General features: G+C 59.1%; 58 protein-coding genes (2 of these 58 only partly in view). 37 read left to right on the top strand and 21 right to left on the bottom strand.

What is annotated here, in order from left to right:
* The 3 genes in view from ACZ5RG_RS04345 to ACZ5RG_RS04335 are tightly spaced (at most 58 nt apart) and all read right to left on the bottom strand, a layout consistent with a single transcriptional unit that may run on beyond the window.
* Positions 1-1,100, bottom strand: the 5' portion of a protein-coding gene (locus ACZ5RG_RS04345) for an MFS transporter (RefSeq protein WP_464447865.1). 79 nt of this gene lie to the left of the window's left edge; the window shows 1,100 of its 1,179 coding nt (coding positions 1-1,100); the start codon lies at positions 1,098-1,100; its stop codon lies off the left edge, out of view.
* Between the two features lie 3 nt (positions 1,101-1,103).
* Positions 1,104-2,201, bottom strand: coding sequence for a chorismate synthase (aroC, locus tag ACZ5RG_RS04340; protein ID WP_298600719.1), 1,098 nt, complete (start codon positions 2,199-2,201; stop codon positions 1,104-1,106).
* A gap of 58 nt (positions 2,202-2,259) precedes the next feature.
* Positions 2,260-2,727 carry a CBS domain-containing protein gene (locus ACZ5RG_RS04335; RefSeq protein ID WP_298600721.1) on the bottom strand — a complete coding sequence of 156 codons (468 nt, stop codon included), beginning with the start codon at positions 2,725-2,727 and terminating at the stop codon, positions 2,260-2,262.
* A 114-nt stretch (positions 2,728-2,841) separates the two neighbouring features.
* On the opposite strand from ACZ5RG_RS04335, the gene ACZ5RG_RS04330 reads away from it, so the two are divergent.
* From ACZ5RG_RS04330 to ACZ5RG_RS04315, 4 genes are read left to right on the top strand one after another with little or no spacing between them, the layout of a single operon-like run.
* Entirely contained in the window at positions 2,842-4,143 is a 1,302-nt protein-coding gene (locus ACZ5RG_RS04330; RefSeq protein ID WP_464447864.1) for an O-acetylhomoserine aminocarboxypropyltransferase, read from the top strand.
* A 14-nt stretch (positions 4,144-4,157) separates the two neighbouring features.
* Complete coding sequence (locus ACZ5RG_RS04325; RefSeq protein ID WP_312259987.1) at positions 4,158-4,976, top strand: alpha/beta fold hydrolase; 819 nt, start codon at positions 4,158-4,160, stop codon at positions 4,974-4,976.
* Positions 4,977-5,015: 39 nt separating this feature from the next.
* Positions 5,016-6,356 (top strand): cytochrome P450, encoded by a 1,341-nt coding sequence (locus tag ACZ5RG_RS04320; RefSeq protein WP_464447863.1) that lies wholly within the window; start codon positions 5,016-5,018, stop codon positions 6,354-6,356.
* A 17-nt stretch (positions 6,357-6,373) separates the two neighbouring features.
* A complete protein-coding gene (locus ACZ5RG_RS04315) occupies positions 6,374-6,685 on the top strand; it encodes an Mpo1-like protein (RefSeq protein ID WP_298600729.1) in 312 nt (103 codons plus the stop codon).
* 349 nt (positions 6,686-7,034) lie between these two features.
* On the opposite strand, the gene ACZ5RG_RS04310 is transcribed toward ACZ5RG_RS04315, so the two are convergent.
* Positions 7,035-8,285 carry a YihY family inner membrane protein gene (locus ACZ5RG_RS04310; protein WP_464447862.1) on the bottom strand — a complete coding sequence of 417 codons (1,251 nt, stop codon included), beginning with the start codon at positions 8,283-8,285 and terminating at the stop codon, positions 7,035-7,037.
* A gap of 21 nt (positions 8,286-8,306) precedes the next feature.
* On the opposite strand from ACZ5RG_RS04310, the gene ACZ5RG_RS04305 reads away from it, so the two are divergent.
* From ACZ5RG_RS04305 to ACZ5RG_RS04285, 5 genes are all read left to right on the top strand, one after another.
* Positions 8,307-8,714, top strand: a complete 408-nt coding sequence (locus tag ACZ5RG_RS04305; protein WP_298600734.1) for a DUF2069 domain-containing protein — start codon at positions 8,307-8,309, stop codon at positions 8,712-8,714.
* Positions 8,715-8,719: 5 nt separating this feature from the next.
* On the top strand, positions 8,720-10,144 hold the full coding sequence (locus ACZ5RG_RS04300) for an FAD-binding oxidoreductase (RefSeq protein WP_464447861.1): 1,425 nt from the start codon (positions 8,720-8,722) through the stop codon (positions 10,142-10,144).
* Positions 10,141-11,316, top strand: a complete 1,176-nt coding sequence (locus ACZ5RG_RS04295) for an MFS transporter (protein WP_298600741.1) — start codon at positions 10,141-10,143, stop codon at positions 11,314-11,316. Before ACZ5RG_RS04300 ends, ACZ5RG_RS04295 begins: the two co-directional genes overlap by 4 nt.
* 10 nt (positions 11,317-11,326) lie before the next feature.
* Complete coding sequence (locus ACZ5RG_RS04290; RefSeq protein ID WP_464447860.1) at positions 11,327-11,521, top strand: hypothetical protein; 195 nt, start codon at positions 11,327-11,329, stop codon at positions 11,519-11,521.
* Positions 11,522-11,654: 133 nt separating this feature from the next.
* Positions 11,655-12,839, top strand: coding sequence for an ABC transporter substrate-binding protein (locus tag ACZ5RG_RS04285; RefSeq protein WP_298600744.1), 1,185 nt, complete (start codon positions 11,655-11,657; stop codon positions 12,837-12,839).
* Positions 12,840-12,971: 132 nt separating this feature from the next.
* On the opposite strand, the gene ACZ5RG_RS04280 is transcribed toward ACZ5RG_RS04285, so the two are convergent.
* Positions 12,972-13,907 (bottom strand): LysR family transcriptional regulator, encoded by a 936-nt coding sequence (locus tag ACZ5RG_RS04280; RefSeq protein WP_315236647.1) that lies wholly within the window; start codon positions 13,905-13,907, stop codon positions 12,972-12,974.
* A 97-nt stretch (positions 13,908-14,004) separates the two neighbouring features.
* Between ACZ5RG_RS04280 and ACZ5RG_RS04275 the strand changes: the two genes are divergently transcribed.
* The 7 genes from ACZ5RG_RS04275 to ACZ5RG_RS04245 all read left to right on the top strand — a co-directional run bounded on the left by ACZ5RG_RS04275 (position 14,005) and on the right by ACZ5RG_RS04245 (position 19,538).
* Positions 14,005-15,270, top strand: coding sequence for an aromatic ring-hydroxylating dioxygenase subunit alpha (locus ACZ5RG_RS04275; RefSeq protein WP_312259981.1), 1,266 nt, complete (start codon positions 14,005-14,007; stop codon positions 15,268-15,270).
* Positions 15,270-15,758, top strand: a complete 489-nt coding sequence (locus tag ACZ5RG_RS04270; protein ID WP_298601389.1) for an aromatic-ring-hydroxylating dioxygenase subunit beta — start codon at positions 15,270-15,272, stop codon at positions 15,756-15,758. Before ACZ5RG_RS04275 ends, ACZ5RG_RS04270 begins: the two co-directional genes overlap by 1 nt.
* A gap of 2 nt (positions 15,759-15,760) precedes the next feature.
* Positions 15,761-16,075 (top strand): non-heme iron oxygenase ferredoxin subunit, encoded by a 315-nt coding sequence (locus ACZ5RG_RS04265; RefSeq protein WP_315236649.1) that lies wholly within the window; start codon positions 15,761-15,763, stop codon positions 16,073-16,075.
* Between the two features lie 61 nt (positions 16,076-16,136).
* The gene (locus ACZ5RG_RS04260) at positions 16,137-17,000 is read left to right on the top strand and encodes a branched-chain amino acid ABC transporter permease (protein WP_019428645.1); all 864 of its coding nucleotides are present in this window, start codon (positions 16,137-16,139) and stop codon (positions 16,998-17,000) included.
* A 16-nt stretch (positions 17,001-17,016) separates the two neighbouring features.
* Positions 17,017-18,027: a branched-chain amino acid ABC transporter permease gene (locus ACZ5RG_RS04255; protein WP_298601397.1), complete on the top strand. Its 1,011-nt coding sequence runs from the start codon at positions 17,017-17,019 to the stop codon at positions 18,025-18,027.
* Positions 18,020-18,823 carry an ABC transporter ATP-binding protein gene (locus ACZ5RG_RS04250; RefSeq protein WP_298601400.1) on the top strand — a complete coding sequence of 268 codons (804 nt, stop codon included), beginning with the start codon at positions 18,020-18,022 and terminating at the stop codon, positions 18,821-18,823. Before ACZ5RG_RS04255 ends, ACZ5RG_RS04250 begins: the two co-directional genes overlap by 8 nt.
* 1 nt (position 18,824) lies before the next feature.
* Positions 18,825-19,538, top strand: a complete 714-nt coding sequence (locus ACZ5RG_RS04245) for an ABC transporter ATP-binding protein (RefSeq protein ID WP_464447859.1) — start codon at positions 18,825-18,827, stop codon at positions 19,536-19,538.
* Between the two features lie 6 nt (positions 19,539-19,544).
* Here ACZ5RG_RS04245 and ACZ5RG_RS04240 read toward each other — a convergent pair whose 3' ends face one another.
* Positions 19,545-20,315: an IclR family transcriptional regulator domain-containing protein gene (locus tag ACZ5RG_RS04240; RefSeq protein ID WP_312259975.1), complete on the bottom strand. Its 771-nt coding sequence runs from the start codon at positions 20,313-20,315 to the stop codon at positions 19,545-19,547.
* 197 nt (positions 20,316-20,512) lie between these two features.
* On the opposite strand from ACZ5RG_RS04240, the gene pobA reads away from it, so the two are divergent.
* Positions 20,513-21,706, top strand: coding sequence for a 4-hydroxybenzoate 3-monooxygenase (gene pobA / locus ACZ5RG_RS04235; protein ID WP_464447858.1), 1,194 nt, complete (start codon positions 20,513-20,515; stop codon positions 21,704-21,706).
* 130 nt (positions 21,707-21,836) lie between these two features.
* Positions 21,837-22,718, top strand: a complete 882-nt coding sequence (locus ACZ5RG_RS04230; RefSeq protein ID WP_298601409.1) for a CoA transferase — start codon at positions 21,837-21,839, stop codon at positions 22,716-22,718.
* 74 nt (positions 22,719-22,792) lie between these two features.
* On the opposite strand, the gene ACZ5RG_RS04225 is transcribed toward ACZ5RG_RS04230, so the two are convergent.
* The gene (locus ACZ5RG_RS04225) at positions 22,793-23,227 is read right to left on the bottom strand and encodes an Hsp20/alpha crystallin family protein (RefSeq protein WP_298601411.1); all 435 of its coding nucleotides are present in this window, start codon (positions 23,225-23,227) and stop codon (positions 22,793-22,795) included.
* A gap of 293 nt (positions 23,228-23,520) precedes the next feature.
* Between ACZ5RG_RS04225 and ACZ5RG_RS04220 the strand changes: the two genes are divergently transcribed.
* Both ACZ5RG_RS04220 and ACZ5RG_RS04215 read left to right on the top strand, forming a co-directional pair.
* Positions 23,521-24,162, top strand: a complete 642-nt coding sequence (locus ACZ5RG_RS04220; RefSeq protein WP_464447857.1) for a LemA family protein — start codon at positions 23,521-23,523, stop codon at positions 24,160-24,162.
* 17 nt (positions 24,163-24,179) lie between these two features.
* Positions 24,180-25,031, top strand: a complete 852-nt coding sequence (locus ACZ5RG_RS04215) for a TPM domain-containing protein (protein WP_464447856.1) — start codon at positions 24,180-24,182, stop codon at positions 25,029-25,031.
* Here ACZ5RG_RS04215 and ACZ5RG_RS04210 read toward each other — a convergent pair.
* The 4 genes from ACZ5RG_RS04210 to ACZ5RG_RS04195 all read right to left on the bottom strand — a co-directional run bounded on the left by ACZ5RG_RS04210 (position 25,017) and on the right by ACZ5RG_RS04195 (position 28,731).
* A complete protein-coding gene (locus ACZ5RG_RS04210) occupies positions 25,017-25,475 on the bottom strand; it encodes a nuclear transport factor 2 family protein (protein WP_464447855.1) in 459 nt (152 codons plus the stop codon). The genes ACZ5RG_RS04215 and ACZ5RG_RS04210 overlap by 15 nt on opposite strands.
* A gap of 1 nt (position 25,476) precedes the next feature.
* Entirely contained in the window at positions 25,477-26,229 is a 753-nt protein-coding gene (locus tag ACZ5RG_RS04205; RefSeq protein ID WP_464447854.1) for an alpha/beta fold hydrolase, read from the bottom strand.
* A 10-nt stretch (positions 26,230-26,239) separates the two neighbouring features.
* A complete protein-coding gene (locus ACZ5RG_RS04200) occupies positions 26,240-27,409 on the bottom strand; it encodes an ABC transporter substrate-binding protein (protein WP_298601425.1) in 1,170 nt (389 codons plus the stop codon).
* A gap of 77 nt (positions 27,410-27,486) precedes the next feature.
* Positions 27,487-28,731: a LysR substrate-binding domain-containing protein gene (locus ACZ5RG_RS04195; RefSeq protein WP_464447853.1), complete on the bottom strand. Its 1,245-nt coding sequence runs from the start codon at positions 28,729-28,731 to the stop codon at positions 27,487-27,489.
* On the opposite strand from ACZ5RG_RS04195, the gene ACZ5RG_RS04190 reads away from it, so the two are divergent.
* The 3 genes from ACZ5RG_RS04190 (at position 28,730) to ACZ5RG_RS04180 (ending at position 31,609) form a co-directional block, all read left to right on the top strand.
* On the top strand, positions 28,730-28,957 hold the full coding sequence (locus ACZ5RG_RS04190; protein WP_464447852.1) for a hypothetical protein: 228 nt from the start codon (positions 28,730-28,732) through the stop codon (positions 28,955-28,957). The genes ACZ5RG_RS04195 and ACZ5RG_RS04190 overlap by 2 nt on opposite strands.
* 29 nt (positions 28,958-28,986) lie before the next feature.
* Positions 28,987-30,927: a methyl-accepting chemotaxis protein gene (locus ACZ5RG_RS04185; RefSeq protein ID WP_464447851.1), complete on the top strand. Its 1,941-nt coding sequence runs from the start codon at positions 28,987-28,989 to the stop codon at positions 30,925-30,927.
* A gap of 118 nt (positions 30,928-31,045) precedes the next feature.
* A complete protein-coding gene (locus ACZ5RG_RS04180) occupies positions 31,046-31,609 on the top strand; it encodes a DNA-3-methyladenine glycosylase I (protein ID WP_298601434.1) in 564 nt (187 codons plus the stop codon).
* Between the two features lie 241 nt (positions 31,610-31,850).
* Here ACZ5RG_RS04180 and parC read toward each other — a convergent pair whose 3' ends face one another.
* Genes parC through ACZ5RG_RS04160 form a run of 4 tightly spaced genes read right to left on the bottom strand, consistent with a single transcriptional unit; the run spans position 31,851 to position 37,967 of the window.
* Positions 31,851-34,220, bottom strand: a complete 2,370-nt coding sequence (gene parC, locus ACZ5RG_RS04175; RefSeq protein WP_464447850.1) for a DNA topoisomerase IV subunit A — start codon at positions 34,218-34,220, stop codon at positions 31,851-31,853.
* Positions 34,217-35,104 carry a BRO family protein gene (locus ACZ5RG_RS04170; RefSeq protein WP_464447849.1) on the bottom strand — a complete coding sequence of 296 codons (888 nt, stop codon included), beginning with the start codon at positions 35,102-35,104 and terminating at the stop codon, positions 34,217-34,219. Before ACZ5RG_RS04170 ends, parC begins: the two co-directional genes overlap by 4 nt.
* A gap of 14 nt (positions 35,105-35,118) precedes the next feature.
* Complete coding sequence (locus ACZ5RG_RS04165; RefSeq protein WP_464447848.1) at positions 35,119-35,937, bottom strand: GIY-YIG nuclease family protein; 819 nt, start codon at positions 35,935-35,937, stop codon at positions 35,119-35,121.
* 17 nt (positions 35,938-35,954) lie between these two features.
* Positions 35,955-37,967, bottom strand: coding sequence for a DNA topoisomerase IV subunit B (locus ACZ5RG_RS04160; protein ID WP_298599283.1), 2,013 nt, complete (start codon positions 37,965-37,967; stop codon positions 35,955-35,957).
* Between the two features lie 141 nt (positions 37,968-38,108).
* Between ACZ5RG_RS04160 and ACZ5RG_RS04155 the strand changes: the two genes are divergently transcribed.
* The 5 genes from ACZ5RG_RS04155 to bamC all read left to right on the top strand — a co-directional run bounded on the left by ACZ5RG_RS04155 (position 38,109) and on the right by bamC (position 42,147).
* On the top strand, positions 38,109-39,320 hold the full coding sequence (locus ACZ5RG_RS04155; protein WP_298599280.1) for an MFS transporter: 1,212 nt from the start codon (positions 38,109-38,111) through the stop codon (positions 39,318-39,320).
* Complete coding sequence (locus ACZ5RG_RS04150) at positions 39,317-39,439, top strand: hypothetical protein (protein ID WP_315236681.1); 123 nt, start codon at positions 39,317-39,319, stop codon at positions 39,437-39,439. The genes ACZ5RG_RS04155 and ACZ5RG_RS04150 overlap by 4 nt, the downstream gene beginning before the upstream one ends.
* Before the next feature lie 19 nt (positions 39,440-39,458).
* Positions 39,459-40,004, top strand: a complete 546-nt coding sequence (locus ACZ5RG_RS04145) for a class I SAM-dependent methyltransferase (protein WP_298599295.1) — start codon at positions 39,459-39,461, stop codon at positions 40,002-40,004.
* Positions 40,005-40,114: 110 nt separating this feature from the next.
* A complete protein-coding gene (gene dapA / locus ACZ5RG_RS04140; RefSeq protein WP_312259966.1) occupies positions 40,115-41,011 on the top strand; it encodes a 4-hydroxy-tetrahydrodipicolinate synthase in 897 nt (298 codons plus the stop codon).
* A gap of 26 nt (positions 41,012-41,037) precedes the next feature.
* Positions 41,038-42,147 (top strand): outer membrane protein assembly factor BamC, encoded by a 1,110-nt coding sequence (bamC, locus tag ACZ5RG_RS04135; RefSeq protein WP_298599292.1) that lies wholly within the window; start codon positions 41,038-41,040, stop codon positions 42,145-42,147.
* 134 nt (positions 42,148-42,281) lie between these two features.
* On the opposite strand, the gene ACZ5RG_RS04130 is transcribed toward bamC, so the two are convergent.
* Both ACZ5RG_RS04130 and ACZ5RG_RS04125 read right to left on the bottom strand, forming a co-directional pair.
* On the bottom strand, positions 42,282-42,464 hold the full coding sequence (locus tag ACZ5RG_RS04130; RefSeq protein ID WP_298599273.1) for a hypothetical protein: 183 nt from the start codon (positions 42,462-42,464) through the stop codon (positions 42,282-42,284).
* A gap of 174 nt (positions 42,465-42,638) precedes the next feature.
* On the bottom strand, positions 42,639-43,784 hold the full coding sequence (locus tag ACZ5RG_RS04125) for a JmjC domain-containing protein (RefSeq protein ID WP_315236683.1): 1,146 nt from the start codon (positions 43,782-43,784) through the stop codon (positions 42,639-42,641).
* Positions 43,785-43,881: 97 nt separating this feature from the next.
* Between ACZ5RG_RS04125 and ACZ5RG_RS04120 the strand changes: the two genes are divergently transcribed.
* Positions 43,882-44,427, top strand: a complete 546-nt coding sequence (locus ACZ5RG_RS04120; protein ID WP_312259964.1) for an FKBP-type peptidyl-prolyl cis-trans isomerase — start codon at positions 43,882-43,884, stop codon at positions 44,425-44,427.
* Between the two features lie 102 nt (positions 44,428-44,529).
* Here ACZ5RG_RS04120 and dut read toward each other — a convergent pair whose 3' ends face one another.
* The gene (gene dut, locus ACZ5RG_RS04115; protein WP_464447847.1) at positions 44,530-44,979 is read right to left on the bottom strand and encodes a dUTP diphosphatase; all 450 of its coding nucleotides are present in this window, start codon (positions 44,977-44,979) and stop codon (positions 44,530-44,532) included.
* Between the two features lie 64 nt (positions 44,980-45,043).
* On the bottom strand, positions 45,044-46,255 hold the full coding sequence (gene coaBC / locus ACZ5RG_RS04110) for a bifunctional phosphopantothenoylcysteine decarboxylase/phosphopantothenate--cysteine ligase CoaBC (protein WP_298599262.1): 1,212 nt from the start codon (positions 46,253-46,255) through the stop codon (positions 45,044-45,046).
* 342 nt (positions 46,256-46,597) lie between these two features.
* Between coaBC and ACZ5RG_RS04105 the strand changes: the two genes are divergently transcribed.
* The 7 genes from ACZ5RG_RS04105 to ACZ5RG_RS04075 are packed head-to-tail and all read left to right on the top strand — an operon-like array spanning position 46,598 to position 52,267.
* The gene (locus ACZ5RG_RS04105; RefSeq protein WP_298599259.1) at positions 46,598-48,244 is read left to right on the top strand and encodes a CTP synthase; all 1,647 of its coding nucleotides are present in this window, start codon (positions 46,598-46,600) and stop codon (positions 48,242-48,244) included.
* 26 nt (positions 48,245-48,270) lie between these two features.
* Complete coding sequence (gene kdsA / locus ACZ5RG_RS04100) at positions 48,271-49,125, top strand: 3-deoxy-8-phosphooctulonate synthase (RefSeq protein ID WP_298599255.1); 855 nt, start codon at positions 48,271-48,273, stop codon at positions 49,123-49,125.
* Complete coding sequence (locus ACZ5RG_RS04095; RefSeq protein ID WP_298599252.1) at positions 49,122-49,409, top strand: DUF1330 domain-containing protein; 288 nt, start codon at positions 49,122-49,124, stop codon at positions 49,407-49,409. Before kdsA ends, ACZ5RG_RS04095 begins: the two co-directional genes overlap by 4 nt.
* Positions 49,410-49,460: 51 nt before the next feature.
* Positions 49,461-50,747, top strand: coding sequence for a phosphopyruvate hydratase (gene eno, locus ACZ5RG_RS04090; protein WP_019428614.1), 1,287 nt, complete (start codon positions 49,461-49,463; stop codon positions 50,745-50,747).
* A gap of 10 nt (positions 50,748-50,757) precedes the next feature.
* Positions 50,758-51,033 (top strand): septum formation initiator family protein, encoded by a 276-nt coding sequence (locus tag ACZ5RG_RS04085; RefSeq protein ID WP_298599111.1) that lies wholly within the window; start codon positions 50,758-50,760, stop codon positions 51,031-51,033.
* Positions 51,030-51,602, top strand: a complete 573-nt coding sequence (pnuC, locus tag ACZ5RG_RS04080; RefSeq protein ID WP_298599108.1) for a nicotinamide riboside transporter PnuC — start codon at positions 51,030-51,032, stop codon at positions 51,600-51,602. Before ACZ5RG_RS04085 ends, pnuC begins: the two co-directional genes overlap by 4 nt.
* Positions 51,599-52,267 carry an AAA family ATPase gene (locus ACZ5RG_RS04075; RefSeq protein WP_464447846.1) on the top strand — a complete coding sequence of 223 codons (669 nt, stop codon included), beginning with the start codon at positions 51,599-51,601 and terminating at the stop codon, positions 52,265-52,267. Before pnuC ends, ACZ5RG_RS04075 begins: the two co-directional genes overlap by 4 nt.
* A gap of 155 nt (positions 52,268-52,422) precedes the next feature.
* Here the strand turns inward: ACZ5RG_RS04075 and hslO are convergent, their stop codons facing one another.
* Complete coding sequence (hslO, locus tag ACZ5RG_RS04070) at positions 52,423-53,409, bottom strand: Hsp33 family molecular chaperone HslO (protein ID WP_298599102.1); 987 nt, start codon at positions 53,407-53,409, stop codon at positions 52,423-52,425.
* A gap of 68 nt (positions 53,410-53,477) precedes the next feature.
* Entirely contained in the window at positions 53,478-54,002 is a 525-nt protein-coding gene (locus ACZ5RG_RS04065; protein WP_298599098.1) for a gamma carbonic anhydrase family protein, read from the bottom strand.
* 85 nt (positions 54,003-54,087) lie between these two features.
* Here ACZ5RG_RS04065 and ACZ5RG_RS04060 point away from each other — a divergent pair, with 85 nt between their 5' ends.
* A protein-coding gene (locus ACZ5RG_RS04060) for a ferritin-like domain-containing protein (protein WP_298599095.1) crosses the window boundary here: on the top strand, positions 54,088-54,847 show its 5' portion. 17 nt of this gene lie beyond the right edge of the window; the window shows 760 of its 777 coding nt (coding positions 1-760); it begins with the start codon at positions 54,088-54,090; its stop codon lies off the right edge, out of view.

The raw sequence follows: 54,847 nt of genomic DNA, 5'->3' as shown, positions 1-54,847 counted from the left end.
CTCACCCAGAACACACTGACCAAGCCCCAGCGCTCACTGATGAGCCCACCCAACAAAGCGCCCAGCACCCCCGGAAAACCGTAGGCCACCACGGTGTAAAGCGCCTGCCCACGCCCGCGCAAACGGCCCGGAAAATGGTGCGACAACAAAGCAATGCAAACCGTGTGGTGCGTGGCAAAGGTGACAGCGTGCAAGGTTTGCGCCAAAAGCAACACCCACAACACATCGGCCCATGCAGCGGTCAGGCCCATGCGCAGCAGCATGGTGGCCGAACACAGCACCAGCCAACCCGTCAAAGGCAGGCGAGGCAGCCAGCGCGATTGAGTAAAAAACCAGCCGATTTCCACCGCCACCGACACCGCCCACAAGACGCCAATCATGGTTTTGCTGTAGCCCAAGGAGTCCAGATACAGCGAGAAAAAGACATAGATCCCGATGTGCGACAGCACATGGAAAAATGTGGACGCAAAAAACCACTGCACCGGTTTTTGCCGCAACACAGGCCCCACAGGCACATGCAAGTCCGAATGATGCGAGGCCTCTTTGATGTCCGGCAGCCACCAGACACTCAACAAAACCGCCCCCAAACTCAACACCGTCCAGCCCGGGAAGTGCTGCATGCCAAAGGCCTCGAACCAAGCCCCTGCCGCAAACACCGTCACCAAAAATCCCATCGAGCCCCACAGCCGCACACGCCCGTAGCGTTTGGTGTCAAAAGCACCACCTTGGCTGACCAAGTGGGCCATGGCCGCCTCGCTCATGGGCATCATGGAACTGGTGTGGGTGAACATGACCAGCAACACCAAGCCCAGGCCCACCGGCCCCCAATCGAGAAACAACAAACAAGCCGAGGCAAAGGCCACGCCAGCCCCGATGCGCAACAGTTTCACGCGTTCGCCGGTACGGTCGCTGATGGCGCCCCAGGCATAAGGCGCAAACAGACGGGTAGCCGCCTGCACGGCCGTGAGCAGGCTGATGGTCAACAAACTCAAACCCATGTCTTGCAGCCACAGCGGCAAGTAGGGGTTGAAAAACCCGATGTGCGCGAAATAACTGGCCGACAGGGCGGCAAAAGGCCAAAGCTGACGGCGTTGCGGCATGCCTCAGGGCTTGGCCGCTGGGATTGGGGCCACGTCGTGCTCGACATCGGCGCATTGAGCGCGATGCTGCAAAGCGTGCTCCATCACCACCAAAGCCAGCATGGCTTCGGCAATGGGCGTGGCGCGGATGCCCACGCACGGGTCGTGGCGGCCTTTGGTGATGACCTCGGTGGGCTGGCCCGCAGAGTCAATCGAGTCGCGCGGAATCAGAATCGAGCTGGTGGGCTTGACGGCGATCGACACTTCGATGTCTTGTCCGGTACTGATGCCACCCAGCACGCCACCCGCGTTGTTGCCCACAAAGCCCTGCTGTGTGAGGGTGTCCCCGGCGCTGCTGCCTTTTTGCGTGACACAGCCAAAGCCCGCCCCGATCTCCACGCCCTTAACGGCATTGATGCCCATCATGGCGAAAGCGATGTCGGCATCGATCTTGTCAAACAGCGGCTGACCCAGTCCCACGGGCACGCCACGCGCCACCACACGCAAACGTGCGCCGCACGAATCACCCGACTTGCGCAGCGCGTTCATGTAGTCTTCCAGCGCCGAGACGTCGGCCACCGGGGCAAAAAACGGGTTGTTTGGCACATGGTCCCAGCTCTCAAAGCCAATCGGCACATCGCCAATTTGGGTCATGCAACCCACAAAAGTGGTGCCAAACTTTTCTTTGAGCCACTTTTTGGCAACGGCACCTGCCGCCACCATGGGTGCCGTCAGGCGGGCCGACGAACGGCCACCGCCACGCGGGTCGCGCAGGCCGTATTTGCGCCAATAGGTGTAGTCGGCATGGCCCGGGCGGAAGGTCTGCAGGATGTCGCCGTAGTCCTTGCTGCGCTGGTCGGTGTTCTGGATCAGCAGGCAAATCGGGGTGCCAGTGGTCAGGCCCTGGTACACGCCAGAGATGATTTGCACCGCATCGGGCTCGTTGCGCTGGGTGACAAATTTGCTGGTGCCGGGGCGGCGTCGGTCGAGGTCGGGCTGGATATCGGCCTCAGACAGCGGCATGCCCGGGGGGCAGCCGTCGATCACGCAGCCAATGGCCGGGCCGTGGGATTCACCAAAGTTGGTGACCGAAAAGAGATTTCCAAAGGTATTGCCGCTCATGTTGCCCATTATCCCAGAGCGGCCCGCGTCTTTTTTCGGGGCGACAGCCCTGGAAAAATCAGAGCTTGACGTCTTCGGACTCAGGGGCCGAGCCATCGGGCCAGTCGCGGATGTAGGCCTTGAGCATCTTGTTCTCGAAGTTCTGACCGTCCACGACGGCTTTGGCCACGTCGTAGAAGCTGATCACACCCATCAACATGGCGCCGTCCATCACCGGCATGTAGCGCGAGTGGTGCTCAAGCATCATGCGGCGCACATCGTCGATGTCGGTCTCGCCAGTGCAGGTCAGGGGCTGGGCGTCCATGGCATCGCGCACCAAAGCGGTCCCTGCCTGCCCACCATTTTTGACAATCTGACGGATCACTTCACGGAAAGTCAGCATGCCAGCCAAGGCGCCCTTGGCCATGACCACCAAAGAGCCGAGGTCTTTTTCGGCCATGTCGTTCATGGCGCGGGACAAAGGTTCGTCGGCCTGAACCGTGAACAAGGTGCCGCCTTTGACGCGGAGGATGTCGCTGACTTTCATGGTGTGTCTCCTGAGGGTCGATCCGGTTGAGATTCGATATCAATATAGCCCACAATGAACACCGAACGGCAGGCCACCAGCCTGTCGGACACATTCTTTTTGCGGAGGCCCTTCATGGCTGGTTACAGCGATCCCGGTTTTGACACTTTGGCCTTGCATGCCGGTGCGGCACCCGACCCGAGTACCGGTGCCCGGGCGGTGCCAATTCACCTCACCACCTCGTTTGTTTTTGAATCCACAGACCAAGCGGCGGCCCTGTTCAATCTGGAGCGCCCAGGCCATGTCTACAGCCGCATCAGCAACCCAACCAATGCGGTGCTAGAGCAACGTGTGGCCGCGCTGGAAGGCGGCATCGGTGCCATCACCACCTCCAGCGGCCAGGCCGCACTGCACCTGGCCATTGCCACCCTCATGGGCGCGGGCTCGCACATCGTGGCGTCGTCGGCTTTGTACGGCGGCTCACACAACTTGCTGCACTACACCCTGAGCCGTTTTGGCATCAGCACCACCTTTGTCAAACCAGGCGACTTGGATGCATGGAAAGCAGCCATACGCCCCAACACCAAACTGTTTTTTGGCGAAACCGTGGGCAACCCGGGCATGGATGTGCTGGACATCGAAGCCATCAGTGGCATCGCCCACGCAGCGGGCGTGCCGCTCTTGGTGGACTCCACCCTCACCTCGCCGTGGTTGATCAAACCCTTTGACCACGGGGCTGATTTGGTCTACCACTCAGCAACCAAATTCCTGTCCGGCCACGGCACGGTGGTGGGCGGCGTGGTGGTCGATGGCGGCAGCTTTGACTGGGACAAATCGGGCAAATTCGCCGAACTCAACCAAGCCTACGAAGGCTTTCACAACATGGTCTTCAGCGAAGAAAGCACCGTCGGAGCTTTCTTGCTGCGTGCGCGACGCGAAGGCCTGCGCGACTTTGGCGCCTGCATGAGCCCGCACACCGCATGGCTGATTTTGCAAGGCATCGAAACACTGCCCTTGCGCATGGCCCGGCACATGGAGAACACCGCCAAAGTGGTCGAATTTTTGGCCGCTCACCCGATGGTCAGCCGCGTGGGCCACCCCCTGCTGGAGAGCCACCCCAGCCATGCACTGGCGCAAAAGCTGTTGCCGCGCGGTGCAGGCTCGGTGTTCAGTTTTGACATCAAGGGAAGCCGCGCCCAAGGGCAAAAATTCATCGAAGCCCTCAAGGTCTTCAGTCACCTGGCCAACGTGGGCGACTGCCGCAGCCTGGTGATCCACCCAGCCAGCACCACGCATTTCCGCATGACGGACGAAGCCCTGGCCGCTGGCGGCATTGGCCCCGGCACCATTCGTTTGTCGATCGGTCTGGAAGACCCTGCCGACTTGATCGACGACTTGAAGAAGGCGCTCAAAGCCGCCGAGAAAGCGGGGTCATGAGGATGAGCACGTCCATGAAAATCTCTGTTCAAGGCCACCTGCTTTACGCCTACACCGGCGGCAAGCCCTTCAACCCCGCGCAACCCACCGCTGTCTTCATCCACGGCGTGCTCAACGACCACAGCGTCTGGATTTTGCAAACCCGTTACTTTGCCCACCACGGCTGGAACGTGCTGGCGGTGGACTTACCCGGCCACTGCAAAAGCGAAGGCCCACCGCCGCAAAGCGCCGAAGAAGCCGCAGACACCGTCATCGCTTTGCTTGACGCACTGAAGATCGACAAAGCCGCCCTGATCGGCCACAGCTTTGGCTCGCTGATTGCACTCGAAGCCGCCGCCCGAGACGCGGTGGCTCACCCCGGTCGCGTCAGCCATTTGGTTTTGGTGGGCACTGCGTACCCGATGCGCGTCTCGCCTGCGCTGCTCGACCTGTCGGTCAGTGCACCGTTCAAGGCCATCGACATGGTCAACAGTTTTTCGCATTCCACACTGGCACCGCCCCCGTCGGCTTTGGGGCCAGGCACTTGGTTGTATGGCGGCAGCAAAGCCCTGATGCGCAGGGTGTTGGCAAGCAACCCGCAATCCAATGTGTTCTACACCGGCTTCAAGGCCTGCGACAGCTACAAGGGCGGCGAAGCGGCCATGCCCAAGGTCGCTTGCCCTACCTTGTTTGTGCTGGGCAGTGCAGACCAAATGACGCCGCCCAAAGCAGCGCAAAGCCTGATCGACCTGTGCGGCAAACCCACGGTGGTCAAGCTGCCCGCAGGCCATTCGCTCATGACCGAAGCGCCTGAGGGCGTGTTGCAATCGCTCAAAGATTTTTTAAAGCCGTGACATGGGCACACATTCACGAACAGCGGCTCACTCCTGAAAATGAACACACTGACTTCCAACATCACCCCGCCCTTGTCGGCAGACAGGGCCAGCGAGATTGCCCAGTCACTCGACCTGCGGGCTCTGCCAGCCGACTTCCTGAACAACCCCTACCCAGTCTATGCCGCGCTGCGCGAAACCGAGCCCTTCAAACGCATGTCCGACGGCTCGTATTTCCTCACGCGCCATGCCGATCTGGTGGCGGTGTACCGCGATGCCAAGGTATTCAGCTCCGACAAGCAAGTCGAGTTCGGCCCCAAATACAACCATGCACCGTTCAATGAACCGCCGTTCACTACAGCGGGTGGCGTGGCACCGCTGTTCGAGCACCACACCAACAGTCTGGTCTTCAATGACGCACCACGACACACCCGCGTGCGAAGGCTGATCATGGGCGCCCTCACCCGCCGTGCCATTGAGGCCATGGAGCCCGGACTGGTACAACTGGTGGACGGCCTGCTGGACAGGCTGCAAGAGCGGGGTGGCGGGGATCTGATTGAAGACTTTGCATCGGCCATTCCGGTCGAGATCATCGGCAATTTGCTGGACGTGCCACACGCAGATCGCGAGCCCTTGCGCGGCTGGTCACTGGCCATTTTGGGTGCGCTGGAACCCGCCCTCACACCCGAACAAGAAGCGCTGGGCAACCGCAGCGTCAACGAATTTCTGGCCTATCTGCGCGAGCTGGTTGCCCAGCGCCGCCAGCACCCCGGCGACCCGGAGCACGATGTGCTGACCCGGCTGATCCAAGGAGAAAAGGATGGCGAAACAAGCGGCGACGCCCTGAGCGAAGTCGAGCTGCTGCAAAACTGCGTGTTTTTGCTCAATGCCGGACACGAGACCACAACCAACCTGATCGGCAACGCGCTCATCACGCTGCAGGAATGGCCTGAGCAACTCAAACAACTCCAGGCCGACCTGAAGGACGCCACCAGCGAGGACGACCGAGCGCACATTTTGGGTTTGGCCGTTGATGAATTCTTGCGTTTTGAATCGTCCAACCAGCTGGGCAATCGCCGTGCCCTACAAGCCACGCAGGTCAATGGTGTCGATCTGCCTGCAGGGGCCTTGGTCACGCTGTGCATTGGTGCAGCCAACCGCGACCCGGCGGTGTATGACCAACCCGAACAACTGAACCTGCGCCGCACCGGCAACAAGCACCTGGCTTTTGGCTTTGGCGTGCACCAGTGCGCGGGCCTGAGCCTGGCGCGGCTCGAAGGCCGCATTGCCATCGGGCGGTTTTTGCAACGCTTCCCCGATTACCAGCTCACACAAACGCCTCTGCGTGGTGGGCGGGCGAGGTTCCGTGGTTTTTTAAACGCGCCATTTCACACAGTCTGACCACTCAAGGAGCCACCATGACCGATGCCGTTCAACACACCAGCTTTGCCGAGTTTTACCCGTTTTACCTGAGCGAGCACAACAACCGCACCTGCCGCCGCCTGCACTTTGTGGGCAGCACACTGTCACTGCTGTGCCTGGCCATGCTGGTCATCACGGGCAAGCCGGCTTACTTTTTGTACGCCTTGCTGTGCGGCTATGGCTGTGCTTGGATCGGGCACTTTGTGTTCGAGAAAAACAAGCCCGCCAGCTTCAAACGCCCGCTTTACAGCTTCATGGGCGACTGGGTGATGTACCGCGACATGTGGCGCGGCCGGGTCAGTTTTTGAGCAGCCCCGACTCATCCTGGCTGGTCAACCCATCCTGGCTGGTCAACCCGACTCACACTGACCTGTCACCCCCGACTCGATCGGGGGTCCATGCCTTCGGTTGCCATGGATACCCGGTCAAGCCGGGTATGACGGAAATCTTGTCACCCCCAACTCATCCTGGCTGATCAACCCATCCTGGCTGGTCAACCCGACTCACACTGACCTGTCACCCCCGACTCGATCGGGGGTCCATGCCTTCGGCGGCCGTGGATACCCGGTCAAGCCGGGTATGACTAATGCGTCGGGTATGACAAATGCGTCGGGTATGGCTAATGCACCGGGTATGGCAAATGCGTCGGGTACGACATCAGGGCGTGGGTTTGGGCAGTAACTGCGCCACGCAAATTTGGTCCAGCGCCGTCTGCACCCACACGGGATCGGCCGCAGAAGCCCTGAGCACCAAGAGCCGGTCAGCCAACGGGGCCACGCTGGCCTGAGTGGGGTCAATCAACAGCACTTGCCGGGCTTGCCCTTGGTCGTTCTGTTCAGTCAAGCGGCCAACCCAGTCCAAACTTTGCAACACCTCCAGCACTTGCCTGAGCTCGCTCGGCTCTACACGCAAGCGCTCAGCCAGATCATCGGTGCTGAAACCGCGATGCGCAGAGGCCTTGGCCGCATCCAGCTCGGCCAAGATCTCCAAAGCCAACCGAAAGCCCCAACCCGCGCCTTCCGGCTTGCGCCAGGCTTGCCGGCCCAGCTCGGGCAGACTGGAAGCGAGCACAGCCCCCAGCAGCACAATCAGCCAGGTCACATAAATCCAGACGAGCAAAATCGGCAACGCTGCAAACGCGCCATAAATGACCGAGTAAGTGGGCACCTGCAAAAGGTAAATAGCCAGCAACTTTTTAGCCAGCTCCAGCCCGCCCGCCACCAAAAACCCGGCCGTGATGGCATGACGCCAACGCACACGGGTGTAAGGCACATAAAAGTACAAACCACTCACGCAAGCGGTCAGCAACAAAAATTCAAAACTGTCGAGCAACCAGCGGACGGAGCCCGGCAGCACATCCACCACATCGCGCGAAGCGGTCACCACATAAGAGGTGATGGCCAAGCTCCCACCCAAAAGCAAAGGCCCCAAGGTGATGGCCGACCAATACAGCAGCACCCTTTGCGGCAAAGGCCGCTGACGGCGCAAGCGCCAGATCTGGCCCAAAGTACGCTCGATCGTCACCATCAAAAACACCGCTGACAACAACACTGCCACCAGGCCTGCCGAGCCCAAACGGCTGGCTTTGCGCGAAAACTGCGTGAGGTAGCTCAGCACTTGGCGAGCAATGCTCTCGGGCACCAGGCTCTCAATCAGCCAGCGTTGGATCGTGTCTTGAAACTTGCCAAAGACCGGGAACGCCGCAAACACGGCCAAACCCACCGCAAACAAAGGCACCAGAGCCAGCACGGTGGTGAAGGTGAGCGAACTGGCGCTCACGCCCAATCGGGCATCGCGAAAGCGTTCGGCCAAAACACCGGCCATCTGACGCCACGGAAAAACAGACAGTTCTTGCCACCAAACAGCGACTTGGGCGCGCAAAGTGGTCTTGGACAGGGAAGATTGCATGCCCGGTATGATGCCACCGCAATGAACACACACACAGAAAACACACCCGTCGGCGTCGATTTCACGCGCTGGATGGCCGTCGGCAGTCTGCTCGGTCTCATTCTTTTGGGCTTGGCCTGGGAGCTTTGGCTGGCCCCCTTGCGGCCGGGCGGCTCTTGGTGGGCCATCAAGGTCTTGCCTTTGTGCATTCCGCTGTCCGGCTTGCTCAAAAACCGCATGTACACCTACCGCTGGGTCAGCATGTTGGTCTGGCTGTACTTTATAGAGGGCGTGGTTCGGGCCTGGGGTGATGCCTGGCCCTCCAACGCGCTGGCAGGCTTGCAAACCCTGTTGTGCACCACCTTGTTTGTGGCTTGCGCTTTGCATGTGCGCATCCGCTTCAAAGCCGCCAAGGCCACGGGCAACTTTGTGCCTGTGCCCAGAGACTGAACACCATGACCCAGCCTTTGATTGAACAGCTGCGCCAAATTTGTGGTGACGCCAACGTCCTCACCCACGACGACCCGGCCACCGACCTGAGCCCCTGGGAACAAGACTGGCGCAAGCGCGTGCGGGGCCGCGCCCTGGCCGTGGTGCGCCCGGGCAACACGGCCCAAGTGGCTGCCGTGGTCAAGGCCTGTGCAGCGACAAGCACCCCCATCGTGCCCCAAGGCGGCAACACCGGCTTGGTGGTGGGCGGCGTGCCCAACGGTTCGGGCACGCAAATCGTGATGAGCATGACACGCATGAACGCGGTGCGTGCCATCGACCCGGCCAACCTGACCATCACGGTTGAGGCCGGTTGCGTGCTGCAAAACCTGCAAACCGCCGCCGATAAGGCTGGTTTTTTATTCCCCTTGAGCTTGGGCGCCGAAGGCAGCTGCACCATCGGCGGCAACTTGGGCACCAACGCGGGCGGCACGCAGGTCGTGCGATATGGCAACACCCGCGAGCTGTGTCTGGGCCTAGAAGTCGTGACCGCCCAGGGCGAGGTCTGGCACGGCCTGAGTGGCCTGCGCAAAGACAACACGGGTTATGACCTGCGCAACCTGATGATCGGCAGCGAAGGCACGCTGGGCATCATCACCGCCGCGACCATGAAGCTGTACCCCCAGCCCGCTGCGCAGCTGACCGCCTGGGCCGCCGTGCCCAGCATGCAAGCGGCTGTGCAACTGCTGGGCTTGGCCCACCAACGCCTGGGGCCTGGCCTCACGGGCTTTGAGGTCATGGGCCAGTTCGCATTGGGCTTGGTCGACAAGCACTATCCCCAACTGCGCGTGCCGCTGTGGAAAGACACCCCGTGGTGCGTCTTGCTCGAAAACTCTGACAGCGAAAACGAACAACATGCCCGCAGCCAGTTTGAAGCCCTGCTCGAAGCGGCCATGGAACAAGGCTATGCGTCCGACGCCGTGGTGGCCGAAAACCTGACTCAAGCGCGGGGCCTGTGGCACATCCGCGAAAGCATCACCCTGGCTCAGGCCCAAGAGGGCCTGAACATCAAGCACGACATCAGCATTCCGGTCTCGCGCATCCCGGCCTTTGTGGCCGAGACCGACGCTCTGTTGGCCCGCGAGGTGCCCGGTGTGCGCATGGTCGACTTTGGCCACTTGGGTGACGGCAATCTGCACTACAACGTGCAAGCCCCTGAGGGCGTGGATGGCCAAACCTTTTTGCGTGAGAACGAGGAACGGGTGAACACCCTGGTGTTTGACCAGGTCACCAAGTTCGACGGCTCGATCAGCGCCGAACACGGCGTGGGCGAACTCAAAGTCGGCAAACTGCCGCTCTACAAAGACCCGACGGCACTGGCCATGATGCGGGCCGTGAAAAAAGCCTTGGACCCGCAAAACCTGCTCAACCCGGGGCGGGTTCTGGCGTGAGGCGACTCCCGCAGCACATCGGTTTGCTGCTGCTGATTTACCTGTGTTTCATCAGCTTGGGGCTGCCCGATGGCATTTTGGGGGCCGCATGGCCCGCCATCCGCATGGACATGCAGCAGCCTCTGGCCGCAGTAGGCCTGATGAGTGTGACCATGACTGTGTGCTCTGCGATCAGCAGCCTCAGCGCAGCCACACTGACGCGGCACTGGGGCACGGGGCCGATTGTGGCGACCAGTGGCCTGATGACTGCGCTGGCCTTGCTGGGCTTTGCACATGCCCCTTCTTTTGGCTGGTTGCTGGCCTTGGCGGTGCCCTTGGGGCTGGGCGCAGGGGCCGTGGACGCGAGCATCAACCACTTTGTGGCCGAGCACTACAGTTCGCGCCACATGAATTGGTTGCACGGTTTCTGGGGTGTGGGGGCATCCACCGGGCCCCTGGTGATGGGGGCCGTGATGGCGCAAACCGGCCAATGGTCGGCAGGCGTGATCACCCTGGGCTGGACTCAACTGGCGATTGCCAGCGTGCTGTGGCTGTGTCTGCCCTGGTGGCGCCGCCCTTTACCAAAACTCCAACGGGTCACGCCCGCAGCACCAGCCGCCAAACACCTGCCCCTCACCCGTCAGCACCCTCATGCGGCCTGGCTGGCGCCGCTGTGTTTTTTGTTGTACGTGGGCGCCGAAGCCGGAGCCGGACTTTGGGCGGTCAGCGTTTTGGTGCAAGAGCGGGGCATGGGCCTGGCCCGGGCCAGTGCCGGGCTGTCGCTTTATTTCGCAGCCATCACACTGGGTCGCTTTGGCGTGGGCTTGGTTGCCCACCGCATGAACAACCGGCAGTGGGTGCAGGCCGGGTTGGGCCTGGCGCTGGCAGGCGCCAGTCTGATGGCACTGCCACTGCCAGGGCTTTACGGCATCGCCGGGCTGGCCCTCATGGGGCTGGGCTGTGCGCCGATTTTTCCGTCGCTGATGCACGAAACCGCCGTCCGGTTTCCCGCTGAGATGGCCCGCACCCTCGTGGGGCGGCAGATGGTGTTCGCCTACGCCGGGGGCTCCTTGCTACCGGCCAGCATGGGCCTGCTGGCCACCTGGGTTGGCCTGAGCTGGGTGATGCCATCGGTGGCAGTGCTCTTGCTGGCCCTGCTGCTCGTCACGCGGCGTCTGGATCGGATCACCTGAATGCGCCACCTTGACACGACGGCTGTGCAAAAAGGCAACCGCACGGCATGGGCACACGCAGCGTGTTTGGCCAGCAGATGCGTTTGACGAGCAGGCACCGAAAGGCGCAGACGGCAAAGCCTTTTTGTGCGACAACGCAGAGCACGTAAACACCCAGGTGTCAGACCAGGTGGTCAAGTTCAAAGGCATCAAACGCGTGCACTGACCCAAGCCTGGTTGGTTTTTCTAAGGGCTTCATGACCCCATGATTTCCCTAGGTCTGACGCCCTGCGCCCTGACCCATAATCTGAAAGTGCTCATCAAGAGCCCATGCACAACTTTAAAGACCGGGAACACACATGACCTCACGCCGCCAGCTTTTGACCCAAGGTGCCGCCCTGCTGGGCACCACATCGACCAGCCTGTTGGTCCCCCAAAGCGCCATGGCGCAGACCGGCAAAATCCGCGTCGGTTTCATCCTGCCTTACACCGGCACCTTTGCCCAATTGGGCGTGGCCATTGAAAACGGCGTGCGCATGGCCATCAACGAGCAAGGCGGCAAGTTGGGCGGCCGCGAGATTGAGTGGTTCAAGGTGGACGACGAGTCCGAGCCGTCCAAAGCCATCGAAAACGCCAACAAACTGGTGCAACGCGACAAAGTGGATGTGCTGATTGGCACCGTGCACTCGGGCGTGCAAATGGGCATTCACCGCGTGGCCCGCGAAAGTGGCGTGATCAGCCTGATCCCCAATGCCGGCGTGCACATCGCCACCCGTGCCCAGTGCGCACCCAACGTCTTCCGCACCAGCTTCTCGAACAGCCAGCCCACCATGGCGCTGGGCGAGGCCATGGTCAAGCGCGGCCATAAAAAGGCGGTTTGGATCACCTGGAAATACGCCGCTGGCGACGAAGCCTTCGAGGGTTTCAAAGAAAGTTACACCAAGGCGGGTGGCACCATCGTCAAAGAGCTGGGTCTGCCCTTCCCCAACGTCGAGTTCCAGGCCCTGCTGACCGAAATCGCCGCCCTCAAGCCCGACGCTGTGGCCTGCTTCTTTGCCGGTGGCGGCGCAGCCAAGTTCTTGCGTGACTACGCAGCCGCAGGCCTCAAAGGCAAGATTCCTTTGTATGGCTCCGGCTTTTTGACCGAAGGCGTGCTGGAAGCCGCAGGCCCTGCTGCAGACGGTGTGCTGACCACCCTGCACTACGGCGATGGCATCGAAACCAAGCGCAACAAGGAATTCCGCCTGAACTACGCCAAGACCTTCAAGATGCAACCCGATGTGTACGCCGTGCAAGGCTACGACACGGGCTTGCTGCTGGTGCAAGGAGCCAACGCCGTGCAAGGCGATGTGAGTAAAAAGGCCGCCATGATCAAGGCCATGGAAGTCGCCGTGATCGACAGCCCGCGTGGCAAGTGGACCATGAGCAAATCTCACAACCCGGTGCAAGACATCTATCTGCGTGAAGTCTCCAACAAAGAAAACAAGGTGATTGGTGTCGCGGCCAAGGCGCTGGCCGACTCCGGCGCTGGTTGCCGCTTGTAAAAAACGCCAGCTAACGGCTTGAGGCCCCTGGCTATTGACTGCGCCTCGGGACCGCAAATCGCGGGACCGAGAGACAGTGACCAAGGGTTTTAGCTCAAAGCACACGACACTGGGCTGTGCCCTGCAAATGCCTCATACGGCTTGTTCGTTATGGGGCATTTTGCTGTCTCCGAACAGTTTTTCTGTGAACTGACGCAGCCATTGGTGGCCGGGATCGCGGTGCAGCCGACCGTGCCAGAACTGGTGAATCGCGCTTTCATCGACGGCCATTGGCAAGTCACGTTTGACCAGACCGAAGGGCGCCAATGTCCGGTCTGCAAAACGCTCGGGCACAGTGGCGATCAGGTTGGAATGGCTCAGCACATCGCCCAAGGCCACGTAGTGCGGAACCGTCAGGCGAAAGCGTCGGCGCAGTTTTTGCTGCTCTAACGCAACATCCACCCGGCCATGCCCTGTGCCCGCCGCCACGATGCGAACGTGCTCGGCCTCTGTGAATGAGGCCAAATTGAGTCTGTTCTGGCCCGCCAGCGGATGCGCCTCGCGCATCAGGCAAATGTATTTTTGCTTGAAGAGCGCTTGCTGATAAAAGCCTGCCTGTAATTGCGGCAACAAGCCCACAGCCAAATCAATTCGGCCCGCAGCCATATCCTCTTTGAGCGTGGGCTGGGTCACGCTGACCACTTGCAAAGTCACCCCCGCAGCAGAGCGGGCCAGCGCATCGATCAGGACCGGCAGGAAATACATTTCACCCACATCGGTCATGGCGATGGTGAAGCTGCGCGTGCTGCTGGCCGGATCAAAGGCCGCACGCACATTCAAGGCCTGCTGCAAACCGTCCAAAGCCACGGCCACAGGCTCGGCCAGTTGCAAGGCATAGGGCGTGGGTGCCATCCCGCCTTGGGTACGCAGAAAAAGCTCATCCCCCAGACTCACGCGCAAGCGCCCCAGCGCACTGCTCACCGCTGGCTGGCTCATGCCCAGCACTTGAGCCACGGCAGAAACGCGCTTTTGTTGCAGCAAGTGGTGAAACACCACCAACAAATTCAGATCCAGTTTTGAGACATCCATATTATTTGATTTTCAAATATTGTTTATGCAATAAATCCGATTTACTTAATTATTGGATTTGAGCATGATGCGTGTCAAGTTTTCACAAGGAGACCTCATGCAGGAACACCCCATTCACTGGGAAACGGCGGGCACAAGCCGAATCCCGTTTGCCGTCTACACCAACAAGGACAGCCACAAAAAAGAGCTGGAGCGTTTTTTCTACAAAAACCACTGGAGCTATGTGGGCCTAGAGGCCGAGATTCCCAACCCGGGTGACTTCAAACGCACCGTGATCGGCGAGCGCTCCGTCATCATGACGCGCAGCCAAGACGGTCAAATTCATGTGGTCGAGAACGTGTGCGCGCACCGTGGCATGGCGTTTTGCCGAGAACGACACGGCAACAAAAAGGAGCTGGTCTGCCCTTACCACCAGTGGAGCTACGCGCTAGACGGCAAACTGCAAGGCGTTCCCTTTCGCCGCGGCGTGCGTCAGGACGGCAAAGTCAACGGTGGCATGCCCGCAGACTTTGACCCCAAAGACCATGGCCTGACCTCGCTCAAAGTGGCCACCCGCAGCGGCGTGGTGTTTGCGGCCTTTGACCACTCGGTGGAGTCTCTCGAAGACTACATGGGGCCGACCATCCTGCGTTACTTTGACAGGCTGTTCAACGGTCGCCAGCTCAAGCTTCTGGGCTACAACCGCCAGCGCATTCCAGGCAACTGGAAGCTGATGCAGGAAAACATCAAAGACCCTTATCACCCCGGCCTGCTGCACACCTGGTTTGTGACCTTCGGGCTCTGGCGTGCCGACAACAAATCCGAGTTGCGCATGGACGAACACCACCGTCATGCGGCCATGATTTCCACACGCGGAACGGGTGGCCAGGCCACAGGCGACAAATCCCAGGTCACGCAAGTCAGCAGCTTCAAAGCCAGCATGGAACTGAATGACCCGAGCTTTCTGGACATCGTGCCTGAGCCTTGGTGGCAACTGGGCGAGCAAATGCCCACGGCGGTGATGATGACGCTTTTCCCCAGCGTGATCTTTCAGCAGCAGGTGAACAGCGTGTCCACGCGCCACATCCAACCCGATGGCCATGGCGCATTCGACTTTGTCTGGACCCACTTCGGTTTTGAAGACGACACCCCGGAAATGACCGAGCGTCGCTTGCGTCAGGCCAACCTGTTTGGCCCAGCGGGCTTTGTTTCGGCGGACGATGGCGAAGTGATCGAGTTTTCTCAACAAGCCTTCGAGACCAAACCAGAGCACCGCGCGGTGGCAGAGCTGGGCGGTCGCGATGTGGGCGAGACCGACCACATGGTGACCGAAACCCTCATTCGGGGCATGTACGAATACTGGCGCAAAGTGATGGAGGACTGATGATGAGCAAGACCTTGATAGACATGCAAACCTGGTTCGACATCCAGCAACTTTATGCAGACTACGCCAACGCCGTGGACAGCGGAAAATGGGATCTTTGGCCTGAATTTTTTACCGAAGAATGCGTGTACAAACTGCAGCCCCGTGAAAACTTCGAACGCGGATTTCCTTTGGCCACCTTGTTCCTGACCAGCAAGGGCATGCTCAAGGACCGCGTGTATGGCATCACCGAAACGATCTTCCATGACCCCTACTATCAGCGGCATGTGGTGGGCGCGCCCATGGTGCGAAAAGTCGAAGAAGGTCGTATCCACGCAGAAGCCAACTACGCGGTGTTTCGCACCAAGCTCGACAAGGAAAGCACTGTGTTCAATGTGGGCCGCTACATCGACACCATCGTACAAACCCCCGAAGGCTTCAAGTTCGCTGAGCGCATTTGCGTGTTCGACAGCGAGATGATCCCTAACTCCATCATTTACCCCATCTGATCATGAACAACTGGATTGACGTGGCCGCCGAGGCCGATTTGTTTGAAGGCGCGGGCATGGCCGTGGCACCGGAGGGCGAGGACATTGCCGTCTTCAAGCTCGAGGATGGCGTTTACGCCATCAACAACCTGTGCAGCCACGGCAACGCCAAACTCTGTGATGGTTTTGTAGAAGGACACAGGGTGGAATGTCCTTTTCACCAGGCACTTTTTGATGTGCGCGATGGCACGGTCAGCTGTGGGCCTGCCACCGAGCCGGTCAAATCATGGCCTGTAAAAATCGAAAATGGCAGGGTTTTTTTGAACTTGGTCAGCTGATTTCGGCCCAGCTTGCCCCCCTTAGAATGCCTGCACCACCATCTTTCAAAGTGTGACCCCGATGGACTTTGTGAATTTCTTGATCCAGCTGCTCAACAGCGTCCAGTACGGGCTGCTGCTGTTCATGCTGGCGGCCGGCCTGACACTGATCTTCGGCATCATGGGCGTGGTCAATCTGGCGCACGGCAGCTTTTACATGTTGGGCGCTTATCTGGCTTGGTCACTGGCGGCACAACTGGGCAGTTTCACGCTGGCCATTGTGGTGGGCACCGCTTTGTCGGTGGGCTTTGGCCTGTTGCTGGAGCGGCTGTTGTTTCGTTACTTTTACCAACGCGACCACCTTGACCAAGTGCTGCTCACTTTCGGTCTGATCTACGTTTTTGAAGAGCTGCGCTCCATGGTTTGGGGCGACGATGTGCACGGCCTGCCTGTACCCGATCTGCTGGCCGCATCCATTCCGCTGACCGACAACCTGTCTTATCCGGTGTACCGCTTGTTCATGTCGGGCGTTTGCCTGGTGCTGGCTTTGGGCCTGTATTTGCTGATCTCCAAAACCCGCTTGGGCATGAAGATCCGCGCAGGCGCCTTCAACCGGGAGATGACCGAATCGCTGGGCATCAATATCCGCTTGATTCATTCGGTGGTGTTCGCTTTAGGCATTGGCCTGGCCTCGATTGCCGGCATGATCGCCGCACCCGTTTCCAGCGTCTACCCCAACATGGGCAGCCAAGTGCTGATCATGTGCTTTGTGGTGGTGGTCATTGGCGGTATCGGCTCAGTGCGTGGTGCGCTGATCGCTGCGCTGCTGGTGGGCCTGGTCGACACTTTTGGCAAAGTGCTGCTGCCCCAGGCTTCGGGCATGCTGGTGTACGTGCTGATGGCCGCCGTGCTGCTGTACAAGCCCGAAGGCCTGTTCAAGCAATGACAACGAAAAGAACAACATGAGCACGCCTCAAATTCACCTCGAAACCCTGCCCCGCAGCATCCAGCTGGTGATGACTTTGGGCTTTTTAGCGCTGGCCGCCTTTCCCTTTGTGGGCTCTGATTTCTACTCGGCGATGGTCGTGCGCATGATGATCTTGGCCATCTTTGCCATGAGCCTGGATTTGCTGCAAGGCGTCACGGGCCTGGTGTCGCTGGGCCACGCGGCCTATTTTGGCTTGGCCGGTTATGTGCTGGCCTTCATCACGCCACAAAACGAAGCCATCAGCCTGTACACCAGCTTGCCGCTGGCGGTGGGCGGGGCCGCGTTGGCCGCCTTGGTCATTGGCTTTTTGGTGGTGCGCACGCACGGCATTTACTTCATCATGGTCACCATGGCCTTTGCCCAGATGGTGTTTTTCATCTTCTTTGACAACAAGGCGCTGGGTGGCTCAGATGGTTTGTTCCTGAATTTCCGGCCCGATGCAGGTGTGATTGACCTGGAAAACAAACAGGTGTTTTATTACTTCACGCTGGGCTGCTTGCTGGCGGTGTATGGGTTTTTGCGCCGCCTGCTCTGGAGCCCCTTTGGCCGTGCGCTGTCGGGCATCCGGGTCAACGAGCACCGCATGCGGGCACTCGGGTTCAACACCTTTAGCCACAAGCTGGCAGCGTTCACGCTGGCTGGCGCACTGGCCGGTCTGGCCGGTTATTTGTGGGCTGCGCAAAGCGGTTTTGTGAACCCGGAGCTGATGGGTTTTCACATGAGTGCACATGCCATCATGATGGTCATTTTGGGGGGCATGGGCAATTTTGCAGGCGCTATCGTGGGCGCTTTGAGCTTCGAATATTTGCTGCACATTTTCAAAGACCTGCCCGATGTGGGCGAGTTCAAGACCGGCAAACATTGGCAAATGTGGATGGGGCTCTTCATTGTGGCGCTGATCATTTTTGCGCCCAAAGGCATTTTGGGCGTCATCTCACGCACCTTCGGTGGCAGTGCAGAACGCAAGGAGTCTGGCCATGAGTGACCATTCAATGCAACGCCAAAGCTTGATGTCCGCACGCGGCCTGACCAAACGATTTGGGGGACTTGCTGCGGTCAACGATGTCTCGCTCGACCTGTGGCTGGGCCACATTCACGCCGTCATCGGCCCCAACGGTGCAGGCAAATCAACACTGACCAACTTGCTCTCTGGTGACTTGCCGCCCACCAGCGGCACCATCACACTGGATGGCCACAACATCACAGGCTGGACACCCGAAAAAATCTCGGGTCACCGCTTGGGCCGCAGCTATCAAAAGACGAACATCTTTACCACCTTCAGTGTGTGGGACAACGTGCGCCTGGCGGCACAGTCGCGGGTTCAACCCTCGCCATTCAACCCCTTGGGCTGGTTTCGCTCTGCGGCCAAGATGACGGCCGTGAACCAGCGCGCCGAACGTGCCATTGAACTGGCCGGTCTGCAAAACCGCCGACATGCCATGGCGGGGGCCACCAGTCACGGCGAGCAACGCCAACTTGAGATCGCCATGACACTGGCCACCGAACCTCTGGTGTTGCTGCTCGACGAACCGCTGGCCGGCATGGGTCAGGCCGAGGCCGAAAGCATGGTTCAACTCCTGCTGCGCCTCAAAAAAGACCACGCCATGATGTTGGTCGAACACGACATTGACGCCATCTTCACACTGGCCGACCACCTCACGGTCATGGTCAACGGCCAAGTGATTGCGAGCGACGTGCCTGCGGTGGTGCGTGCCGATGCCGGTGTGCAAGCTGCGTACCTGGGTGAAGAGACCCATGCAACAGTGGGCGAGGAACATTGAAATGCCGGAAACCCTGATCAACGCCCAAGACCTGAACACCTATTACGGTGCCAGCCACATCCTGCGCGGCGTGAACTTTACGGTCGGCCGCGGTGAGACCATCGGCCTGATGGGCCGCAACGGCATGGGCAAAAGCACCTTGCTCAAATCCATCATGGGCATCGTGCCACCACGCACTGGCACGGTGGACATCAAAAGCCAGCGCATGAACGGCCGCCCCACTTTTGAAGTGGCCCAGATGGGCATCGCTTATGTGCCAGAAGGGCGAGGCATTTTTGGTAACCTGAGCGTGGTCGAGAACCTGCAAATGGCCGCCCGCCCCGGCACCCGTGGCCAGCGCGACTGGACCTATGAACGCGTGCTGGAGACCTTTCCGCGCCTGCAAGAACGCCTGGGCCATGGAGGCCAGCAACTCTCTGGCGGCGAGCAACAAATGCTGACCATCGGTCGGGCGCTGATGACCAATCCCGATGTGCTGATCCTCGACGAAGCCACTGAAGGCCTGGCCCCACTGATCGCTCGCGAAATCTGGCGCATCTGCAGTCTCATCAAAGACAGCGGCATCAGCGCCATCATCGTGGACAAAAACTGGAAACATGTCACCCAGATCACCGACCGCAATGTGATCTTGGTCAAAGGCCAGGTGGTGTTTGAAGGCGCTTCGCAAATATTGCTGAACGACCCCAGTGTGCTCGAGCAACACTTGGGCGTTTGAGTCGCTTCACAACAAAGGCCGCAACTCGCGTGCCGCCTCCAGCAACAAAGGCAGCCACTTGCGCACGACCGCCGTATCGGACAACTGATCGGCGGTGCCCACCACATTCAGGGCGGCCAAGGTTTGGCCTTGCATGTTGCGCAGCGGTACAGCCAGCGCGTGAATGCCCAGCTCATGCGCGTCGCGAGCCAGGCAATGATCATCTCGCCGCACCAGTCCAATCAGCGCTTTGAACTTGACCTTGCCTACTTCGGTCTGTGGTGTGATGCGGGTCAATTCACGGCCCTTGAGCCATGCATTGAAGTCCGCCTGAGGCAAATTGGCCAACAACACCCGCCCCGTGGACGTGGCGTGCGCAGGCAAGCGTGCCCCCAGATGCAAGCCATAAGCCAGATGCCGCACCGGCTCGGCCACACCCGCACTGCGGGCCACGATCACGCCCTCGCCGCCATCCAGCACCACCGCGCTGAAAGCCGCCTGCGTTTGCTGTGCCAGACGGTTGAGCGTGGGCTGTAGCGTGCGCGGCAAACGCGAAGTGGCCATGTAGCTGCCCGCAAATCGCAGCACCCTCGCCGACAGCCAGTAGTGGCTGCCATCGGTTTCCAGATAACCCAGCTCGGTCAGTGTGAGCAAATGCCGCCGAGCGGCCGTCCGCGTGATGCCCGTGCGCTGGGCGGCCAGCGTCGCATTCAGCCGCTGGCGTTCAGTGTCAAAAGCCTCGAGCACAGCCAGCCCTTTGGCAAGGCCTTCGATGTAGTCTGCTTTGGCAATCGGCATGGGGTTTTCCTGTGATCTGCGTCAATGCTGAAGCCACCAACATGGCTTGCTGTGCGCTTCTGTTGATGTGCATCAATTTGCGCGATCATCGCACAAACCATCCACACAGCGTGCAAACTCGAACACTTGCAAGGCGTTAAAACCGACAGGCCGCCTAAGCTTGCGGGCATTGCCTTGACCAACACCAGGAGACCCCCATGAGCACCACCCGCACCCAAGTCGCCATCGTTGGCGCTGGCCCCTCTGGCCTGCTACTGGGCCAATTGCTTCACAAAGCGGGCATCGATGCCGTCATCATTGAGCGCCAAAGTGGCGATTACGTGCTTTCGCGCATTCGTGCAGGCGTGCTGGAGCAGGTCAGCATGGACCTGCTGGATGAAGCCGGTGTCGGCCAACGCATGCATCAAGAAGGCCTGCTCCACGGGGGCTTTGACTTGCTATTCAAGGGTGCACGCCACCGCATCGACATGAACAAGCTCACAGGCGGCAAAAACGTCATGGTCTATGGTCAGACCGAAGTGACCCGTGACTTGATGCACGCTCGCCAAGCGGCAGGTTTGCCCACGGTCTACGAAGCCGAAAACGTCCAGGTGCACGAATTCGACAGCGCAAAACCCCGCGTGACTTACGAAAAAAATGGCCACCTGCACACCATCGAATGCGATTTCATTGCCGGTTGTGACGGTTTCCATGGTGTGTGCCGCGCCAGCGTGCCCAAGGGATCGATCAAGGAATTCGAAAAGGTCTACCCCTTCGGTTGGTTGGGCGTTTTGTCAGACACACCGCCTGTGCACCACGAACTGATTTACGCCAACAGCACCCGAGGCTTTGCCCTGTGCTCGCAGCGCAGCGCCACGCGCAGCCGCTATTACCTGCAAGTGCCACTGACCGACAAGGTCGAGCAATGGTCTGACGACGCTTTCTGGGCCGAATTGCGCAACCGCCTCGACCCCGAAGCCTGCGAGCACTTGGTGACGGGCCCCAGCATCGAGAAAAGCATTGCGCCGCTGCGCAGCTTTGTGACCGAGCCCATGCGTTTTGGCCGCATGTTTTTGGCGGGTGATGCCGCCCACATCGTGCCGCCCACAGGGGCCAAAGGCCTGAACCTGGCGGCTACCGATGTGAAATACCTGTCCAACGCCTTCATCGAGTTTTACCAAGACAAGACCGACGCAGGCATTGACACCTATTCAGAGCGCTGCCTGCGACGCATCTGGCGTGCCGAGCGCTTCAGCTGGTGGTTCACCAGCTTGATGCACCACTTTCCGGAAAACGGCGAGATGGGTCAGAAGTTTCAGGACGCGGAACTCGACTACCTGATCAACAGCGAGGCGGGATCACGCACCATCGCTGAAAACTACGTGGGCTTGCCGTTGAACTTTGGCGCTTAAGCCACCTGAAAGCCCGTCATCCAGGGCCTTCCATTTTTAGCAGCAGGCCGTCACTGCGGCCAAAAGTTGGCGTGTCACTCTGCGTTGCGCTGCCCCGGCAAGCATTCGTGAGCAGGGGCTCGCTCCTACAATGCCCAGCACCATGAGCACAAACAAACCCCTGCGCGGTACGCGCATCCTGAGCCTTGCCCTCAACCTGCCGGGCCCTGCTGCATTGATGCGCCTGGCCCAAATGGGCGCGAGTTGCACCAAGATCAACCCGCCCTCTGGCGACCCGATGCAGCACTACACGGCCAGCGGCTACGAGCTGTTGCACACAGGCGTCAAGCAAAAAACACTCGATCTCAAAACCGCTGCCGGTCAGGCCGCGCTGCACAAACTGCTGCCCCGAACAGATTTGCTGCTGACCTCGTTTCGCCCCTCGGCCCTCACCAAACTGGGCCTGAGTTGGAAGACCTTGCACAGGCAATACCCCACGCTCAGCCTGATTGAAGTGGTCGGCGCCCCCGGCCCGCTGGCCGAGATTCCGGGCCACGATTTGACGTACCAAGCCGAAGTCGGCCTGGTCAATGGCATGGACCTGCCCCCCAGCCTGTTTGCCGACATGGGCGGCGCACTCATGGCCAGCGAGGCGGCACTCAAGGCCCTGATCGGGCTCAAGACTACAGGCAAAGGCTCTCGCCATGAAGTGGCATTGTCTGACGCTGCCGCCTGGCTGGCCCTGCCCCGCCAGCTGCGCATGACCACACCCGAGGGTGCAGTGGGTGGTGCGCACGCGGGCTACCGCATCTACGCCTGCAAAAACGGCCGCGTGGCCTTGGCTGCACTGGAACCGCACTTTGCCGTCAGCCTGTGCGAGGCAGCTGGCATCAAGCTGGCACACCCGGTCAAAGACCTGTTCAAGCCCGCCACGCGCCACGCCCTCGAGGCTTTCCTGGCCAACCAGACTCGCGCGCAGCTCGACAAATTGGCATTGGCCAAAGACATTCCCTTGATGACGCTGCCGCGCTGACACACGTGCGGCATGCGCCATCAAGCGCAGCCCAGCCATCTTGATAACAAACAGCCTGCGCCCGATCGGGAGTGTCAGGCAATTTTGAGCATGCGGCTTTGACCGTTGGGTTTTTTGGGCAAGGTCAATTGCAAAACACCGTCTTCGTATTTGGCAGAAGACGCTGCTTGGTCCACCCCCTCATCCAGCGTGAAGCTGCGCGAGACGCTGCCGTAATAGCGCTCACTGCGGATGAACTTGGCCCCTTCTTTCTCTTCCTTTTCCTTTTTCACTTCGGCACTCACGCACACTTGGTTGCCGTCCACCGACACCTTGATGTCTTCTTTTTTCACACCAGGAATCTCGGCTTTGACGAAAAAATTTTTGTCATCCTCCGACAGGTCCAGACGCATTTGGGGTTCGCCTTCCATCAGGCGGTAAACGGGGCGCAAGGCAAAGCCTTTGAAGAAATCGTCGCTGAAAGGTTCTCGCAGTTCGCTGAAAGGATTGAATCGGGCAAGGTTGCTCATGGTGTGATCTCCAATGAATAAGCAGCAGTAACGCTGCATGACAGGGTGAGTGCGGCGCATGCATGCACCGCCCCCAGAGCGGGTAACCGATACCCACCCCACAGTCACTGTCGTTTTTTCAGGCGCTCACGTCTGTTGAGCAATGCACACACGACGGCAGCACAAGCGAGCGGCCTCGCCCGGTGCGCAAGCAGTTGTGTTGAAGAACGCACGGTGAGCCCAAGTTCAGCCACCTAAGCTGACGAACAAAAACCAAAACCAAAACCCCACCGTCCCACCGTTCGAGGTCCGCCATGACATCTGTATTTCACCGATGGAGCGCTCTGCTCCTGATGGCCGCCACATTGGGCCTGTCAGGCTGCGGCTACAACCAGTTTCAAAGCGGCAACGAGCAGGTCAAAGCCAGCTGGTCTGAGGTGCTCAGCCAATACCAACGGCGGGCTGACCTGATCCCCAATTTGGTCAATGTGGTCAAAGGCCAGGCCAACTTCGAGCAAAGCACTTTACAAGCCGTGGTCGAAGCACGCGCCAAAGCCACATCCATTCAGGCCTCGCCCGAACTGGTCAACGATCCACAGGCATTCCAGAAATTCCAGCAGGCCCAAAAAGAACTGTCTGGCAGCCTGTCGCGCTTGCTGGTGGTGGCCGAAAACTACCCCACGCTGCTTGCAAATCAGGGCTTTATTGAACTGCAAGCCCAACTCGAAGGCACAGAAAACCGCATCGCAGTGGCCCGCAACCGTTACATCAAATCCGTACAGGACTACAACGTGACGGTGCATTCATTCCCCTCCAACCTGACCGCCTGGGCACTCGGCTACAAAGAAAAACCCAACTTCTCGGTAGAGAACGAGCAAGCCATTGCCAAACCACCGAGCGTCCATTTTGGGCCCGCAACCACACCACAGGCACCCAACGCCGGTGATTCAAAGTGAGCTCTTGGCGACGGGCCATGACCGGCTTTTTTTTGCTCAGCGCAGTCGTGGGTGGGCCGCTTTGCAGCGCCCAAGTGGGACAAAAAGTGCACGCTGCCGCACAACAAGTGCCCGTGCCCCCTTTGGCTGGCCATGTCATTGACCAAACCAACACGCTCACATCGGAACAGCAAGACAAAATTGAACAAGCCTTGGCCACATTTGAGGCACGCAAAGGCAGCCAACTGGCCGTTTTGCTGATACCGACCACCCAGCCCGAAACCATCGAGCAATATGCATTGCGCGTGGCAGAGCAATGGCAGCTGGGCCGAAAAAAAATAGACGATGGCGCAATTTTGGTGGTCGCCAAGAACGACCGCACCCTGCGCATCGAAGTGGGTTACGGGCTCGAAGGTGCGCTGAATGATGCCACCAGCAAACGGATCATCGACGAAGTCATCACACCCAAGTTTCGGCAGCAAGACTTCGCAGGCGGCATTTCGGCAGGTGTGCAACGCATGATGGGTGTCATTGATGGCGAACCGCTGCCCGCGCCTGTGGTCGGCCCATCGACAGACCCGCTGAACGACATCACCTGGATCATCGTGGCAGGCGCATTGCTCGGCTTTGTCTTGAGGGCTGTGCTGGGACGATTTGCTGGCTCGGTCATGACCGCCGCCATCGTCGGTGCGGTGACCTGGTTCATGATTGGCCTGCTGTCTTTGGCGCTGATCGCAGGTGGCATCACCTTGTTGACCACCTGGATTGGCATTGCCGCCCTGCTGCGAGCCCGCTTGGGTGGGCGGGGTGGTCCCGGTGGCGGGCCGGGTGGTGGTTTCAAAGGCGGTGGTGGCGGGTTTGGCGGCGGCGGCGCATCAGGCCGCTGGTGACCCAGCTCGCGCGTCCACCTGCAACTCGAACCAGGCTTTGCGATTTTGAATGCGCCAACCATCGGACGTGAGGATCAAGCGGTCCCGGAACTCACCCACATGGTGCTTGACGTCAGCCAATCGGCCCTCAGGCACAGGCTCACGGCGTCTGTCGCTGACGTAAAGCAGCACTTTGCAAGACGACTCGGCCCAGCCAGAAGGGTCCACTACGACGCGGTGGTTGCACAGCAAATGCTGCGTCAGACGGTCCGGACTTTTCAGGGCGTATGAGGCCAAAATGGCGGCGCGTCCGGCCAATCGCGCACCGCCCGGGCGCTGCAACACAGCGTCTTCGGTGAAGCAATCAACAAAGGCTTCATATTGCTGACCGTCTACCGCCTCGGCTGCGGCGATGATGAGGTGGCGGCACTGGCTCTCGGCTTGCAACAACGCCAAGGCATCCACGTCAAGGCTCCCCGGCTTCAGGTGCAAAACGATCGCAGCGCGTCAGCCAGCCCAAAAGCGAAGCGGCCACCTCGGCAGGCCGCTCCATGGGCGCCATGTGTCCGGCGTGCTCGATCAAGTCGAGCTGCACCAACGCGGGAGGCATGATGGCCTGCATGGCTTCGTGCTGGGCGGGCGGCGACCAAGCGTCCTGGGCACCGCACATCAACAGCGTAGGCACCTGCAGGCTGCGCAATACGTCCGAGCCATCGGGCCGCGTCAGCAAAGCGCGAATCTGTCGCTCAAAGGTGTCTGCATTCTTACGCTCAAACATGGCCAGAACGCGCTCGATCAGTTCGGCATCGCCCAAGAAGTCGGGGTGCACCATGCCGCGCACCCATTGCTGCGCCATGGCACGAACACCTTGTGATTGGGCGATCTGCAACAAGGCCATGCGCTTGGCGGCCTCGTCGTCTCCGGCTTGACCTTCAGGTTTGGGCAAAAAGCCCGTGTCCATCAAGGCAAGGCCCCGAATGCGCTCAGGCGCTAACCTGAGCACTTCCAGCGCGACGCGCGCCCCCATGGAATGGCCCGCCAGCAAAAACTGCGCGGGGGCCGAAGCGAGCAACTGGTGGGCCATCTGCGGCAAAGAATCCGCATCGGCATGGTCCACCACGGTGCAAACACGATCGGCACCCAAGCACGGAAACAAGGGCGTCCACACGGCGTGGTCGCACATCAAACCCGGCACCAAGAGCAATGGCAAAGCGTTCATAGGTCGATGGTCAGCGCGTTTTGCCAATGTCTTTCACGTCGGTCACGGTTTCAATTTCCTGATTCCACAACTGACCACCCACACGCTCGACACGGCGCACATACATGTTGTGAACCACGTCACGGGTCTGGTTGTCAATGTAGATCGGGCCGCGTGGGCTCTCGAACGCTTGCCCTTTCATGGCATTGAGCAGCGCTTCACCGCCAGCGCCTTTGGTGGTTTTGGCGGCTTCATAAATCACGCGCATGCCGTCATAAGCGCCGACCGCCATGAAGTTCGGACGCAGACCGTTGTTGGCCTTGCCAAAAGCCTCGACAAACTTCTTGTTCAAAGCCGATTTGTGCGAGGCTGAGTAATGGTGCGCAGTCACCACGCCCACGGCCACATCGCCCATGTTGTTCAAGATGTCGTCATCGGTCACGCTGCCTTCGGCAATCAGGCGAATGCCAGCCTTGTCCAGGCCTCGCTCGGCAAACTGCTTCATCAAAGCCGAACCCACACCCGCGGGCACAAAGGTAAACAAGGCATCGGGCTTGGCATCGCGCACCTTTTGCAAGAACGGCGCGAAATCCGGGCTGCGCAAAGGCACACGCAAGGTTTCAATCACCACACCGCCGTTGTTGATGAAGCGCTGGTTGAAGTACTTTTCAGAGTCAATGCCCGGCGCATAGTCGGTCACCAAACTGACGACTTTCTTGATGTTGTTCTTGGTGGCCCAATCGGCCAGCGTGGTCACCACCTGGGGCACCGTGAAGCTGGTGCGCACAATAAAAGGCGATGCCTCGGTGATGATGGACGTGGCAGCGGCCATGACCACCAGCGGTGTTTTGGACTGCGTGGCCACAGGCGCCGTGGCCATGGCCAAAGGCGTCAAACCAAAACCAGCCAGCACTTGCACCTTGTCGTTGATGACCAGTTCCTGCGCAATGCGCTTGGTCACATCCGGTGCGCCTGTGTCGTCCTTGACGATCAACACCACCTTACGGCCAGCCACCGTGTCGCCGTGCTGCGCCATGTACAAACGCACGGCCAACTCCATTTGCTTGCCCGTAGAGGCAAATGGCCCGGACATGGGCAAGACCAGACCGATCTTGAAAGTGTTGTCCTGCGCCTGCACCAAGCCTGTCACGGCACTCAGCGCCAGACCCGCGATCGAACCCAACATCAAGCGTTTTTTCATGTGTATCTCCTGTGGAATAAGCTATTGCCCATGATTGGGCACGCGCCCACAGGCGTCCAATGCTATTCAGGAAACGGTTATGCGTCTGGCTTATTTAAAGGGTTTTCACCGACCATCTCGTAGGCCACCCGGCGACAGGCCTCCAGCAAAGCCTGCATGCCCGGTGTCAGCAAAATGCCCGAGCGGCGGATGAGGCCGATGGTGCGGACTGCATGGGGCACAGACAAGGGCAAAACCACCAGCAAACCCGCTTGAATTTCGCTTTGAATCTGACGCGGTGACATCATGGCCAGACGGTCACTTTGCATCAACAAAGACTGCATCATCAATGCGCTGTTGACCCTCAACTGGGTTGCAGGTAATGGCAAACCACCCTGCGCCAAAGTGCGCTCAAACACCGTCTGCGCCGGTGTGTTGGGCATGGGCATGATCCATTGCGCCTCGGCCAAGTGTTGCCACGACAACTGCTGACGCAAAGCCAAAGGGTGACCCGCCCGCACGACCACCTCCAGACCATCGACAAACAGGGTTTCCTGCATCAGGCCCTGAACAGCAAACTCTGGTCGCAACGCGCCCACGATCAAATCAATCTCAGCATCGCGCAGTTTGGCAATCAACGCATCGTAGGTGCCATCCACCACCGTGACCTGCAAACCCGGCAAGTCCTGCATGACACGGTTGACCGCCACCGGCAACAAAGGCCCCACAGAAAACGGCAAAGTGCCAATGGCCAGCCGCCCCGCCACTTGGCCAGACAAGGCGGCCAACACCTCGTCAGCTTGCGCCAGTTCAGCGTCAAACAGCTTGCAGCCATGGACCACCTGGGCACCTAACTCCGTCACGCGCAAGCCATGCTGGCGACTGCGGGTGAACAGTTTTTTGCCACTGAAATGCTCCGCCTGCACCAGACTCTGGTGAACCGCCGACTGGCTCACACCCAACTGCCCGGCGGTCACCGTCTCGGAACCCGTGACCGCCAGTGACAAGAGCACCCGCAAATGCCGCAAGCCCACGCCCGAGGCAAACCGACAAGTCATCCAGCCCGGCCCCTCGGCCAAGCCCACTTTTGAGGCCGGTGCAATGGCCAGATATTGAAAAGCGCGAACGCAGCGCTGCAGCAGCTCGGCCCATGGCGGCGTGACCCGCATGCCCTGGGCTGACCGGTCAAACACCGCCTGCTGCAAAACGTCTTCAAGCGACTGAACAGCCCGCGTGACCGACGACTGCGACACATGCAGCGCCCGCGCTGCGCCGATGCTGCTGCCGGTCAAGGACACTGCGCACGCTGCGCGCAGAGACTTCAGATGATCGACCAGGGCCATGGCTTTCCTTGCGCGTGGGCATGACTCTGAAACAGAGTCCATTCACGCGCATTATCCAAAATGCGCCGATTCACATGCACAAGCCAAAAAGCCAAAATCAACAACACAAGCAATCGAACAGTTCAAGCCAAAGACCCTGCTTGTATTGGGTGATATATTCATATTTGAAGAAAATATCACTATAAATATCAAATACCTCAAAAAATCATTTTTATTTGAATTTTAAAATTCAAAAAATTCCCGAAAGACACCGTCATGCTCAGCAAGCTCAAAATTGGTACCCGCCTGACCTTTGGCTTTGGTTTGGTCATCAGCGTCTTTTTGATGGCGTTGAGTGTCATTCTTTCTTACCAAAGCCAGACGCTCGCCAGCGCACGCCAAATCAAAAATGAAAGCCTGCCGTTTGTGCTGATCGCTGAACGCATGATGCTGGACGTCTCCCAGGTAGGGCAGTTCCTCACCGATGTGGCCGTCAGCCACCACACTGAGGGGTTCGATGAAGCGGACAAGAACGCGCAGGACTTCCATGACAACGCAGAGAAGTTCAAAACCATGTTCCGCAACGAGAATGACACCGTTGCCCTGAAAAAGATGGAAGCGCTGCAGAGCCAGTTTTCTGACTTTCATGCACTGGGCAAGAAAATGGCCCGCACCTACATCCGCAAGGGCATGGATGCAGGCAATGAATTGATGGAAGAGTTCGACCAGAAAAGCGCCGAACTGGATGTGCAGCTGAATGAATTCAACAAGGTGCAAGTAGACGAAGCCAACGACATGGCAGAAAAAATCGTCGAGGCCTCCACCAGCTCCTACAACATCGTCATTGTTTCTGCCATTACCGGCTTGATCGCAGGCATCCTGATCAGCTACTTGGTGGCGCGGGCCATTGTGGCCCCTGTGCGGCGAATGCAGGCCACCATGGCCGAGATCCAGGTCACCAGCGATTTCAGCAAGCGTGCGAAGGTCACAAGCCAAGACGAAATCGGGGAGATGGCCAGCGCTTTCAACGGCATGCTGGATGCTCAGCAACAAGCCATGTACCAGGTCAATGCCGTGGTCACCGCCATCGCAGAAGGCGATTTCAGCCAACGCGTAGACGTCCAGCTCCAAGGCGACCTGAAGGCCATGAAGGACGCAGTCAACGCCAGCGTCAACAGCGTCAAAGCCACCATGGACGGACTCAATGCCGTGATGCAAGCGCTCTACAACGGGCAGTTTGACGCCCAAGTGAACGTGCAGGTCAAAGGTGAATTCAAACAGGCCATGGACAACGCGACACAAGCCATGGCGGCCCTGAACACCATGCTCGGGGATGTGGGCCAGGTCATGAACGGCGTGGCGCAAGGCGACCTGACAGGCCGCGTGCATGCGCAAGGCCGAGGCGAACTGGCACAACTCAAGGACAACCTGAACAGCTCACTGCAGGCCCTGAGCAACACCATGGGCGTGATCAATCAAAACACCATGCAAGTGGCCACAGCGGCCAATCAGTTCACCACTGCGATTGGTCAAATCTCGGATGGCGTGCAAAACCAAAAACACGCCATGAGCCAAGTGGCCGCCGCGGTCAACCAAACATCGACATCGGTCATCGATGTCAGTCGGAGCACCGAAAGCGCCAGCCAAAAATCACGCGAAGCTGTGAGCATTGTTCAAAATGGCCGGGGCAAGATGGAGACCATGATCGAAGTCGTCAACAACATCGCAACGAACTCCGAGAAGATCAACAAAATTACCGAAGTCATCGAAGGCATTGCCAACAAAACCAATTTGCTGTCCCTCAATGCGGCCATCGAAGCGGCGCGTGCCGGAGAACACGGCAAAGGGTTTTCTGTGGTGGCCGAAGAGGTCGGAAAACTGGCTGAAAGCAGCGCCCAAAGCACCCAAGAAATCACCTTGCTGGTGCAGCAAGCTGTCACCGAAGCCAAGCGGGCTGTGAGTACCGTGCAAGAAGTCGCCAGAGACATGGGGCAAATCGAAGCCAGCGCGCAGGTCACCGATGGCATGCTGCAGCGCATATCAGTCGCCATGGAACAGCAAAGTGCCGCGGTGGAAGAGATCAACGCCAACATCTCCAACCTCAACCAGATCGCAGCCAACAATGCCGATGCGGCGGAAGAAATCACGGCCACCGTGATCGAGCTCTCGCATGTCGCCGACACCACAAGGCGTGAAGTCGGTAAATTCATCATCTGATTGGGCACGCCAAGCACCCGCACCGCACCCGCACCCTCACCCGTACCTGCATCCGCATCTGCGGCCTGACGGGTGTGACGGCACCTTCGCTACACTGGCCAACTTCCAAAGGAGTTGTATGCAGCGTTGCCCCTGGTGCGAAGGCTTTGACCTGTACCGCCATTACCACGACACCGAATGGGGTGTGCCCCAGCGTGACGATCGCGCCCTGTTCGAGTTGATCAACCTAGAGGGCGCACAAGCCGGGCTGTCGTGGTCCACGGTGCTGAAAAAACGCGAAACCTACCGCGCAGCCTTTGACCAGTTTGACCCCGAAAAAATAGCCCGCTATGACGCCACCAAAGTGGCCGAATTGCTGGCCGATCCGGGCATCGTGCGCAACCGTCTCAAGGTCGCCGCCACCATCGGCAACGCCCAAGCCTATCTCGCCCTGCAATCCAAGGGCCAAAACTTTGGCCAGTTCGTCTGGCAATTTGTCGGTGGCGAGCCCTTACAACACCGACGCAAAAGCATGGCCGAAGTGCCCGCCCAAACCACCGAGTCCGACACCATGAGCAAAGCCCTGAAAAAGGCCGGCTTCAAATTCGTCGGCACCACCATTTGCTATGCCTTCATGCAAGCATCAGGCATGGTCAACGACCACCTGGTCAGCTGCCATCGGCACGCGCCACTGGCCAGATGAGGGATTCAGGCGTTCAAATCAACGCCCGCCACTTCCGCCATCAAGGCCCTTCACCACAACATCAAAGCTCGTCACCGGAACGTCAACGATAGACACCCCAACCCCAACCCCAACCCCAACCCCAACCTCAAACCTCAAAGCTCAAAGCTCATCATCGAAATGGAAGTTTGTCACCCCCGACTTGATCGGGGGTCCATGACTTAATCTGACGTCCAAGACCTCCGCCTTGGGTCCGCATCAATCACTCCACCCGCGTCACCCGATTCGGCTTGAACCCCAAGTCCGCCACGCGCCCCTTCTTGGCCCGTGCGGCTTTGGCGTTGTTCAGGCTGCGGATTTCAAGGGTTTCTTCACGCTCTTTGCCGCCTCGGCCAATGCCGGCGATCTTCACGCTGCGGGTGTAGGCCGCAGCGCCTGCCAAGGTGTCTTTGGCTTCGAGGTCGATCAGCATCAAGCCCCGGCCGCCTTTTTCCATCGTCTTGAGTTCGCTGATTTCAAACGTCAGCACGCGGCCACCCGCGCTGGCACAGCAGACGCTGGACGCCGCTGCCATGGCTTGTTTGTCGGCAGGCACGGTGGCGCTGGAGCCGCTGACATGGCTTGGGGCGCAAACGGTTTCGCCATCACCCAGACTGATGAAGGCTTTGCCGGCCTTGTTGCGCGAGACCATGTTCTCTACCGAGGCCATGAAGCCGTAACCGCCTGAGCTGCTGAGCAGCAGCGTGGCGTTGGCCGGACCTGCAAAGTAGTGGGCAATCTGCGTGGTAGGTTCCAGCTCGATCAAGGTGGTCACGGGTTGACCGTCGCCCCGTGCGCCAGGCAGTGTGGCCACAGGCACGCTGTAGATGCGACCGTTGCTGCCAAAAATCAGCAAGGTGTCCACTGTGCGGCATTCAAAGGTGCCATACAGACCGTCGCCCGCCTTGAAGGCGAAGCTGGTGGCATCGTGGCCGTGGCCGGTGCGGGCACGCACCCAGCCTTTTTCAGACACCACCACCGTCACCGGTTCGTCCACCACCTTGACTTCGGCTACGGCTTTTTTCTCTTCTTGTATCAGCGTGCGGCGCGGGTCGGCAAAGGTCTTGGCGTCGGACTCGATCTCTTTGACCATCAGACGACGCAACGCGGCAGGGCTGCCCAAAATTTCTTCGAGCTTGCCCTGCTCTTCACGCAACTCACTCAACTCTTGCTCGATCTTGATGGCTTCAAGCCGCGCCAATTGGCGCAGGCGAATTTCAAGGATGTCTTCGGCTTGGCGGTCACTGAGTTGGAAGGCCTCGATCAGCGCGGGCTTGGGCTCGTCGCTGTGACGGATGATGCGGATCACCTCGTCGATGTTGAGCAGCACCAGCTGCCGGCCTTCCAAAATGTGGATGCGATCCAACACCTTGTTCAAGCGGTGCTGGCTGCGACGGGTGATGGTGGTCTGGCGGAAGCTGATCCACTCCACCAGCATCTGGCGCAGCGACTTTTGAATCGGTTTGCCGTCAATGCCGACCGAGGTCATGTTGATCGGCGCAGACGTTTCCAAGCTGGTGTGGGCCAGCAAGGCGGTGATGAGTTCTTGCTGTTCGATGCGGCTGGTCTTGGGCTCGAACACCAAGCGCACGGCGGCGTCTTTGCTCGATTCATCGCGCACCACATCCAGAACTGCCAGCATGCTGGCTTTGAGCTGCATCTGGTCGGTGCTGAGCGCTTTTTTACCGGCTTTGACCTTGGGGTTGGTGAGTTCTTCGATCTCTTCGAGCACACGTTGCGAGCTCACGCCTTGCGGCAACTCGGTCACCACCAGTTGCCATTGGCCACGGGCGAGTTCTTCGATCTTCCACCGGGCACGCACTTTCAGGCTGCCACGACCCGTGCGGTAAGCGTCTGCGATGTCACTGGCCGGGCTGATGATCTGGCCGCCACCGGGGTAGTCGGGGCCAGGGATGATGGTCATCAATTCGCTGTCGCTGAGCTTGTCGTTTTTGATCAAGGCCACGCAGGCATCGGCCACTTCTCGCAGGTTATGGCTGGGGATCTCAGTGGCCAAGCCCACGGCAATGCCGCTGGCACCATTGAGCAAGCTGAAGGGCAAGCGGGCGGGCAGCTGGCGCGGCTCTTCGGTCGAGCCGTCGTAGTTGGGGATGAAGTCCACCGTGCCCATGTCGATTTCGTCGAGCAGCAAGCTGGTGATGCGCGACAAACGCGCCTCGGTGTAACGCATGGCCGCTGCGCCGTCGCCGTCTCGGCTACCAAAGTTGCCTTGCCCGTCAATCAGCGGGTAGCGCTGCGAAAAGTCTTGCGCCATGCGCACCAGCGCGTCATAGGCCGCCGTGTCGCCGTGCGGGTGGTAGCGGCCCAGCACATCGCCCACAACGCGGGCGCTTTTGACGGGTTTGGCCGCGGTGTTGTTATTGGGGCCGCTGTAAGACAAACCCATGCGGTCCATCGAATACAAAATGCGCCGCTGCACCGGCTTTTGGCCGTCGCACACGTCGGGCAAGGCGCGGCCTTTGACGACGGACAGCGCGTATTCCAGGTAAGCCCGCTGGGCGTAGGCACCCAGGTGGTCGCCTTCGGGGGCGGCAGGTTGATCAGTAGTTTCAGGGGTCAGCAAGTCGGTCATTTTTTTGGCGATTTATTTGTTTTTCGTACGGGTGTGGCGGAGAGCTGAACGGGCATTGATTTGCCGGGCGGCAAAAAGTTAATACCCGTCACCACTTTATGCCCTGTGCGTTTTTCCAGATCGTCTTTGGCGCGTTTGGCCACTCGGCCACCTTCTTTGCCCGCTTTGGCGTTTTGTTGCAGGCCTTGGGCTTCTTCGGTTTCAGCAATCTGGCGTGTGGACAGTTCGGCCAATGCGGTGAAGATCAGCTCCGCTTCGCTCATGTGGTCACGCAGGTTCTGCGTTTTCAAAGACTTGAGCGATTTGTGAGCCTGCACGCTCAAGCCCGTCCATTCTTGGTGAATGATGTTGGTCAGCAGCGCGAATTCATCCGCCTTTTCAACACCGCTTTCTTTCCGATAATCGGTCAGTTTGTTGCGGGTTTCTTGCCCCGTCATGCGCTGCTGAATCCACTTGGTGCTGCGTCCCAGTTTTTGCCAGTTATCGCGGGCGCGATCCAGGCTTTGCGCAGGATCAGCCATTTCTTGCATGCGCTCATGGCCCACCTTGGCCAACCAGCGCTTGAACGGCTCGGCCTTGGGCGATGGGATGGACTGGATCAGGCGCAAGAGTGTGGGAACATCGGCGGCCAAAGTTTTGCGCATGACCCCGGACTCACTGGGCATAGCTACCTGGGGACAATTTGTCCCCAGGTAGCTGCCCAACTCGGCATCGCGCTTGCGCAGTTTTTTCAGGTAGTCGGTGGGGTTGATGCTGTCGGTCAGCACCTCCACCACATCCACCACTGAGAAATACCACTTTTCTACTTCAGCGTTCCAATGCGACCGCACCTGCACCGATTCAAAGAGCTTAAGTTCTTGAAGATGTTTCATCGATTCAGACATTGCAGCCTCCACCATCAGTTGGCGTTGTATCCCCGCGACCCACGGGTTAGCAAAGCTTCTTTCCAAAAAGACTCCATGCCCTGGACTTGCTCTTGGGTAGCCGAACTATCTGCATGCCAAAGTAAAGAGAAGACGTAATCATCAAAAACTGAATCGCCACGCTCGACATACTCTTGCTTAAGTTTCTCGTTCCCTCCGTGACCATTTTGGGCATATTCAGACCAGCGCTGCCAAAGATTTTTTTCACCATAGGCAGCACCTACATACAGTTTGTCTTTCTTTGCGTCTGCAACCACATACACACCAGCCACCGACTGAAGCGCAGTCTTCCAACCCAAAGAACCCACGGGGTCACCTAACAAGATACGTAGTCCAGTCAGGGTGATACGAACCTTAGAGAAACCCGGAAAGTTTCCAAGCACATCGGGCACCGCAAGGACAGCATGCACTTGCAGATCATTGTTCAATGTTTCGCCGTTTGGATAACTGTTCCTGAATCGATTGGGCCAAGTCACGATCAGTCGACGTTCAAGAAGTGCTGAACTATCAACAAACGAAAATTTGTATTGAAAAAATTTTGACGTTTCAATCGGTTCACCATCAACGCGCCAAACTCCCGCAAACATCCATAAACCTTCACCGTATTCATAAAACGAGATGACATACGGCCTAGAAAAGTTTTTTTGCGATTGGTAACTCTGAAAATGCTCGAATCCCACTCTTGTTGCAAAAAGGTCTTTTTCTTTTTGATGCGGGCTACGAGCAAAATGAAATTTGCACTCCGAAGGACTCACCTGCAAGCCATGTGACTGGAGAAGCTGAAAAAGATTCATGCAACAACCTGGCTTGGTTAAACGTCGATTTCGATGCTGTCGCCGTGCAGCTCCATCAGCTCGCGTCGGGCAGCGGCTTCGCCTTTGCCCATGAGCTGCATCATCAGGGTTTCGGTGCCCGCATTGTCCAGCGGTCCCAGCTCGATGGGCAGCAGGCGGCGCGTGTCGGGGTTGAGCGTGGTGTCCCACAATTGCTCGGCGCTCATCTCGCCCAGGCCCTTGAAGCGGCTGATGCTCCACCCGCCCTCTTTAACACCGTCTTTGCGCAGCTTGTCGATGATGGCGGTCAACTCACCGTCGTCCAGCGCATAGGCTTTGGACGCGGGCTTTTTGCCACGTGCAGGTGCATCGACCCGGAACAACGGCGGCCGCGCCACATACAGGTGCCCGGTTTCGATCAGCTTGGGGAAGTGGCGGAAAAACAAGGTCAGCAGCAGTACCTGGATGTGCGAGCCGTCCACGTCCGCGTCCGACAAAATGCAAACCTTGCCATAGCGCAGGTTGCTCATGTCGGGGTTGTCGTTCGGACCGTGGGGGTCCACGCCGATGGCCACCGAAATGTCGTGGATTTCGTTGTTGGCAAACAGGCGATCGCGGTCGACTTCCCAGGTGTTGAGCACTTTGCCGCGCAGGGGCAAGATGGCCTGGCACTCTTTGTTGCGGCCCATTTTGGCGCTGCCCCCGGCCGAGTCACCCTCAACCAAAAACACCTCGTTGTGCAAGATGTCTTTGCTCTCGCAATCGGTCAACTTGCCCGGCAGCACGGCCACGCCGGAGCTCTTGCGCTTTTCTACCTTTTGGCCCGCTTTTTGGCGTGACTGGGCGGCTTTGATGGCCAGCTCGGCCAGCTTTTTGCCGTAGTCCACATGCTCGTTCAGCCAGAGTTCGAGCGCCGGGCGCACAAAGCTGGAGACCAGTCGCACTGCGTCGCGCGAGTTCAGGCGCTCTTTGATCTGCCCCTGAAACTGCGGGTCGAGCACTTTGGCGCTCAGCACATAGCTGGCCCGCGCGAACACGTCTTCGGGCATGAGCTTGACGCCCTTGGGCAGCAGGCCATGCAGTTCGATGAAGCTTTTGACGGCGGTGAACAAGCCATCGCGCAAGCCGCTGTCGTGCGTGCCACCTGCGCTGGTGGGGATCAAATTCACGTAGCTCTCACGCACGGGGGCACCGTCTTCGGTGAAGGCCACGGCCCAAGAAGCGCCCTCGCCTTCGGCAAAGCTGTCGTGGTTGGCGTCGGCAAAGCCCTCCCCTTCAAACAACGGGATCACCGGATCGCCATTCAGGGTTTGCGTCAGGTAGTCGCGCAGACCGGCTTTGTATTGCCACTGCTGGGTTTCTTTGGTTTTCTCGTTGACCAAGGTCACCGTCACGCCCGGCATGAGCACGGCTTTGCTGCGCAGCAGGTGCGTCAGCTCGTTCATGGGCAGGGCGCTGGATTCGAAGTATTTGGCGTCGGGCCAGGCACGCACCGTGGTGCCCTGTTTGCGGTCTCGGGGCACGTCCGCCAAGCCGCTACGGTCGCCCTCATTGGCCAGGCGAGTCACCAGCGGCTCGATCACGTCGCCTGCCGAGAAAGCGAGAGTGGCCACTTTGCCTTCGCGGTAACTGGTGGCTTCCAGTCGCTTGGACAAAGCATTGGTCACGCTCACGCCAACGCCGTGCAAGCCGCCCGAAAAGCTATACGCACCGCCCTTGCCCTTGTCAAACTTGCCGCCCGCGTGCAATCGTGTGAAGACCAGCTCGATCACGGGGGCGTTTTCTTCAGGGTGCAGGCCAAACGGAATACCCCGCCCATCGTCCTCGATGCTGACCGAGCCATCGGTGTGCAGGATGACTTTGATCTTTTTGCCGTAACCGGCCAGCGCCTCGTCGGCGGCGTTGTCCAGCACTTCTTGAATGATGTGCAGGGGGTTGTCGGTGCGGGTGTACATGCCCGGGCGTTGCTTGACGGGCTCCAGGCCCTTGAGCACACGGATCGAGCCTTCAGAGTACTCGTTGGATGTTTTGACAGTAGATTGGGTGGCCATGGTGGCGGATTGTAGTGGGATTTATGCCGGATTACTGGATACAACAACAGTGTCGCATTGCCTCTGCGCGCAGAAGTCCTGCTGGTGAATGCTTGCATTTGCGGGACAAGCAATCCGTACGGCATTGGTTAAAGTCAGGGGATGCAACACAAACCCCTTTCCCTGTTTCAAGTGCTGGCCTGCGGCGCGGCCATCGTCACGCTGTCCATGGGCATTCGCCACGGCTTTGGCCTGTGGCTGCAACCCATCACCCAAGCACAAGGCTGGGGCCGTCAAGAGTTCGGCTTCGCCATGGCCATCCAGAACCTGTCTTGGGGTTTCATGGGCATTTTTGCGGGCATGGTGGCCGACCGGTTTGGCGCATTCCGCGTGATTGCAGCGGGGGCCTTGATCTATGGCATTGGCCTTTTAGGCATGTCTTGGGCCACCGACCCGTGGGTGTTTGCCTTGTTCACCGGGGTGATCATCGGCACCGCACAAGCCGGCACGACTTACGCCGTGATTTACGGCGTGATCGGACGCAACGTGCCACCAGAACGCCGCTCGTGGGCCATGGGCGTGGCGGCTGCGGCGGGCAGTTTTGGCCAGTTTTTGATGGTGCCGGTAGAAGGTCTCTTGATCAGCCAGATGGGCTGGCAGACGGCACTGGTCATTTTGGCCGCAGCGGCCATGCTGATCATTCCCCTGGCCTGGGGCCTGCGCGAACCGGCTTTGAATGCACCGGGCCAGGTCAAACGCGACCAGACCATTGCCCAAGCGTTGAAAGAAGCTTTCAAATACCCCAGTTTTCAGCTGCTGATGGCGGGCTATTTTGTCTGCGGCTTTCAAGTGGTGTTCATTGGCGTGCACATGCCCAGCTACCTGAAAGACCACGGTCTGGCGCCTCAGGTGGCCAGTTATGCATTGGCCCTGATCGGTCTGTTCAACGTGTTTGGCACCTACATTGCAGGCACGCTGGGCCAGAAAATGGCCAAGAAAAAGATCCTGGCGTTCATTTACGCAGCCCGCTCGGTGGCCATCGTTTTGTTCTTGCTCGCTCCGCTCACGCCCACCAGCGTTTACATTTTTTCGTCTGTCATGGGCTTGTTGTGGCTGTCTACCGTGCCGCCCACCAACGCGGCAGTGGCGCAGATTTTTGGCATCTCTCACCTCTCCATGCTCAGCGGCTTCGTCTTTTTCAGCCACCAAATCGGCTCATTCATGGGCGTGTGGCTGGGCGGTTATCTGTATGACAAGACAGGCAGCTATGACATCGTCTGGTACCTGGCCATTGCCTTGGGCGTCTTTGCCGCATTGGTGAATTTGCCGGTGCGCGAAAGTCCGATCCAGCGCCATTCGCCCAAAGCCGCATGACCACCCGAATTAAAACCCTGTTGTTGTTGTTAGCGACGGTGCTGGGCCTGACGTTTTGGCTCTATGCCAAACCCGATGTCGTCATCATGCTGTCCGAACAGCTGTGGTCTTGCTTCTGATTTTTTGAAAACTCAACCTATGCACGGCACCGAAAACCCTTCTGCTTGGCTGCAACGCTGGGCTCATTTGATCGCTCCTGGCAGCAGCGTGCTCGATGTCGCTTGCGGCGCAGGCCGCCACATGCGCTGGTTGGCCACGCAAGGCCATGCGGTGCAAGGCGTAGACCGCAACCCCGATGCTGTGGCGTTGGCACAGGCTTTTGGCGAAGTCACTTGCGCGGACATCGAAAACGGCCCTTGGCCCTTCGCTGGACAAACTTTTGGCTGTGTTGTGGTGACCCATTACCTTTGGCGTCCGTTGCTGCCCACCCTTGTGCAGGCCGTGGCCCCGGGTGGCGTGCTGATTTACGAAACCTTTGCCGCTGGCAACGAAACCGTGGGCAAGCCCTCTCGCCCAGACTTTTTGCTGCAACCGGGCGAGCTGTTGCGGGCCACCGAAAGCTTGCGCACCGTGGCCTATGAGGACGGCTTTGAGGCATCCCCCAACCGATTTGTGCAGCGGATTGCCGCAGTACGGCTTGTGCACCAGGCCGATGTACCCCGCTTGCCTTTGCGGGCCGACTGAGTTGAAGTCGGGTTTTTCCCGTCACATCGGGTGACATTCACCCGACTTGGGGGTCATAAATCGGGTCTGCAATCGTTAGAATGGGTTTTTTCTGTTCAGAAGCACCTGACATGACCACCGAATTTCGCCCCATCAAAGGCAGCATCCCTGCCCTGATTACCCCCATGCTCGAAGACGGCAAAGTGGACTACGCCGCTTTGCGAAAATTGATCGACTGGCATGTGGCCGAAGGGACCGATTGCATTGGCGTGGTCGGCACCACGGGCGAATCGCCCACGGTCACGGTCGACGAGCACTGCGAAATCATCCGCGTGTCGGTCGAACAAGCCGCTGGCCGCGTGCCGATCATGGCCGGATGCGGTGCCAACTCCACCGCCGAAGCCATCGAGTTGGCCAAATTCGCCAAAAAAGTCGGGGCCGACTGTCAGTTGCAAGTTGTGCCGTACTACAACAAACCCACACAAGAAGGCCAGTACCGGCACTTCCGCGCGATTGCCGAAGCCACGCCCGACTTGCCCGTGATTTTGTACAACGTGCCCGGCCGCTCGGTGGCCGATATGCAGCACGACACCGTGTTGCGCCTGGCGCAAGTGCCCGGCATTGTGGGCATCAAAGAAGCCACCGGCAACATCGAACGCGCCCAGTGGCTGATCCGCGATCTGCCCAAAGAGTTTGCCGTGTACTCCGGCGATGACCCGACCGCTGTGGCCCTGATGCTGTGCGGCGGTGCCGGCAACATCAGCGTGACCGCCAACGTGGCCCCGCGCCTGATGCATGAACTGTGCATGGCGGCCATCCGTGGTGACATCAAAGAAGCGATGCGCATCCAGTTTTTGCTGATGCCTGTGCACAAAAACCTGTTTGTCGAAGCCAACCCGATCCCCGTCAAATGGGCCATGAACCGCATGGGCCTGAGCGGCCCTACTTTGCGTTTGCCCATGACCGAGCTGTCTGAATCACAGCAGCCTGCGGTTGAGGCGGCGCTCAAGGCCAGCGGCCTGATTTGATTTCCACCTAAGGATTGCTTGTGAAATTGTCCCATCGCTCTACGTCTTGTCTCACCGTTCAGCGCACGGCCGTTATCGCGGCCTTGACCATTTTGGTCAGCGCTTGTTCCATTCTTGAGGAAGACAAGGTTGACTACAAAAGCGCGGCCAAAGCCCCCACACTCGAGATCCCGCCCGACCTGAGCCAACTGCGCAAAGAATCGCGTTACGCACTTGAAAGCAACTCCGCAACCGCTTCGGGCTTCCAAAGCGCAAGCTCGCGCGTTGTCGATGCAGGCACCGCAGCCAACAAGTTAGGCGATGTCCGTATGGAGCGCCAAGGCAACCAACGCTGGTTGGTGGTGGCACGCCCGGCCGACCAAGTTTGGGAGCCCCTGAAAGAGTTCTGGACCAGCAACGGTTTTGTTCTGGTCACCGACTCGCCTGACGTGGGCATCATGGAAACCGATTGGGCCGAAAACCGGGCCAAAATTCCACAAGACATCATCCGCAGGACGCTGGGCAAAGTGCTCGACACACTCTACTCGTCTGGTGAACGCGACAAATTCCGAACACGCGTCGAGCGCAACGCACAAGGCGGCGTTGAGATTTACATCACCCACCGCGGCATGGTCGAGAACTACACCACGGCTCAAAAAGAACAAACCGTCTGGCAACCCCGCGCCAGCGATGCCGAGCTCGAAATCGAATTTTTGCGTCGCCTGATGGTGAAACTGGGTGCCTCAACCGAATCTGCCAAAGCGGCCAGCGCAAGTGCAGCGCCCATTGCCCTGGCCACCGTCAGCACGCTGAACGGACAACCCGTCATCCAAATCAGCGACACACTAGACCGCGCATGGCGCCGCACTGGCGTGGCACTTGACCGTACCGGCTTCACAGTCGAAGACCGCGACCGAACCAAAGGTGTTTATTTTGTGCGCTATGTGGCACCCGGCACGACCGAAAACAAAGAGCCAGGTTTCTTTGCCCGCATGTTCAGCAGCAAAAAGGAAGTGGCTGCTTTGTCACGATACCGCATCGCTTTGACTGAGAAAGACAATGTGAGCATCGTTAGCGTGCTGGATGCCAATGGCCAAGCCGAAACTTCGGGCAATGCCGAACGCATTTTGAAGTTGCTGGCCAACGAACTGCGCTGATCTGGTAAGGCAGGCCAGCCAAGGCCTGCTGTGCCCGCCCGCTGTCTTATGGCGCAGGCGATCACCCATAAAAAAACCCCGCAATGCGGGGTTTTTTTATGCATTCCCGGTAAAACCGGGAAAGCGCCAACCAATTACTTGGCAGCAGAAGCGTCAGCAGCTGGAGCGGCAGGAGCAGCTGGGGCAGCAGAAGCGTCAGCAGCTGGAGCAACGGCAGCAGGAGCTGGAGCAGCAGGAGCAGCGGCTTCTTCTTTTTTGCCGCAAGCGGACAGAGCAGCAGCAGCGATGATGGCAGCCAAAACGAGGGACTTGTTCATGATGATTTTCCTTGTAGGGGTTGAAAACAATTTCCGGAAATTGTCATAGCAAACTTAAAGTTTGCTTGGACCGAGACAAAAGCACTCGAGCTCTTTTGTACTCAGCTTTAAATTATAGCGTTTTCCCTAGGACCTCGCGTAACAGAAGTCACAAAGCTGACGCGAAACCTTCAATCAGGCCTTTTGTGCGGGAAAATCCTCTAGGGGTTTTAACCAATCTGCAGACATCCAATCCAACAGGGCCTCTTGAGCCGCCTCACTCAAGTTGGCGCATGAAGCCGCTGGAAGCGAGCGGTTATCAGCCAATTGACGCAATAAACGAGCATCTTTGCCGCCCACGCGGAAACTTTCTCCATTGATAAAGACATGCCGATCGTCGTACATCATTTTGGTGCGTCGATCCAATTGCACACCAAGCGACAGATCAGAAGCCGCCTCTGCCCCGTCAAACCAGACATTTGATTTCGGCTCGGTCAAATATTCGCCCAGCAAACTGTCAAGCAAATGTGGGTCTTTCAGCGCTTTATCAAGCACTTGGCGGGCGAAGCCAGCCAATGACTCCGGAATAGCCGCTGGTGACGACACCGCCAGTTGTTTGGGGTCGCGGTACAAACCATCGCCCACGCCCTCAAACGCCTCATCTGCCAGACCCAGCAAAAGCTCTCGGGCCAGCTCGCCTTCTTGCGGTGCGCGAAAGCCGATCGACCAGGTCATGCACTCGCCCTCGGCAACGCCGTCGTGCGCGTATTTGGGTGGCAGGTAAAGCATATCGCCGGGATTGAGAACGAATTCTTCTTCGGCTTCAAAATTTTGCAAAATTTTGAGCGGCACACCTGGCTGCAAGCTCAGGTCTTGTTGACGGCCGATGCGCCAACGTCGCTGCCCATGGGCTTGCAGCAAAAACACGTCATAGCTGTCAAAGTGCGGGCCCACGCCGCCGCCATCGGTGGCATAGCTGATCATCAAATCGTCGAGTCGCGCGTCGGGCACGAAGCGAAACTGCTGCATCAGCGCATGCACACCGTCGTGGTGCAAGTCGACGCCCTGCACCAGAAAAGTCCATTTTTTCTGACTGAATGGGGGCAAGCTGCGTTTGAGCAAGGGGCCGTGCTTCATCTTCCAGCCCTTGTCCGAATCCACAATCAGACGCGACTCAACGCCTTCTTGCGCAGCCAGTGCCACCAACTCGGAACGCCCGACGCAAGGAACAAAACCGGGGATGGCATTGCGCACCAAGAGTGGCTTTTTTTGCCAATGGCGCTTCATGAATTGGTTCGGCGTCAAGCCGCCCAGCAAGGCCAAGGGTTGTTCTGTGTTCATCTTAAATTCCTGGTTAAAGGCCCCGCGCCGCCGGCGGACCTCGCATCTCAAAGCCAAAGCGGCCAAAAAGTGGCCGCCAAACTGCGACAATTGTCCTATGGAAATCAAGACACCTTCTGTGGTCGCACTGACCTGGACACTCAAAGACACGCTGGGCGAAGTTCTGGACACTCTGGACGAACCCGTTGAATTTTTTATTGGCGGCAACGACCTGCTGCCCAAGATCGAGGAAGCCCTGCAAGGCCACGAACGTGGTGCCAAGGTCGACTTGCACCTGGAGCCCGAAGACGCCTTTGGCGACTTTGATGAAAACCTGCTGTTTCTGGAGCCACTGGCGCTGTTCCCAGAGGGACTCGAACCCGGCCTGACGATCGAAGGCACCGCCTTGCCCGAAGGCTGCAACCCCGATGCGCCCCGCAACGCGCTGTACACCGTGACCGAGATTTACCCCGAGCATGTGGTGCTGGACGCCAACCACCCTCTGTCGGGCATTGCCCTGCGCTTGCACCTGAAAATCGACTCGGTTCGCGAACCGACCGAAGCCGAAGTGGGCAACGGCAGCTGCGGCACAGGCTTCTTCAAAATTGAAGTGGGCGATGAAGGCGACATCCCATCTCCGTCCAACGGCCCCACATTGCACTGAGCTTGAAGCAGCTCAGTGCCAGCAAGTCCACGACTTTGGCACCGACATGCGCACAACCTGACACCACCAATGTCGCTTAAGCCATCGACCGCAAGCTGCGGCTTATTTTTTGCCCGTTGAGCCGTAACCACCTTCACCGCGTTCGCTGGCTGCGTCGAACTCGGTGACCACATTGAACGTAGCTTGCACAACAGGCACGATCACCATTTGGGCAATCCGCTCCATCGGTTCAATCGTGAACGCCACGTCGCTGCGGTTCCAGGCACTGACCATCAGCTGGCCCTGGTAATCGCTGTCGATCAAGCCCACCAAATTGCCCAATACGATGCCGTGCTTGTGGCCCAGGCCAGAGCGCGGCAGCAACATGGCCGCATAACCGGGATCTTTCAAGTGCACGGCAATGCCTGTGGGCACCAACTGCCAAGCGTTGGGCTGCAAGGTCAAAGGCGCATCCAGACAGGCACGCAAATCCAGACCTGCGCTGCCGGGTGTGGCGTAAGCAGGCAGTTGTTCGGCCATGCGGGCGTCGATGATTTTGAGATCAATGTTCATAAAAACTCCGGAGTTTGAAGAAAGGCCGTTGGCACCATGCGGCCACATGAGCCCCGAAATGGCATCAGCCTAAACGGCGTGCGATGTCGGCGATGAGGTCCACCGCCAGCGACTGTTTGCTGGCATGCGGCAGTTCACGAGCACCGGCTTCGTCGACCAGAAGCAAGGCGTTGTCATCCTGGCCAAAGGTGGCAGGCCCAATGTTGCCCACCAACAAGGGCACACCTTTGCGGATGCGTTTGGCCGTGGCGTGGGTCAGCAAGTCGTGGCTTTCGGCCGCAAAACCGACACAAAAAAGCGCACCAGAAAGAGCTCGTGGTGACTGCGCAATCGTGGCCAGAATGTCCGGATTCTCGACAAAGCTCAGCTCAGGCGTTTGGCCTGAACCGTCTTTTTTGATTTTTTGCTCAGCCGAGGTCGCCGGACGCCAATCGGCCACAGCAGCCGTTGAGATAAACACCTGCGCCCCGCCCACATGCTGCATCACAGCGTCCAGCATCTGGCGAGCCGACTGCACATTCACACGCTGAACGCCTCTGGGCGTGGGCAAATGCACAGGACCCGCAACGAGTGTCACCTGGGCCCCCGCCCTGCGCGCCGCACAGGCAATGGCAAAACCCATCTTGCCACTCGACAAATTGGTAATGCCGCGCACCGGGTCGATGGCTTCGTAAGTAGGCCCGGCCGTGACCAGCAGGGTCTTGCCTGCCAGCACCTTGGGCGTGAAAAAAGTTTCCAGTTCTTCCAGAATTTCATCGGCCTCAAGCATGCGGCCATCGCCGGTCTCCCCGCAGGCTTGGTCGCCTTGCCCCACGTCAAGCACATGCACGCCATCGGCTTTGAGTTGCGCCACATTGCGCTGCGTCGCGGGGTTGGACCACATTTCGCGGTTCATGGCTGGGGCCACGATCAGCGGCACCTTGTCCAGCGGACGGGCCAAGCACATCAGGCTGAGCAGTTCATCGGCGCCGCCATGCAGCAGTTTGGACATGAAATCGGCGCTGGCCGGAGCCACAAGAATGGCGTCGGCTTCGCGGCTCAGGTTGATGTGAGCCATGTTGTTGGCTTCGCGCGGGTCCCACTGCGAGGTGTAGACCGGCCGACCTGACAGGGCCTGCATGGTGACGGCCGTCATGAATTGCTCGGCCGCCTCGGTCATGACGACTTGCACCGTGACCCCGGCCTTGACCAAAGCCCGGCAGAGTTCCGCAGATTTGAATGCGGCAATGCCACCCGACAAACCCAAAACGATGTGTTTTCCAGCCAATGTGCTCATGGCGGGGAATGTAGCAGAGAGCACACGCCCAAGGATGCGCTGTGGCAGGCGGCCCCTGCGGCGAACAGGCGCTGTGGCACATCAAGCATTCGAGAGCGGGGGCTCGCTCCCACAAAAATACAAGCTCAGCGCAGCGCCGGTGTCAGGGCTGGCTGGATCGGGCGATTTGGCGAGCGAAGCGAGTATGAGCCCGACCGGCCAGCCCTGACACCGGGGCGGAAAACGACTGCAGACCCGGCGCGGAAACAAGCAAGATTCGCCCATCACCCCAAAAAACCCCGAACCCGACTGTCTATAATCACGATTTCCACCTTCCGGGAGCGCAAAGCTCCCGTCTTGGACATGACCAAATTCGTCTTCGTCACCGGCGGTGTGGTGTCTTCCCTGGGCAAGGGAATCGCCTCCGCATCGCTCGCCGCCATCCTTGAATCGCGCGGCCTCTCCGTCACCCTGATCAAGCTCGATCCCTACCTCAACGTCGATCCTGGCACCATGTCGCCCATTCAGCATGGCGAAGTGTTTGTCACCGACGACGGCGCCGAAACAGACCTGGATCTGGGGCACTACGAACGCTTCATCAACACACGGATGAAGAAGGCCAACAACTTCACCACCGGCCAAATTTACAAAAGCGTGCTCGAAAAAGAGCGCCGTGGCGACTACTTGGGCAAGACCGTGCAGGTCATTCCCCACGTCACCAACGAAATTCAGGACTTCGTCAAGCGCGGCGCGGGTTACGGCACGCCCGATGCGGTCGATGTGGCCATCGTCGAAATCGGCGGCACCGTGGGCGACATCGAATCATTGCCCTTTTTGGAAGCCGTGCGCCAACTCAGCTTGCGCCTGGGGCCCAACAATGCGGCTTTTGTGCACCTGACCTATGTGCCCTGGATTGCGGCTGCGGGCGAGCTCAAAACCAAGCCGACCCAACACACGGTGCAGAAACTGCGCGAAATCGGTATCCAGCCAGACGCACTGCTGTGCCGCGCTGACCGCACCATCCCCGACGACGAACGCGACAAAATTTCGCTGTTCACCAACGTGCAAAGCTGGGGCGTGATCTCCATGCCCGATGTGGACACCATCTACAAAGTGCCGCGCGTGCTGCACGAGCAAGGTCTGGACGGCCTGATCTGCGACAAGCTGCGCCTGAACACGCCACCTGCCAGCCTCAAGCGCTGGGACGACCTGGTTTACGAAACCGAACACCCCAAGGGTGAAGTCACGATCGCCATGGTCGGCAAATACGTCGAACTGTCCGACAGCTACAAATCGGTCAACGAAGCGCTGCGCCATGCCGGCATGCGCAACCATGTGCGCGTGAAAATCGAGCACATCGACTCCGAAACCATCACCCCAGAGACCGTGGCCAGCCTGGCCAATTTCGACGGCGTACTGGTGCCCGGCGGCTTTGGCAAGCGCGGCGTCGAGGGCAAGATCGAAACAGCCCAATTTGCCCGCACCCACAAAGTGCCTTACTTGGGCATTTGCCTGGGCATGCAGGTGGCCACCATCGAATATGCCCGCCATGTGGCCGGCATGACGGGCGCCAACAGCACCGAGTTCGAGCCTGAGACGCCCTTCCCCGTGATCGCGCTGATCAACGAATGGAAAGACGCCGACGGTTCCATCCAGGTGCGCGATGCCAACTCCGATCTGGGCGGCACCATGCGCCTGGGCGCACAAAGCTCCGACGTGGCCAAGGGCACGCTGGCGCACCAGATCTATGGCGACGTGGTGACCGAGCGCCACCGCCACCGCTACGAAGCCAACGTGAATTACCTGGACGACCTGCGCAAAGCCGGCCTGGTGATCTCGGCTTTGACCCAGCGCGAGCAGCTGACCGAAATCGTCGAACTGCCGCAAAGCGTTCACCCTTGGTATGTGGGCGTGCAATTCCACCCTGAATTCAAATCAACGCCCTGGGATGGCCACCCGCTGTTCAATGCCTTCGTGAAGGCTGCGATCGCTCACAAGGCTGCGGCCTGAAACCCCACAACGGACAGGACACCCCCATGAAACTTTGCGGATTTGACGTTGGCCTGAACCAACCCTTCTTCCTGATCGCGGGCACCTGCTCCATTGAGGGGCTTCAGATGTCACTGGAAGTGGCTGGTCAGCTGAAAGAAATCTGCACAGCGCTGGGCATCCCGCTGATCTACAAAGGCTCATTCGACAAAGCCAACCGCTCATCGGGCAGCACGCAGCGCGGCGTGGGCATCGATGCGGGCCTGAAAATCCTGGACGAAGTGCGACGCCAGATCGGCGTGCCCATCCTCACCGATGTACACGACGAATCGCAGGTCAAGACCGTGGCCAGCGTGGTGGACGTGCTCCAGACCCCGGCCTTTTTGTGCCGCCAAACCGATTTCATCCGGGCCGTGGCCCAGTCGGGTAAGCCCGTCAACATCAAGAAGGGCCAATTTTTGGCCCCTTGGGACATGAAAAACGTCATCGACAAGGCCCGCAGCGCAGCCCGTGAAGCAGGCTTGCCAGAAGACAATTTTTTGGCGTGCGAGCGCGGTGTGAGCTTTGGCTACAACAACCTGGTGGCCGACATGACCAGCTTGGCCGAAATGCGCAAAACCGGCGCTCCGGTGGTGTTTGACGTGACCCACTCGGTACAAAAGCCGGGCGGCCAAGGCACCAGCAGCGGCGGCGCCCGCGAGATGGTGCCGGTGCTGGCCCGCGCAGGCGTGGCCGCAGGGGTGGCGGGCCTCTTCATGGAAACCCATCCCAAACCTGCTGACGCTTGGTCCGATGGCCCGAATGCTGTGCCGCTGGGCAAGATGAAGGCCCTGCTGGAGACCTTGGTGCAGCTCGATTCCGTCACCAAAAAGAACCCGTTTTTAGAGGACGATTTCGCATGAGCGGCTATATCATCGCCCACGTTCAGGTGACCAACACTGTTCAATACGAAGAGTACAAAAAGTGGTCTACCGCGGCCATGAAAACCGCAGGCGCCGAAGTGTGCGTGCGCGGTGGTCAGGTGCAAGTGCTCGAAGGCGACTGGACACCCGAACGGATTGTGATTTTGAAGTTTCCTTCATTCGAAGCCGCCAAAGCGTTTTACGAATTGCCCGAATACCTGAAAGCCCGTGAAGCCCGCGCTGGTGCCGCCGTCATGCGCATGGTGGCCGTTGAAGGCCTTTGACCCGTTTTGCTTTTAAAACCCGTTTTATTTTTCAATTGAGAGAGTTCAAAAATGAGTGCAATCGTTGATATCGTCGGACGTGAAATCCTCGACAGCCGTGGTAACCCCACTGTCGAATGCGATGTGCTGCTGGAGTCTGGTGTCATGGGCCGCGCTGCTGTGCCGTCCGGCGCATCCACGGGCAGCCGCGAAGCCATCGAACTGCGTGACGGCGACAAAAGCCGTTATCTGGGCAAAGGCGTGTTGAAAGCCGTTGAGCACATCAACACCGAAATCTCCGAAGCCGTGCTGGGCCTCGATGCCTCCGAGCAAGCCTTTTTGGACCGCACACTGATCGACCTGGACGGCACCGACAACAAGAGCCGTCTGGGTGCCAACGCCATGTTGGCCGTGTCCATGGCCGTGGCCCGCGCCGCCGCCGAAGAGTCCGGCCTGCCCTTGTACCGCTACTTTGGCGGCATGAATGGCAACCAGTTGCCCGTGCCCATGATGAACGTCATCAACGGCGGCGCGCACGCCAACAACAACCTGGACTTGCAAGAGTTCATGATCATCCCCGTGGGCGCACCGTCGTTCCGCGAAGCCGTGCGCTGGGGTGCCGAAGTGTTCCACGCCCTGAAGAAAATCATCCACGACAAGGGCATGAGCATTGCCGTGGGCGACGAAGGCGGTTTTGCCCCCAACGTCGACAGCCACGAAGCGGCGATCCAAATGGTGCTCGATGCCATTGCTGCAGCGGGTTACACCGCCGGCGAGCAAATTGCCATTGGCCTCGATTGCGCGGCCAGCGAGTTTTACAAAGACGGCAAGTACGTGCTGGCCGGTGAAGGCGGCATCAGCTTGACGTCTGAGCAATGGACCGACATGTTGGCCACCTGGTGCGACAAGTACCCCATCATCAGCATCGAAGACGGCATGGCCGAAAACGACTGGGACGGCTGGAAAGTGCTGACCGACCGCTTGGCCAAGAACGTGCAAATCGTGGGTGACGACCTGTTTGTGACCAACACCAAGATCTTCAAAGAAGGCATCGACAAAGGCATCGCCAACTCGATCCTGATCAAGATCAACCAGATCGGCACCCTGACTGAAACCTTCGAAGCCATCGAAATGGCCAAGCGTGCGGGTTACACCGCCGTCATCTCGCACCGCTCTGGCGAGACCGAAGACAGCACCATCGCCGACATTGCCGTGGGCCTGAATGCCGGTCAGATCAAGACCGGCTCGATGAGCCGTTCGGACCGCATGGCCAAGTACAACCAGTTGCTGCGCATCGAAGAAGACTTGGGCGAAGTCGCGGTGTATCCAGGCCGCAGCGCGTTTTACAACCTGCGCTAAATAGCCAACCATGGGCAACCGCCTCGTTCCGATCGTGCTGATTGCCTTGCTGGCGATCGTGCAGGCCCAACTTTGGTTGGGTCGGGGCGGTGTGCCCACTGTGGCAGAGCTGGAGCGAGAGCTGCAGCAACAAAAAGTCGCCAACGAAGAGGCCAGTCGCAAAATCGAGCAACTCAGCGCCGAGGTCAACGACCTCAAGGAAGGGCTGAACATGGTCGAAGAGCGGGCTCGGCATGAACTGGGCATGGTCAAGCCCAACGAAATTTACGTACAGGTTGCCAAATGATGTCGCCCATCGAGATTGCAGGCTTTGTCTTGTCCCTGGCCATGGTGGTCTGCAGCATCAAAGAGCTGCACTGGAGCTGGCCCTTGGCCATCATCAGCTCCATCCTTTACTTTTTTGTGTTCAAAGACAGCTTGCTGTATGGAGAGGCCGGCTTGCAAATCGTGTTTGCCGCACTGGCGCTCTGGGGCTGGTGGCAGTGGCTGCGCAAGGGCGATGACGCGCAACCGGCACTGGTTATCCAGCGATTGTCCGGGCGTGGCTGGATCGGGGTGTTGCTGACCAGTGCGGCACTTTGGCCGGCACTGGCTCTGGCGCTCCAGCACTTCACTGACAGCGATGTGGCCTGGTGGGACGCCTTGCCCACCGCCCTCAGTTTGGTCGGTCAAGCCCTGCTGGGTCGCAAATACATCGAAAACTGGCTTATCTGGCTGGTGGTCAACACCATCAGCGTGGCTTTGTTTGCCTACAAAGGCCTGTGGTTGACCTGTGTGCTCTATGCCCTGTTCGCGGCCATGAGCGTCTGGGGCTGGCGCGTCTGGCTGAAAAGCCTGCAGCACAAGGACGCATGAGGCGCGTCCAGCGCATCGCCCTGTTGGGGGCCGAGAGCACCGGCAAGTCATGGTTGGCGAAGGCTTTGGCGGATGTGATCCAAATGCGTGGACATGCCGTCAGCACCATCGACGAAGTGCTGCGCGAATGGTGCGAACGCGAAGGGCGCACCCCACAGCCCCATGAACAAATGGGCATCGCACTAGCGCAAGCCCGGGCCGTAGAGCAAGTCACGCAGGGCTGGGTGATTTCAGACACCACCCCGATCATGACGGCGGTTTACAGCGACATGCTGTTTAACGACAAAAGTCTTTACCCCATGGCCCTGGCCCACCAAGCTCTGTTCGACACCACCTTGATCACCGGCCTCGATTTGCCTTGGGTGGCTGATGGTTTGCAACGCGATGGCCCCCATGTGCGCGGCCCCGTCGACACCTTGATCAGGCAAGCCCTGGAACAGGCAGGCATCGCTTATCAGGTGGTCTATGGGCAAGGGCAACAGCGTCTGAACAATGCGTTGCTGGCCTTGGGCATGCCCGGTGAAGACCCTGAGGCAAGGGTCCTGCGCGAACAGTCCCAATTTGCCATCAACCAAGGCCGCACGGTGTGGCAATGCAACGAATGCAGCGACCCGGATTGCGAGCACAAGTTGTTCACCGGGCTGCTGGCCAAGCGCCAAGACTGAGGCCCATCACGGTGCAAGCCGAGGCCATTTCAGGGGCAATAGCTCAGCCCTGCGCCCCGGCGCAGGCTGGGCGTTCGCGATGCTCGCTAGCTGCACAGACCTCGCGTGAGCGAGCGCAGCGATGGGGCACCGACAAGGGCGCTGCGCCGTTGCGCTCAGTGCACCGAGCCGCCCGATGAATCAGCCGGCAAACCCGTGAACAGCCCAGCGGCGTCCACCGGGTCAAAACGGTACTGTGCACCGCAAAAATCACAGCCCACTTCCACCTGCCCTTGCTCGGCAATGATGCCCTCGACCTCTTCGGTGCCCAAGCTGCGGATCATGTTGCCCACGCGTTCACGGTTGCAGCGGCAGGCAAAGCGCGGGCCGGTCTCGCCGATGAAGGGTTCAAACCGGGCCAACGGCTCTTCCCAATACAAACGGTGCAAGATGGTTTCGGCATCCAGGCCCAGCAGTTCTTCGCGCTTGAGGCTCTTGGTCAAGATCGAGATGCGGCTGAAGTCCTCGCTTTGGCCCAACACCGACTCGCGCATGAGCGAATCCACCTGTCCGGCCAAATTGCCCTCGCCCTCTATGGGCAAACGCTGAATCAGCAAGCCTGCGGCGACTTTGTCGTCGGCGGCCAGCACCAGCACCGTGTCCAATTGCTCAGACTGCAGCATGTAGTGCTCCAGCACCTCGCTGATGTTTTCGAGTTTCTCGCCCCGGTCACCAAAGAGCGGCACCACGCCCTGATAGGGTTGTTGGCCCGGCAAACGGTCCAGCGGGTCCAGCGTGATCGCGCAGCGGCCTTCGTTGTTGACGTTGACCATCTGGCTCAAGGTGGCGCTGTCGGCCACATCGCCCACTTGGGTGCAGGTGGCACGCAGGCTCAAATCAGGCTGCACCTCCACCACGCCCAACTTGACCGGGCCGTCACCGAAAATTTGCAACACCAATGCGCCGTTGAACTTGATGTTGCCCTGCATCAGCACGCCCGCAGCGGCCATCTCACCCAGCAACTGACGCACAGGCGCAGGATAGGCCCCCGTCTCGGAATTGGCGGCGCGACGCGCCAAGATGTCTTGCCAGGCATCGGTCAGGCGCACCAACATGCCGCGAACGGGCAGGCCTTCAAAAATGAATTTATGGAGTTCAGACAAAGTTCAATCAACGGCCGCGTGGGGCCGATCCTCAAAAGTTAAACAAGGGAATTCGGTGCGCCAAAATATCAAGCGATTTTTTTCAAACCTGCCTTGAAGCGACGCGCATTGTCCACGTAATGACGGGCACTTTGGCGCAGACCTTCGATCTGTTCAGGGCTCAATTCACGCACCACCTTCGCGGGCGTGCCCATGATCATCGAGCCATCGGGAAACTCTTTGCCCTCGGTCACCAAGGAGCCTGCACCCACCAGGCAGTTTTTGCCAATCTTGGCGCCGTTGAGCACCACCGCGCCAATGCCGATGAGCGACTCGTCGCCAATGGTGCAGCCGTGCAACATGACCATGTGGCCCACCGTGACATGCTTGCCCACCGTCAGTGGTTTGCCATGGTCTGCGTGCATCACGCTGCCGTCCTGGATGTTGCTGCCCTCACCGATGGTGATGGTTTCGGTGTCACCCCGCACGGTCACGCCAAACCAGACACTGGCATCGGCTGCGATCGTGACCGCGCCCATGACCTGCGCGTTGTCGGCCACCCAGGCGGAATCGGCCACATCGGGGGTGTGGGCGTCGAGTTGGTAAATGGCCATCAAGGTCTCCTGTCGGGCTGAATGTCTGAAAACCTACAATTGTAGGGATGCCCACGGCGGACCGTGGCACCTGATCGAGATGACCATGCACTGTTTGCGCACCGCTGCCCTGGGGCCTTGGGCTGAGACCGACCCCGTGTTGAAGGCCCAAGCCACTTTGGCGCTGGACCTGCGCCTGCCCGTGAACCCTGACCAAACCCTGCAAGCGCCCAGTGCGGGCCCCGGCCGATCGGCCAAACCCGCTTTGGTGCCGCACACCCAGCTCAAAGCCAAATCGATGGCCACGCCCGAAGGTCGGGCCATGCTGGTGCACTCGATTGCCCACATTGAACTGAACGCGATTGACTTGGCACTCGATGTGGTCTGGCGCTTTGCGGGCATGCCCGAGGCGTTTTACACCGACTGGGTGCGCATTGCCCAAGAAGAAGCCAAGCATTTCACCTTGCTGCGCGAACACCTGTTGGGCTTGGGCTTTGACTATGGCGACTTCCCGGCCCACAACACGTTGTGGGACATGGCCGAGCGAACCCAAGGCGATTTGCTCGCACGCATCGGCATCGTGCCGCGCACCATGGAAGCCCGCGGCCTGGACGCCTCACCGGGCGTCAAAAACAAGCTGGTCAGCGTGGGCGATCACCGTGCGGGCGAGATTTTGGACATCATCTTGGCCGAAGAAATCGGCCATGTGGCCGCTGGCAACCGCTGGTACCGTTATCTTTGTGGGCTGCGTGGCTTGGACCCCGTGAGCACCTACGCCGCGTTGATCGCGCAATACGATGCGCCCAAACTGCGCCCGCCTTTCAACATGGCAGCACGCCGACTGGCGGGTTTTGAAGAGGCCGAGT

This window comes from Limnohabitans sp. TEGF005, assembly GCF_055394835.1.
This window is presented reverse-complemented; position numbering and strand designations above follow the sequence as displayed.

Excerpts from the sequence above, each read along its gene's own strand:
- aroC (WP_298600719.1), bottom strand. The coding sequence starts at position 2,201 with ATGAGCGGCAATACCTTTGGAAATCTCTTTTCGGTCACCAACTTTGGT.
- ACZ5RG_RS04335 (WP_298600721.1), bottom strand. The coding sequence starts at position 2,727 with ATGAAAGTCAGCGACATCCTCCGCGTCAAAGGCGGCACCTTGTTCACG.
- ACZ5RG_RS04330 (WP_464447864.1), top strand. The coding sequence starts at position 2,842 with ATGGCTGGTTACAGCGATCCCGGTTTTGACACTTTGGCCTTGCATGCC.
- ACZ5RG_RS04325 (WP_312259987.1), top strand. The coding sequence starts at position 4,158 with ATGAAAATCTCTGTTCAAGGCCACCTGCTTTACGCCTACACCGGCGGC.
- ACZ5RG_RS04320 (WP_464447863.1), top strand. The coding sequence starts at position 5,016 with ATGAACACACTGACTTCCAACATCACCCCGCCCTTGTCGGCAGACAGG.
- ACZ5RG_RS04315 (WP_298600729.1), top strand. The coding sequence starts at position 6,374 with ATGACCGATGCCGTTCAACACACCAGCTTTGCCGAGTTTTACCCGTTT.
- ACZ5RG_RS04310 (WP_464447862.1), bottom strand. The coding sequence starts at position 8,285 with ATGCAATCTTCCCTGTCCAAGACCACTTTGCGCGCCCAAGTCGCTGTT.
- ACZ5RG_RS04305 (WP_298600734.1), top strand. The coding sequence starts at position 8,307 with ATGAACACACACACAGAAAACACACCCGTCGGCGTCGATTTCACGCGC.
- ACZ5RG_RS04300 (WP_464447861.1), top strand. The coding sequence starts at position 8,720 with ATGACCCAGCCTTTGATTGAACAGCTGCGCCAAATTTGTGGTGACGCC.
- ACZ5RG_RS04285 (WP_298600744.1), top strand. The coding sequence starts at position 11,655 with ATGACCTCACGCCGCCAGCTTTTGACCCAAGGTGCCGCCCTGCTGGGC.
- ACZ5RG_RS04280 (WP_315236647.1), bottom strand. The coding sequence starts at position 13,907 with ATGGATGTCTCAAAACTGGATCTGAATTTGTTGGTGGTGTTTCACCAC.
- ACZ5RG_RS04275 (WP_312259981.1), top strand. The coding sequence starts at position 14,005 with ATGCAGGAACACCCCATTCACTGGGAAACGGCGGGCACAAGCCGAATC.
- ACZ5RG_RS04270 (WP_298601389.1), top strand. The coding sequence starts at position 15,270 with ATGATGAGCAAGACCTTGATAGACATGCAAACCTGGTTCGACATCCAG.
- ACZ5RG_RS04265 (WP_315236649.1), top strand. The coding sequence starts at position 15,761 with ATGAACAACTGGATTGACGTGGCCGCCGAGGCCGATTTGTTTGAAGGC.
- ACZ5RG_RS04260 (WP_019428645.1), top strand. The coding sequence starts at position 16,137 with ATGGACTTTGTGAATTTCTTGATCCAGCTGCTCAACAGCGTCCAGTAC.
- ACZ5RG_RS04255 (WP_298601397.1), top strand. The coding sequence starts at position 17,017 with ATGAGCACGCCTCAAATTCACCTCGAAACCCTGCCCCGCAGCATCCAG.
- ACZ5RG_RS04250 (WP_298601400.1), top strand. The coding sequence starts at position 18,020 with ATGAGTGACCATTCAATGCAACGCCAAAGCTTGATGTCCGCACGCGGC.
- ACZ5RG_RS04245 (WP_464447859.1), top strand. The coding sequence starts at position 18,825 with ATGCCGGAAACCCTGATCAACGCCCAAGACCTGAACACCTATTACGGT.
- ACZ5RG_RS04240 (WP_312259975.1), bottom strand. The coding sequence starts at position 20,315 with ATGCCGATTGCCAAAGCAGACTACATCGAAGGCCTTGCCAAAGGGCTG.
- pobA (WP_464447858.1), top strand. The coding sequence starts at position 20,513 with ATGAGCACCACCCGCACCCAAGTCGCCATCGTTGGCGCTGGCCCCTCT.
- ACZ5RG_RS04230 (WP_298601409.1), top strand. The coding sequence starts at position 21,837 with ATGCCCAGCACCATGAGCACAAACAAACCCCTGCGCGGTACGCGCATC.
- ACZ5RG_RS04225 (WP_298601411.1), bottom strand. The coding sequence starts at position 23,227 with ATGAGCAACCTTGCCCGATTCAATCCTTTCAGCGAACTGCGAGAACCT.
- ACZ5RG_RS04220 (WP_464447857.1), top strand. The coding sequence starts at position 23,521 with ATGACATCTGTATTTCACCGATGGAGCGCTCTGCTCCTGATGGCCGCC.
- ACZ5RG_RS04215 (WP_464447856.1), top strand. The coding sequence starts at position 24,180 with ATGACCGGCTTTTTTTTGCTCAGCGCAGTCGTGGGTGGGCCGCTTTGC.
- ACZ5RG_RS04205 (WP_464447854.1), bottom strand. The coding sequence starts at position 26,229 with ATGAACGCTTTGCCATTGCTCTTGGTGCCGGGTTTGATGTGCGACCAC.
- ACZ5RG_RS04200 (WP_298601425.1), bottom strand. The coding sequence starts at position 27,409 with ATGAAAAAACGCTTGATGTTGGGTTCGATCGCGGGTCTGGCGCTGAGT.
- ACZ5RG_RS04190 (WP_464447852.1), top strand. The coding sequence starts at position 28,730 with ATGGCTTTCCTTGCGCGTGGGCATGACTCTGAAACAGAGTCCATTCAC.
- ACZ5RG_RS04195 (WP_464447853.1), bottom strand. The coding sequence starts at position 28,731 with ATGGCCCTGGTCGATCATCTGAAGTCTCTGCGCGCAGCGTGCGCAGTG.
- ACZ5RG_RS04185 (WP_464447851.1), top strand. The coding sequence starts at position 28,987 with ATGCTCAGCAAGCTCAAAATTGGTACCCGCCTGACCTTTGGCTTTGGT.
- ACZ5RG_RS04180 (WP_298601434.1), top strand. The coding sequence starts at position 31,046 with ATGCAGCGTTGCCCCTGGTGCGAAGGCTTTGACCTGTACCGCCATTAC.
- parC (WP_464447850.1), bottom strand. The coding sequence starts at position 34,220 with ATGACCGACTTGCTGACCCCTGAAACTACTGATCAACCTGCCGCCCCC.
- ACZ5RG_RS04170 (WP_464447849.1), bottom strand. The coding sequence starts at position 35,104 with ATGTCTGAATCGATGAAACATCTTCAAGAACTTAAGCTCTTTGAATCG.
- ACZ5RG_RS04165 (WP_464447848.1), bottom strand. The coding sequence starts at position 35,937 with ATGAATCTTTTTCAGCTTCTCCAGTCACATGGCTTGCAGGTGAGTCCT.
- ACZ5RG_RS04160 (WP_298599283.1), bottom strand. The coding sequence starts at position 37,967 with ATGGCCACCCAATCTACTGTCAAAACATCCAACGAGTACTCTGAAGGC.
- ACZ5RG_RS04155 (WP_298599280.1), top strand. The coding sequence starts at position 38,109 with ATGCAACACAAACCCCTTTCCCTGTTTCAAGTGCTGGCCTGCGGCGCG.
- ACZ5RG_RS04150 (WP_315236681.1), top strand. The coding sequence starts at position 39,317 with ATGACCACCCGAATTAAAACCCTGTTGTTGTTGTTAGCGACGGTGCTG.
- ACZ5RG_RS04145 (WP_298599295.1), top strand. The coding sequence starts at position 39,459 with ATGCACGGCACCGAAAACCCTTCTGCTTGGCTGCAACGCTGGGCTCAT.
- dapA (WP_312259966.1), top strand. The coding sequence starts at position 40,115 with ATGACCACCGAATTTCGCCCCATCAAAGGCAGCATCCCTGCCCTGATT.
- ACZ5RG_RS04130 (WP_298599273.1), bottom strand. The coding sequence starts at position 42,464 with ATGAACAAGTCCCTCGTTTTGGCTGCCATCATCGCTGCTGCTGCTCTG.
- ACZ5RG_RS04125 (WP_315236683.1), bottom strand. The coding sequence starts at position 43,784 with ATGAACACAGAACAACCCTTGGCCTTGCTGGGCGGCTTGACGCCGAAC.
- ACZ5RG_RS04120 (WP_312259964.1), top strand. The coding sequence starts at position 43,882 with ATGGAAATCAAGACACCTTCTGTGGTCGCACTGACCTGGACACTCAAA.
- dut (WP_464447847.1), bottom strand. The coding sequence starts at position 44,979 with ATGAACATTGATCTCAAAATCATCGACGCCCGCATGGCCGAACAACTG.
- coaBC (WP_298599262.1), bottom strand. The coding sequence starts at position 46,255 with ATGAGCACATTGGCTGGAAAACACATCGTTTTGGGTTTGTCGGGTGGC.
- ACZ5RG_RS04105 (WP_298599259.1), top strand. The coding sequence starts at position 46,598 with ATGACCAAATTCGTCTTCGTCACCGGCGGTGTGGTGTCTTCCCTGGGC.
- kdsA (WP_298599255.1), top strand. The coding sequence starts at position 48,271 with ATGAAACTTTGCGGATTTGACGTTGGCCTGAACCAACCCTTCTTCCTG.
- ACZ5RG_RS04095 (WP_298599252.1), top strand. The coding sequence starts at position 49,122 with ATGAGCGGCTATATCATCGCCCACGTTCAGGTGACCAACACTGTTCAA.
- eno (WP_019428614.1), top strand. The coding sequence starts at position 49,461 with ATGAGTGCAATCGTTGATATCGTCGGACGTGAAATCCTCGACAGCCGT.
- ACZ5RG_RS04085 (WP_298599111.1), top strand. The coding sequence starts at position 50,758 with ATGGGCAACCGCCTCGTTCCGATCGTGCTGATTGCCTTGCTGGCGATC.
- pnuC (WP_298599108.1), top strand. The coding sequence starts at position 51,030 with ATGATGTCGCCCATCGAGATTGCAGGCTTTGTCTTGTCCCTGGCCATG.
- ACZ5RG_RS04075 (WP_464447846.1), top strand. The coding sequence starts at position 51,599 with ATGAGGCGCGTCCAGCGCATCGCCCTGTTGGGGGCCGAGAGCACCGGC.
- ACZ5RG_RS04065 (WP_298599098.1), bottom strand. The coding sequence starts at position 54,002 with ATGGCCATTTACCAACTCGACGCCCACACCCCCGATGTGGCCGATTCC.